48 protein-coding genes (2 of these 48 only partly in view) are annotated in these 57,671 nt (G+C 70.9%); 28 read left to right on the top strand and 20 right to left on the bottom strand.

Annotated elements, in window-relative coordinates:
- Positions 1-208: the 3' portion of a gamma-glutamyltransferase family protein gene (locus GON04_RS18195; RefSeq protein ID WP_157399438.1), read on the top strand. 1,403 nt of this gene lie to the left of the window's left edge; only the last 208 of its 1,611 coding nucleotides appear in the window; the start codon falls outside the window, past its left edge; its stop codon occupies positions 206-208.
- 37 nt (positions 209-245) lie between these two features.
- Here GON04_RS18195 and GON04_RS18190 read toward each other — a convergent pair whose 3' ends face one another.
- Together GON04_RS18190 and GON04_RS18185 are read right to left on the bottom strand one after the other, a co-directional pair.
- Complete coding sequence (locus GON04_RS18190; protein ID WP_157399437.1) at positions 246-1,142, bottom strand: YihY/virulence factor BrkB family protein; 897 nt, start codon at positions 1,140-1,142, stop codon at positions 246-248.
- Positions 1,143-1,206: 64 nt separating this feature from the next.
- The gene (locus GON04_RS18185) at positions 1,207-1,944 is read right to left on the bottom strand and encodes a dienelactone hydrolase family protein (protein ID WP_157399436.1); all 738 of its coding nucleotides are present in this window, start codon (positions 1,942-1,944) and stop codon (positions 1,207-1,209) included.
- Between the two features lie 183 nt (positions 1,945-2,127).
- On the opposite strand from GON04_RS18185, the gene GON04_RS18180 reads away from it, so the two are divergent.
- Positions 2,128-2,760, top strand: a complete 633-nt coding sequence (locus GON04_RS18180) for a hypothetical protein (RefSeq protein WP_157399435.1) — start codon at positions 2,128-2,130, stop codon at positions 2,758-2,760.
- 19 nt (positions 2,761-2,779) lie between these two features.
- On the opposite strand, the gene GON04_RS18175 is transcribed toward GON04_RS18180, so the two are convergent.
- The 6 genes from GON04_RS18175 to GON04_RS18150 form a co-directional block, all read right to left on the bottom strand.
- Positions 2,780-3,934 carry a sensor histidine kinase gene (locus GON04_RS18175; RefSeq protein WP_198349341.1) on the bottom strand — a complete coding sequence of 385 codons (1,155 nt, stop codon included), beginning with the start codon at positions 3,932-3,934 and terminating at the stop codon, positions 2,780-2,782.
- Positions 3,935-4,261: 327 nt separating this feature from the next.
- The gene (locus GON04_RS18170; RefSeq protein ID WP_157399433.1) at positions 4,262-4,981 is read right to left on the bottom strand and encodes a Crp/Fnr family transcriptional regulator; all 720 of its coding nucleotides are present in this window, start codon (positions 4,979-4,981) and stop codon (positions 4,262-4,264) included.
- Between the two features lie 221 nt (positions 4,982-5,202).
- The gene (locus GON04_RS18165) at positions 5,203-6,555 is read right to left on the bottom strand and encodes a TolC family outer membrane protein (protein WP_181653651.1); all 1,353 of its coding nucleotides are present in this window, start codon (positions 6,553-6,555) and stop codon (positions 5,203-5,205) included.
- Between the two features lie 3 nt (positions 6,556-6,558).
- Positions 6,559-7,917 (bottom strand): HlyD family type I secretion periplasmic adaptor subunit, encoded by a 1,359-nt coding sequence (locus GON04_RS18160; RefSeq protein ID WP_157399432.1) that lies wholly within the window; start codon positions 7,915-7,917, stop codon positions 6,559-6,561.
- A gap of 12 nt (positions 7,918-7,929) precedes the next feature.
- Positions 7,930-9,723 (bottom strand): type I secretion system permease/ATPase, encoded by a 1,794-nt coding sequence (locus tag GON04_RS18155; protein ID WP_157399431.1) that lies wholly within the window; start codon positions 9,721-9,723, stop codon positions 7,930-7,932.
- Positions 9,724-9,820: 97 nt separating this feature from the next.
- Positions 9,821-16,162, bottom strand: coding sequence for a peroxidase family protein (locus GON04_RS18150; protein WP_181653650.1), 6,342 nt, complete (start codon positions 16,160-16,162; stop codon positions 9,821-9,823).
- Between the two features lie 484 nt (positions 16,163-16,646).
- On the opposite strand from GON04_RS18150, the gene GON04_RS18145 reads away from it, so the two are divergent.
- From GON04_RS18145 to GON04_RS18125, 6 genes are all read left to right on the top strand, one after another.
- Positions 16,647-17,441, top strand: a complete 795-nt coding sequence (locus GON04_RS18145) for a LuxR C-terminal-related transcriptional regulator (RefSeq protein ID WP_232533149.1) — start codon at positions 16,647-16,649, stop codon at positions 17,439-17,441.
- Positions 17,442-17,928: 487 nt separating this feature from the next.
- Positions 17,929-19,644, top strand: a complete 1,716-nt coding sequence (locus tag GON04_RS18140; protein WP_181653649.1) for a multicopper oxidase family protein — start codon at positions 17,929-17,931, stop codon at positions 19,642-19,644.
- Between the two features lie 169 nt (positions 19,645-19,813).
- Positions 19,814-20,329, top strand: a complete 516-nt coding sequence (locus GON04_RS27100) for an SCO family protein (RefSeq protein WP_198349333.1) — start codon at positions 19,814-19,816, stop codon at positions 20,327-20,329.
- A gap of 158 nt (positions 20,330-20,487) precedes the next feature.
- A complete protein-coding gene (locus GON04_RS18130) occupies positions 20,488-21,699 on the top strand; it encodes an aminotransferase-like domain-containing protein (RefSeq protein WP_157399428.1) in 1,212 nt (403 codons plus the stop codon).
- Between the two features lie 175 nt (positions 21,700-21,874).
- Complete coding sequence (locus GON04_RS27095; protein ID WP_255481755.1) at positions 21,875-22,009, top strand: hypothetical protein; 135 nt, start codon at positions 21,875-21,877, stop codon at positions 22,007-22,009.
- A gap of 244 nt (positions 22,010-22,253) precedes the next feature.
- Positions 22,254-22,463 (top strand): DUF3606 domain-containing protein, encoded by a 210-nt coding sequence (locus GON04_RS18125; protein ID WP_157399427.1) that lies wholly within the window; start codon positions 22,254-22,256, stop codon positions 22,461-22,463.
- Between the two features lie 44 nt (positions 22,464-22,507).
- Here the strand turns inward: GON04_RS18125 and GON04_RS18120 are convergent, their stop codons facing one another.
- Entirely contained in the window at positions 22,508-22,879 is a 372-nt protein-coding gene (locus GON04_RS18120; protein WP_157399426.1) for a hypothetical protein, read from the bottom strand.
- A 1-nt stretch (position 22,880) separates the two neighbouring features.
- The gene (locus GON04_RS18115; protein WP_157399425.1) at positions 22,881-23,090 is read right to left on the bottom strand and encodes a hypothetical protein; all 210 of its coding nucleotides are present in this window, start codon (positions 23,088-23,090) and stop codon (positions 22,881-22,883) included.
- Between the two features lie 74 nt (positions 23,091-23,164).
- Between GON04_RS18115 and GON04_RS18110 the strand changes: the two genes are divergently transcribed.
- From GON04_RS18110 to GON04_RS18090, 5 genes are all read left to right on the top strand, one after another.
- The gene (locus GON04_RS18110) at positions 23,165-24,055 is read left to right on the top strand and encodes a LysR family transcriptional regulator (protein ID WP_157399424.1); all 891 of its coding nucleotides are present in this window, start codon (positions 23,165-23,167) and stop codon (positions 24,053-24,055) included.
- 99 nt (positions 24,056-24,154) lie between these two features.
- A complete protein-coding gene (locus tag GON04_RS18105) occupies positions 24,155-25,078 on the top strand; it encodes a ketopantoate reductase family protein (RefSeq protein WP_157399423.1) in 924 nt (307 codons plus the stop codon).
- On the top strand, positions 25,071-26,180 hold the full coding sequence (locus GON04_RS18100) for an enolase C-terminal domain-like protein (protein ID WP_157399422.1): 1,110 nt from the start codon (positions 25,071-25,073) through the stop codon (positions 26,178-26,180). Before GON04_RS18105 ends, GON04_RS18100 begins: the two co-directional genes overlap by 8 nt.
- Before the next feature lie 239 nt (positions 26,181-26,419).
- Positions 26,420-26,938 carry a glycine zipper domain-containing protein gene (locus GON04_RS18095; RefSeq protein ID WP_181653648.1) on the top strand — a complete coding sequence of 173 codons (519 nt, stop codon included), beginning with the start codon at positions 26,420-26,422 and terminating at the stop codon, positions 26,936-26,938.
- Positions 26,939-27,054: 116 nt separating this feature from the next.
- Positions 27,055-27,417 (top strand): hypothetical protein, encoded by a 363-nt coding sequence (locus tag GON04_RS18090; RefSeq protein ID WP_157399420.1) that lies wholly within the window; start codon positions 27,055-27,057, stop codon positions 27,415-27,417.
- Between the two features lie 35 nt (positions 27,418-27,452).
- Here the strand turns inward: GON04_RS18090 and GON04_RS18085 are convergent, their stop codons facing one another.
- On the bottom strand, positions 27,453-27,662 hold the full coding sequence (locus GON04_RS18085) for a hypothetical protein (protein WP_157399419.1): 210 nt from the start codon (positions 27,660-27,662) through the stop codon (positions 27,453-27,455).
- A gap of 134 nt (positions 27,663-27,796) precedes the next feature.
- On the opposite strand from GON04_RS18085, the gene GON04_RS18080 reads away from it, so the two are divergent.
- A complete protein-coding gene (locus GON04_RS18080) occupies positions 27,797-29,062 on the top strand; it encodes a BaiN/RdsA family NAD(P)/FAD-dependent oxidoreductase (RefSeq protein ID WP_338051005.1) in 1,266 nt (421 codons plus the stop codon).
- Positions 29,063-29,095: 33 nt separating this feature from the next.
- Here GON04_RS18080 and GON04_RS18075 read toward each other — a convergent pair whose 3' ends face one another.
- Together GON04_RS18075 and GON04_RS18070 are read right to left on the bottom strand one after the other, a co-directional pair.
- Positions 29,096-31,099, bottom strand: a complete 2,004-nt coding sequence (locus GON04_RS18075; RefSeq protein WP_198349331.1) for a hybrid sensor histidine kinase/response regulator — start codon at positions 31,097-31,099, stop codon at positions 29,096-29,098.
- A gap of 235 nt (positions 31,100-31,334) precedes the next feature.
- Positions 31,335-32,318: a Bug family tripartite tricarboxylate transporter substrate binding protein gene (locus GON04_RS18070; protein ID WP_181653646.1), complete on the bottom strand. Its 984-nt coding sequence runs from the start codon at positions 32,316-32,318 to the stop codon at positions 31,335-31,337.
- Between the two features lie 162 nt (positions 32,319-32,480).
- Between GON04_RS18070 and kce the strand changes: the two genes are divergently transcribed.
- Positions 32,481-33,404, top strand: coding sequence for a 3,5-dioxohexanoate:acetyl-CoA acetone transferase (gene kce / locus GON04_RS18065; protein WP_181653645.1), 924 nt, complete (start codon positions 32,481-32,483; stop codon positions 33,402-33,404).
- Here kce and GON04_RS18060 read toward each other — a convergent pair.
- Entirely contained in the window at positions 33,401-34,174 is a 774-nt protein-coding gene (locus tag GON04_RS18060; RefSeq protein ID WP_181653644.1) for a GntR family transcriptional regulator, read from the bottom strand. The two genes, kce and GON04_RS18060, sit on opposite strands and share 4 nt — an antisense overlap.
- Positions 34,175-34,235: 61 nt before the next feature.
- Here GON04_RS18060 and GON04_RS18055 point away from each other — a divergent pair, with 61 nt between their 5' ends.
- The 6 genes from GON04_RS18055 (at position 34,236) to GON04_RS18030 (ending at position 40,333) form a co-directional block, all read left to right on the top strand.
- Positions 34,236-35,000 carry an SDR family oxidoreductase gene (locus GON04_RS18055; protein WP_157399415.1) on the top strand — a complete coding sequence of 255 codons (765 nt, stop codon included), beginning with the start codon at positions 34,236-34,238 and terminating at the stop codon, positions 34,998-35,000.
- 38 nt (positions 35,001-35,038) lie between these two features.
- Positions 35,039-36,019, top strand: coding sequence for a Bug family tripartite tricarboxylate transporter substrate binding protein (locus tag GON04_RS18050; protein ID WP_157399414.1), 981 nt, complete (start codon positions 35,039-35,041; stop codon positions 36,017-36,019).
- 6 nt (positions 36,020-36,025) lie between these two features.
- Complete coding sequence (locus tag GON04_RS18045; RefSeq protein WP_157399413.1) at positions 36,026-36,343, top strand: NIPSNAP family protein; 318 nt, start codon at positions 36,026-36,028, stop codon at positions 36,341-36,343.
- 16 nt (positions 36,344-36,359) lie between these two features.
- Positions 36,360-37,352 carry a thiamine pyrophosphate-dependent dehydrogenase E1 component subunit alpha gene (locus tag GON04_RS18040; RefSeq protein ID WP_232533148.1) on the top strand — a complete coding sequence of 331 codons (993 nt, stop codon included), beginning with the start codon at positions 36,360-36,362 and terminating at the stop codon, positions 37,350-37,352.
- A complete protein-coding gene (locus GON04_RS18035) occupies positions 37,343-38,356 on the top strand; it encodes an alpha-ketoacid dehydrogenase subunit beta (RefSeq protein ID WP_157399412.1) in 1,014 nt (337 codons plus the stop codon). Before GON04_RS18040 ends, GON04_RS18035 begins: the two co-directional genes overlap by 10 nt.
- 81 nt (positions 38,357-38,437) lie before the next feature.
- Positions 38,438-40,333: a sensor histidine kinase gene (locus tag GON04_RS18030; protein WP_157399411.1), complete on the top strand. Its 1,896-nt coding sequence runs from the start codon at positions 38,438-38,440 to the stop codon at positions 40,331-40,333.
- Here the strand turns inward: GON04_RS18030 and GON04_RS18025 are convergent.
- Entirely contained in the window at positions 40,330-41,262 is a 933-nt protein-coding gene (locus GON04_RS18025) for a LysR family transcriptional regulator (protein ID WP_181653643.1), read from the bottom strand. The two genes, GON04_RS18030 and GON04_RS18025, sit on opposite strands and share 4 nt — an antisense overlap.
- A 135-nt stretch (positions 41,263-41,397) precedes the next feature.
- On the opposite strand from GON04_RS18025, the gene GON04_RS18020 reads away from it, so the two are divergent.
- Together GON04_RS18020 and GON04_RS18015 are read left to right on the top strand one after the other, a co-directional pair.
- On the top strand, positions 41,398-43,608 hold the full coding sequence (locus tag GON04_RS18020; RefSeq protein WP_198349329.1) for a glycoside hydrolase family 3 N-terminal domain-containing protein: 2,211 nt from the start codon (positions 41,398-41,400) through the stop codon (positions 43,606-43,608).
- Between the two features lie 110 nt (positions 43,609-43,718).
- On the top strand, positions 43,719-47,075 hold the full coding sequence (locus GON04_RS18015) for a PAS domain-containing protein (protein WP_157399408.1): 3,357 nt from the start codon (positions 43,719-43,721) through the stop codon (positions 47,073-47,075).
- Positions 47,076-47,198: 123 nt separating this feature from the next.
- Here GON04_RS18015 and GON04_RS18010 read toward each other — a convergent pair whose 3' ends face one another.
- From GON04_RS18010 to GON04_RS18000, 3 genes are all read right to left on the bottom strand, one after another.
- The gene (locus GON04_RS18010; RefSeq protein ID WP_157399407.1) at positions 47,199-48,329 is read right to left on the bottom strand and encodes an extracellular catalytic domain type 1 short-chain-length polyhydroxyalkanoate depolymerase; all 1,131 of its coding nucleotides are present in this window, start codon (positions 48,327-48,329) and stop codon (positions 47,199-47,201) included.
- Between the two features lie 216 nt (positions 48,330-48,545).
- The gene (locus GON04_RS27195) at positions 48,546-49,535 is read right to left on the bottom strand and encodes a GNAT family N-acetyltransferase (RefSeq protein WP_157399406.1); all 990 of its coding nucleotides are present in this window, start codon (positions 49,533-49,535) and stop codon (positions 48,546-48,548) included.
- Between the two features lie 258 nt (positions 49,536-49,793).
- The gene (locus GON04_RS18000; RefSeq protein ID WP_232533147.1) at positions 49,794-50,465 is read right to left on the bottom strand and encodes an SRPBCC family protein; all 672 of its coding nucleotides are present in this window, start codon (positions 50,463-50,465) and stop codon (positions 49,794-49,796) included.
- Between the two features lie 247 nt (positions 50,466-50,712).
- Here GON04_RS18000 and GON04_RS17995 point away from each other — a divergent pair, with 247 nt between their 5' ends.
- Together GON04_RS17995 and GON04_RS17990 are read left to right on the top strand one after the other, a co-directional pair.
- On the top strand, positions 50,713-51,288 hold the full coding sequence (locus GON04_RS17995; RefSeq protein WP_157399405.1) for a histidine phosphatase family protein: 576 nt from the start codon (positions 50,713-50,715) through the stop codon (positions 51,286-51,288).
- A 305-nt stretch (positions 51,289-51,593) separates the two neighbouring features.
- On the top strand, positions 51,594-54,455 hold the full coding sequence (locus tag GON04_RS17990; RefSeq protein WP_157399404.1) for a peptidase C1: 2,862 nt from the start codon (positions 51,594-51,596) through the stop codon (positions 54,453-54,455).
- A gap of 249 nt (positions 54,456-54,704) precedes the next feature.
- On the opposite strand, the gene GON04_RS17985 is transcribed toward GON04_RS17990, so the two are convergent.
- The gene (locus GON04_RS17985) at positions 54,705-55,106 is read right to left on the bottom strand and encodes a response regulator (RefSeq protein WP_157399403.1); all 402 of its coding nucleotides are present in this window, start codon (positions 55,104-55,106) and stop codon (positions 54,705-54,707) included.
- 156 nt (positions 55,107-55,262) lie between these two features.
- On the bottom strand, positions 55,263-56,021 hold the full coding sequence (locus GON04_RS17980) for an HAD family hydrolase (RefSeq protein WP_157399402.1): 759 nt from the start codon (positions 56,019-56,021) through the stop codon (positions 55,263-55,265).
- 401 nt (positions 56,022-56,422) lie between these two features.
- Between GON04_RS17980 and GON04_RS17975 the strand changes: the two genes are divergently transcribed.
- The 3 genes in view from GON04_RS17975 to GON04_RS17965 are tightly spaced (at most 10 nt apart) and all read left to right on the top strand, a layout consistent with a single transcriptional unit that may run on beyond the window.
- Positions 56,423-56,674, top strand: coding sequence for a hypothetical protein (locus GON04_RS17975; protein ID WP_157399401.1), 252 nt, complete (start codon positions 56,423-56,425; stop codon positions 56,672-56,674).
- Positions 56,635-57,069 carry an N-acyl amino acid synthase FeeM domain-containing protein gene (locus GON04_RS17970; RefSeq protein WP_181653642.1) on the top strand — a complete coding sequence of 145 codons (435 nt, stop codon included), beginning with the start codon at positions 56,635-56,637 and terminating at the stop codon, positions 57,067-57,069. The genes GON04_RS17975 and GON04_RS17970 overlap by 40 nt, the downstream gene beginning before the upstream one ends.
- A gap of 10 nt (positions 57,070-57,079) precedes the next feature.
- A protein-coding gene (locus GON04_RS17965; RefSeq protein WP_157399399.1) for a hybrid sensor histidine kinase/response regulator crosses the window boundary here: on the top strand, positions 57,080-57,671 show its start. Its footprint extends 1,880 nt past the window's final position; only the first 592 of its 2,472 coding nucleotides appear in the window; its start codon is at positions 57,080-57,082; its stop codon lies beyond the right edge, outside the window.

Raw genomic sequence — 57,671 nt, 5'->3', positions numbered from 1 at the left:
CCGCGGGCTGGAGATCAACGTCGAGCAGCAGATGAACCAGGACACCGTGCGCGAACTGCAGGCCCGCGGCCACGTCGTCGAGGTGATCAACGACAACTACCAGGACTTCGGCGCCGGCCAGTTCATCTGGCGCGCGGGCGAGCCCAAGGTGGAAGGCTACGTGGCGGCGTCGGATTCGCGCCGCGACGGGCTGGCAGCGGGGTTCTGACCTCCGCCGGCGGGGCAGCCGCCCCCGCCGCGCCCGGTCAGGCCGTCGCCTTGGTGGGATTCTCCGGGGCGGTCCGGCGCGCGGCCGACAGCGAGCCGTGCGCATCGGCATAGGCGCGCGTGAACTCGGCCCCGAGCAGGAAGATCTGCGCCGCGTAGTACACCCAGGCGAGCAGCAGCACGATGGCGCCGGCGGCCTGGAACGATTCGGACATGCCGCTCTTGCCCAGGTAGAGCCCGATCGCGACCTTGCCCACCTCGAACAGGACCGCCGTCACGACGGCGCCCACGCGCACGTCGCGCCAGGCCACCGGCGTGGACGGCATGTACTTGAAGATGAGCGCGAACAGCACCGACAGGATGGCCAGCGAGACCAGGGTGTTGAGCACCTGCAGCAGCACCTCCCAGCCGGGCATCAGCGCGCCGGCCCAGGCACCGAACGCCGCCAGGCCGGCGCTCACCACCAGCGACACCATCAACAGGAAGGCCACGCCCAGGATCAGCCCGAACGACAGCAGCCGGGCCCGCAGCAGGCCGGCGATGCCGGAGGGCTTCTTCGCCGCCGGCACCTTCCAGATCCGGTCCAGCGCGCTCTGCAGCTCGGCGAAGACGGTGGTGGCGCCGACCATCAGCACCACGATGCTGATCGCCCCGGCAATCAGGCCGCGGTCGGTGTCGCTGGCACTGGCCACCAGGCCCTCGACCATCTCCGCGCCCTGGGGCCCCACCAGCCCGGCCAACTGGTCGGAGATCAGGCCCTGCACCGCCTCGCGGCCGAAGGCGGCGCCTGCGATGGCGATCACGATCACGAGCAGCGGCGCCAGCGAGAAGACGGTGTAGTACGAGATCGCCGCGCCCATGCTGGGCGCGTAGTCGTCGGACCAGGCCTTGAACGACTGGACGGCGAGATGGACGAGTTTTCCGGGAGCCAGCATGCGGCCAGCGTGGCCCAGCGGCAATGCGCGCCGCGTCGGACGGCGGCTCGAACGGCCGACGGCGTCAGTCCGCGCGCAGCGTGCGGTCGAAGAGGGCGAACAGCCGCTCCCAGTGCCGCTCGGCCGACTCCCGTTGGTAGATGCCCTCGCGCCGCGGGAACACGAAGCCGTGCTCCGCGCCGGGGTACCACTCCAGCCTGTACCGCATGCCGCCGTCGCGCATCGCCTGCTCCAGCGTGGCCACGGTGGCCGGCGGCGCCCACTTGTCGGTCCCGGCGCAGCCGACGTAGGTCTCGCAGCGGATGCGGGCCGTGAGCCGGTGCGGTGAATCGTCGGCTTCGGTCACCATGTTGGCCGGGTGCAGGGCCGCGATGGACCGCAGGCGGTCGGGCAGGGCGGCCGCGGCGGCGAACACGAAGGGCCCGCTCATGCAGTAGCCCACCGCGCCGACCCGGCGGGCATCGGCGGCCGGCTGGGCGTCGACGTGGCGCAGCATGGCCTCGGAGTCACGCACGACCATGGCGTTGCTCAGGCTGTTCATCAACTCGAACATCGGCGCCATGCCTTCGGGCGTGCGCACCTTCAGCTCGAACTCGCGGGTGCGCCGGTAGTAGAGGTTGGGCAGCACCACGTAGTAGCCCACCGAAGCGAGCCGCCGCGCCATGTCGTGCAGTTCCTCGCGCTTGCCGGGCGCGTCCATGTAGAACAGCACCACCGGATGCGGCCCTCCTTCCTCCGGGTGGACGATGAACGTGTTCATGGCGCCGTCGGCCGTGGCGATGTCCAGGTGCAGTTCGATCATGGGAGGGCTCTCCTTGCCCTCGCAGCATGCCTCAGCCGGCCGGGCCGGCGTCCCCGGGCAAACACGAGCGGGGAATCGCTGGGCTATGGTAGGCCTGGGCCTACACCCGCTGGCCGACGGCGACGACTGCGCGGCGGTGCGCGGCGGGCTTCAATGGCTGCAACACCCTCCAAGGAGTCCACCATGCACACCGCCCTTTGCACTTTCGACGACCACGTCGCCGCGGAGCAGGCGCGCGACCGCCTGCTGCAAGCGGGGTTCGCCCGCAACGACGTGCACCTGGAACGTCGCGATAGCGACGACCCGGTCGTGGGCGACGACGACTACGGCGAGGCCTCGCGCGCCAGCGGCGGCGTCGAGCACGAGATCGCCCTCGATCCGAGCGTGGTGCGCCGCATCACCGGCTTCTTCGGCCATCTGCTGGGGGATGCCCACCCGCACCGCGAGACCTACAGCGGGCACGTGGCCGCCGGCCGCACGGTGCTGGTGGTCGACACGCGGGACGCCGCCGACGTCGAGCGGGCCCGTGCCGTGCTGGCGCAGGCCGAGCGCAGCGAGAACCTGGAAGTCGTGCACCGCCCGGACCAGCGCCCGCTGCGCGACGTAGTGGCCGACACTCCGCCCCACGTGGAATCGCAGGCGACGACGCAGGCCGGGCTGCAGGGGCGCTCCAGCGACTGGACCAACCGCAGCGAGAGAACCGAGGACGCCGCCGACCGGGCGTTCGCGTCCGGCACGCCCGAGCAGCGCGAACTGCGCACCGAGGGCGACCGCCCGAACCGCGAGGGGCGGGGGCGTACGCGGGACGACGAATGAGCGCGGCCGGCGTCGGCCTTCAGGCCGGCGGCTGCGCGTCGTCGGGACGGCGCGGCAGGTGCACCGAGAAGGTGGTACCGGTGTTGGGAGCGGACGCCACCGCCATCCAGCCGCCGTGGGCGCGCACGATCTCGCGGCAGATGTAGAGCCCCAGGCCCAGGCCGGCGCGCCCGCGCCTCTCGACGATGGCGGCGTTGCCGCGAACCAGCGGCTCGAAGATGCGCAACTGCTCGGCCTGCGGGATGGCCGCGCCGTGGTTGTGGACCGAGAAACTGGTCTTGTCGTCGGTCGACCAGACCTTCACGGAAATGATGCTGTCCCTCGCGCCGTAGGCGATGGCGTTGCCCAGCAGGTTGGACAGCACCTGCCCGAGCCGGTGCTCGTCCCAGTTGCCTTCCAGGTCGCCCGAGACGTCGCAGTGGAAGATGCGGTCGGGGTGGCGCACCTGGGTCTCCTGGACCACCTTGACCAGCATGTCGCCCAGGTGGCCCGGCAGGCGCCGCACCGGCATGGCGCCGTGCGACTGCGTGCGGCTGAAGTCCATCGTCTGCTCCACGATGCCCTGGATGCGCGCGGCGGCATTCAGGATGGGCGCCACGGAGGTGGCCGGGAGCTGGCGCGACTTCACCAGGTACTCCGCGCTGACCATGATGGTGCCCAGCGGGTTGCGGATGTCGTGGCCGAGGATGCCGATGAACAGGTCGGTCGCCGTCTTGGTCTGCTGGACATAGCGGCCGATCGCCTCGGCGATGCCCTGGTCGATGGCCTCGTCGAAGCGCGCCAGGTCGGACGTGTCGCGCGCGTGCGTGCCGCCGCCCGCATTGCGCCAGTGGGTGAGCACGCTGGCACGCAGCGCCCGGTATTCGGACAGGATGGCATCGACCGTGATGCCCTGCAGCCGCCGGGCGTCGGCGTGGGCCTGCGCCGCGTTGGGATGGGGCGGCTGCGCGGCGTCGGCCGGGGAGCCGGACAGCGGCTGCGTCAGCGTCCAGACGATGTTGTGCAGGATGTCGGGCCCATGGTCGCGCACGCCGGCGGGGTCCAGCGGCATGTCGTCATGGCCCAGCGAACGGGCGTACGCGTCCCAGTCGGCCAGGATGTCCGCTTCGTGGTCCTGGATGAACTCGGCCAGCCCCTGCCGGGCCGCCGGGTTTCTGACGGGGGGAGTCGTCATCCAGAGCGTGCCGATGTCGCCCGCGGAGCGTGTGACGCTCGACGGCGAGGGAATCGCTTGCTGCATGGAAAGACCTCTTCCTCGGACGAATGGCGGCAGCTCAGCCGCAGGCCAGACGGGCGGTTCACGGGATTCCGGACGCTGCTCATGGTTGGATGGGGCAAGGCGATCAGGCGCGTGGGAAGACCGACCACGCGGCAAGCCCTCCTGCCTGAAGCATGCTGGGCGCAGAGGCAGACGTCTGTCTGCCAAAGCACATAGCGTTTACATTTTGTGTGTGACCGTGCAGTCACACTTACATGGCGACGCAGCGGTTTGTGAGCTGGGCTAGGCCGTCACGCGAGATGGAAGAAGTCTTTCGTACTCTCTTTTCACGGTCGCGTAGCACTCGCAGCTGCAATGTTCCAGCGCCGCCCGGTCCAGCACCGTGATGTTCCCGCGCGAATAACGGATGAGGCCGGCCCGCTGCAGACGGGCGGCAGCGACCGTCACCCCTTCCCGGCGCACGCCGAGCATGTTGGCGATCAGCTCCTGGGTCATCACGAGGTTGGAGCCCCCCAGACGGTCGAGGCTGAGCAGCAGCCAGCGGCACAGCTGCTGGTCGATGGTGTGGTGCCGGTTGCAGACGGCCGTCTGGGTCATCTGGGCGATGAGCGCCTGGGTGTAGCGCAGCAGCAGGTGCATGGCCGGACCCGCGCGTTCGAACTCATCCAGAAGGGCTTGCGTGGGCAGCCGCAGGACCCGGCCGGCACCCTGGACGACGCCGCGGCTGGAGGTCGAGCCGCCGCCCATGAAGAGGGACACGCCGACCATGCCGTCGCGGCCGACGATGGCGATCTCGGCCATGTCGCCGTCTTCCAGCACATGCAGCAGCGAGACCAGGGCGTTGATGGGGAAGTAGACGTGCTCGAGGGTGGCGCCAGGCTCGTACACGACCATGCCCAGGGGCATGTCGACGGCAACCAGGTGCGGAGCCCAGCGCTGCAGCGTGCCCTCGGGCATCGCCGCTAGCAGGCTGTTGCTCCGGTACTCAGGTGCAGATTTCATGGCGCCTCCTGGACACACCGCAGGGCCGGCCACCGGTCCCCAGGGCGGCCGCAGCCGTTGCGCGCACCTGCCGGTCAAGGAAGGTGCTGGCCGGAGCATAGTGCTTTCATTTGCCCGGCGGTGAATATTGCAGGGCAGCAATGGCAAAACAGCAACGCACGGGCTGCTGCCAAGGTCGGGTCCATCCCATTGGGGGATCGACAGGCCCCCGCGGCAGAGCCTCAGTTGCGGCGCGTGGGCGGCTGGAAGTAGCTGGCGATGTCTTCCAGGTCGGCCGACTGGAGGGTACCCGCCGAATAGCGTAGGCGAAGCAGGGACAGGAGGTAGTTGTACCGTGCCTGCGACAGGTCGCGGCGGGCATCGAACAGCTGCTGCTGCGCGTTGAGCGCATCGGTGTTGGTGCGCTGGCCGCCGGCGATGCTGCGGCGCGTGGCTTCCACGGTCAGAAGGGCCGATTGCAGCGCGGTGCGGGCCGCTTCCAGCCGCACCACGCTGCTCATCGTCAGGTTGTGCTGCTTGCGCAGCTCCACCAGTACCTGGCTGGTCTTGCCATCCAGGTCGGCGGCCAGCTTTTCCTGCTGGGCCACGGCCTGGGCAACCGCCGCCGACGTCGCGCCGCCGGAATAGATCGGAATCTGCAACTGCACCCCGAGCGAGCGGATGTTGGTTTGCTGGTTGAAGGTGTTGATCGTCTCCGAGTCGTTCTTGCCGACGTTCGCCACCAGGTCCAGGCGGGGCAGGTGGCCCGCCTTGTTGCGGTTGATCTCCTCGCGCGCCACGTCCAGCGCGCGCCGCTGCACGTGCAGTTCGGGGTTGGTGTCCAGGGCGATGGCCCGCCACTCCTCGAAGCTGCGGGTCGAGCCGGGGCGCGGCTGGAAGTTCTCGACCAGGGGGTCGAGGTCCGTGACCGGCTGGCCGATGATGGCTGCCAGCGACTCGCGGGCATTGGTCAGGTTGTCCTTGGCCTCCAGCACTTGGGCGACGGCCATGTCGTAGCGGGCCTGGGTCTCCACGACATCGGTGCGGGTGCCCTCGCCGCGGTCGAACAGGCGCTGGTTCGACGCCCGCTGGCCGGCGTAGGCGTCCCGCTGCGCCTCGGCCAGGGCCAGCTGGTCCTCGGCGTACTTGGCGAACGTGTATTGGGTGACCACCCGCAGGATCAGGTCCTGCACGCGCGAGACGAACAGCGTGTCGCTGGCGGCGGTCTGCGCGATGCCCTGGCGATAGCGGGCCATGCCTTCCGGGTGGTACAGGGGCTGCCGCAACTGCAGGTTCGCCACCAGGCTGTCGTAGCGGCGGTGGTCGGTGGGCGCCGCCGCGTTGGCGGTGTTGGTGACATCGGTGCGGTTGCGCGCCGGCGCATAGCTCGCCGAGACCTGGGGCAGGATGTTCGCCCGTCCCAGGGGCAGGTTCTGCTGGCCCGCCTCATGCTCGTGCAGCGCGGCCCGGAAGGCCGGATCGTTGATCTGCGCCGCCTGGTAGGCCTCCAGGAGGCCGAGCGCGTGCGCCGGAGGTGCGAAGGTGGACAGGACCAGCAGGCAGGCCAGCAGGTGCCGGGCGGCGGGCTCGCCCACGTCTTATTCCTCCCTCATCGACAGGCGCGAATGGTCGAGTACCGGCTTGAGCAGGTAGTTCATCAAGGTGCGCTCACCGGTCTTGACGAACAGGTCCACCGGCATGCCCGGGCGGATCTGCAGGCTGGCCACCAGCCGCATGCCTTCGGGCGCCACCTTGGCCTTGACGTTGTAGTAAGGCTGGCCGGTCTTCTCGTCGACCAGGCGGTCGGCCGAGACGTGGGTCACGATGCCCGGCACGTGCGGCGTGAGGTTCTGGTTGAAGGCCGAGAAGATCAGTTCCACCGGCAGGCTGGGGTTGACCTTGTCGACCAGGTGCACCGGCAGCTGGCCGTCGACGATCAGCGGGTCATCGCTGGGCACGATGTCCATCATGCGGAAGCCGGGGGCGACCACCCCGCCGTTGGTGAAGACGTTCATCGCCACCACGGTGCCGTCGACCGGCGCGCGCACGGTGGCATTGGCCAGTTCCCAGTCCAGGGCCGAGAGCTTGTTCACATAACCCTGGGCGTCGCGCTGCACGTCCGACAGCTGCGAGCGCACTTCCTTCTGGTATTCCTGCTGCCGCTGCAGCCGGCGCATCCGGAACTCGGCGATTTGCCGCAGGCCCTTGCCGATGTTGCTGCCGTCCTCGGCGATGGCGGTCTGCAGCTGGGCGTGCTGGCGTTCCAGTTCCAGCAGCCGGTTGCGGGCGACGTAGCCCTCGGCGGTCAGGTCGCGCATGCCGGTCAGCTGCTCCTGCAGGAAGTGCAGCTGCTGGCGCTTGCCTTCACGCGACTCCTCCAGCCCGCGGTTCTGCACGATGAGCCCGGCCACGTTCTCGTCCAGCGAGGACAGTTCGGCGTGGATGGCGGCCTGGCGCGATGCGAAGAGCTGCCGTTGCAGCTGGAGCTGGCTGGAAACCAGGGGGTCGCTGCGCATCCTTTCAAGTTCAGGCGAGAACGTGATGGTCTTCAGGCCATCGCGCTCCGCGAGCAGCCGGGACTCGGTCGACCGCGACGCGATGTACTGCGTCCGCACCGATTCCGCATTGGCGCGAGCCGTCACGGCATTCATGCGCACCAGCACATCGCCGGCCTTCACGGTGTCGCCTTCCTTGACCAGGATGGTCTCCACGGTGCCGCCGGTCATGTGCTGGACGGCCTTCTTGTTCGACGCCACCGTCACGGTGCCGGTCATGGGAACCCCCTTGTCCAGCGGCGCGAGGCTGGCCCAGAGCAGGAAGCCGCCGATGCCGGCCAGGATGACGGCCCAGCCCAGGCGGGCATGCGATCGCTCGTCGCGCTCGGGTTCCAGCGTGGCTGCGACAAGGTCGCGCGACGCGACCTGGGGCAGCAGTGTGGGCGTGCCGTTCGATTCCATGGTGTGCCTCTTTCAGGTTCGGGTGTTGTTGGTGCCGTTGGCCGCGGAGGGCGCCGTGGCCGGGCGGGCGACGTCCGTCGCCGGGCGATGGGATGGGGTCTGGGGCTTGAGCTGCTCCTGGCGGGTGGCCAGGTCGGTCAGGACCTTGGCGGTGGGGCCGAACATCTCGACCGCCCCGGCGCGCAGGACCAGCAGCTTGTTGGTGACGCCGACCGCGCTGCCCCGGTGGGTGACCATCACGATGGTCTTGCCGATGGCCCGCAATTCGACGATGGCCTCGACCAGGGCGCGCTCGCCGGGGTCGTCGAGGTTGGAGTTGGGCTCGTCCAGCACCAGCAGCGCGGGGTCGCCGTACATGGCACGGGCCAGGCCGATGCGCTGGCGCTGGCCGCCTGACAGGCCGGCGCCGCCGTCGCCCAGCGGGGTGTCGTACCCGCGGGAGAACTGCAGGATCATCTCGTGCACGCCGCAGCGCTTGGCCGCCCGCACCACCTTCTCGGCGTCGAGCGCGCCGAAGCGCGCGATGTTCTCGCCGATGGTGCCGGCGAACAGCTCCACGTCCTGGGGCAGGTAGCCCACCGCCGGCCCCAGTTCGTCCTTCGCCCACAGGTAGACGTCGGCGCCGTCCAGGCGGACCGATCCGGCGGCCGCCGGCCAGACGCCCACCAGCAGGCGGGCCAGCGTCGACTTGCCGGCGCCGCTCGGGCCGATGACGCCCAGCACGTCGCCGGGTTCGAGCGCGAAGCGCACCTGCCGCACGGTGGCCACCGAGGCGCCGGGCGGGCCGGCTGTCACGGATTCGACCGACAGGCGGCCCACGGGCGCCGGCAGCGGCATCCCGGTGCGGCGGGGCGGGTTGGACGACAGCAGCGCATGCAGCCGTTGCCAGGCACCGCGCGTGCTGGCCCAGGTGCGCCACACGCCCAGCACCTGCTCCACGGGCTGGAGCGTGCGGCCCATGAGGATGGAGGAAACCACCATCATCCCGCCGGTCATCTGGTTGTCGAGCACCAGCAAGGCCCCGAACCCCAGGATCAGCGACTGCATGGCGAGCCGCACGAACTTGGCGGTGGCTGTGATCATCCCGGACTTCTCGCTGGCCTGGGCCTGCAGTTGCAGGTAGCGCGCATGGGTCGCGAACCAGCGCGACATCAGGTTGGGCAGCATGCCCATGGCCTCGATGACTTCCGCGTTGCGCAGGTTGTTGGTGGCCTGCTGGTTGGCCGCCACCGAGAGGTTGGTGGCCTCGGCCAGCGTCTTGCGCGTCACCACCTCGTTGAGCACCGTCAGCCCCACCAGGACCACCGTGCCGCACAGGGCGAACAGCCCGAGCGGCGGGCTGAACAGGAAGATGACGGCCAGGTTGATCGGGAACCACGGCGCGTCGAAGAAGGCGAACAGGCCGTTGCCGGTGAGGAACTGGCGCACGGCCGACAGGTCCTGCAGGGACTGGCCGGCATTGCCGCCGGCCTGGCGCAGGTTCTGCTCGAAGGCGGCCGTGTAGACCCGCTTGTTCAGGCGCATGTCCAGCCGGCTGCCGACACGCACCAGCACCATGCTGCGCACGAACTCCAGCACGCCCATGAAGACGAACGCGCCGACGATCATCAGCGTGAGCATCAGGAGCGTGATCTGGTTGCGGCTGGCGAGCACCCGGTCGTAGACCTGCAGCATGTACAGCGATGGCGCCAGCATGAGCAGGTTGAGGATGGCGCTGAACGCGCCGACGGTCAGGAAGGCGCCCCGGAAGGCGAGCAGCGCCTGGGCGAGCTCGCCTTGCTTCCAGCTGGGGGTGGGGTTGGGCATGGTTTTCTCCGTCTGGTGGGGTCAGTCCTGGGACCTCTTGTGGCCGGCGCGGCGCCGTGGCGGGCCCCCGAGGGAGCCTTCCACGGCGCGTCCCGGTTCAGGCCACGACGTCCGCGGCCGTGAGGTTCTGCTGGCCGACCAGCTGCACCTGCATGTCGGGCGCCACGTTGGCGTTCACGTTGGCATTCACCAGCGTGGTTTCGTTGGGCGCGACGCCCTGGACGTCGTACCGCAGCTGCCCCGCCCCCGTGATCGCCGCCCCCTCGACGCCACTGAAGGCGAACGCCTGGTTGCCGCCGGCGCCGGTGTTGGCATCGATGGTCGAGAAGTCCAGGTCGTCCGTGCCGGTGGCGAAGTCCTGCACGATGTCCCGGTTCCCCGCGCCGACGCCCGAGTCGGTGGTGGCGTTGAAGTCGAACACGTCCGCGCCGCCGCCGCCGGTCAGGCTGTCGACACCGGCCCCGCCGATCAGCGTGTCGCCGCCGTTGCCGCCGCTCAGGGTGTCGTTACCGGCGCCGCCGTTCAGGGTGTCGGCGCCGCCGAGTCCGGTCAGCGTGTCGTTGCCGCCGTTACCCACCAGCACGTTGGCGTTGCCGTTGCCCGTGACGTTGTCGTTGCCGCTGCCGCCGGTGAAGTTGTCGATGTTCGAGATCACGTCGGAGGTCCCGGCGCTGGTCCCGCTGTTGCCCACCACGGCATTGGTGCCCAACGTGACGTTGAGGTTGGCCGTGGACGCCGAGTAGTCGACCGTGTTGGAGCCGCCGGCGCCGTCCACCGTGTCGCGGACGTTGTCGTTGGTCATCACGAAGGTGTCGGCACCGCCGCCGCCCGTCAGCACGTTGGCCACGCTGCTGTCGGTGATGGTGTCGCCGCCCTGGCTGCCGGTGACGTTCTCGATGTTGGTCAGCGAGTCGGTCCCCGTCTGGCCGCTGGTCGACACCCCGGTGGTCAGGTTGACGTTGGCCGCGGCGGTGGTATTCGCCAGGACATAGGTGTCCGTCCCGGCGCCGCCGTTCATGGTGTCGTTGCCGTCGTTGACGCTCGCCACCAGCGTGTCGTTGCCGGCGCCGCCGATCAGGTTGTCGGCGCCGCCGAGCCCGGTCAGGGTGTCGTTGCCGCCGCCGCCGGTCAGCACGTTCGCAGCACCGTTGCCGGTGATGTTGTCGTTGCCCGAGCCGCCGATGAAGTTGTCGACGTTGGTGACGATGTCGCTGGTGGCGGCGGTGGTGCCCGTGCCGCCGACGACCGCGTTGTTGTTGTTCAGCGCCACCGTGAGGTTGGCGGTGGCGGCCGAGTAGTCGACCGTGTTGCCGGCGCCCACGCCGTCGATCGTGTCGCGGACGTTGTCGCCCACCATGATGAAGGTGTCCTGGCCGCCGCCGCCGATCAGCACGTTCGCCGCCGTGCTGTCGGTGATGGTGTCGCCACCCTGGCTGCCGGTGACGTTCTCGACGCCGCTCAGCGTATCGGCGCCGATCTGGGCGCTGGTCGCCGTGCCCGTCGTGAGGTTCACCACGGCGGCCGCGGTCGTCGCGGCCAGGGTGTAGGTGTCCGTCCCGGCGCCGCCGACCAGGGTGTCGTTGCCGTCGCCGGCCGCCGCCACCAGCGTGTCGTTGCCCGCGCCGCCGTCCACCAGGTCGTCACCGGCGCCGCCGTTCAGGGTGTCGTTGCCGCCCAGGCCCAGGATGATGTCGCTGCCGGCCGTTCCGGTCAGGTTGTTGTTGCCGCTGGTGCCGACGACGGCGGTCTCGACCGACGTGATCGTGTGCGTGCCGAAGGCGTCGGTGTACTGGGTGACGACCCGTTCCGTCACGCCGGCCTGGTTGGCCAGGGTGCTGCCCGTCGCCGCCGCAATGTCGACCCAGGTGTTGGTCGCCGTGTCGAACCGTTGCCACTGCAGCGTCGTGGTCAGCGGACCGGCCGCGTCCTCGTCGGCCAGCGTGCTGGCCGCGGCCAGGGTGGCCGCCGTGTTCGTCTGGCTGCCGACGCTCAGGTGGATGGAGCCCGTGACCGCATCGTCGGCGTTGATCACCTCGATCGCCAGCGCCTGCTCGTCGAAGAGCGAGCCGTCGCTGACCCGCACGATCACGTCGTACACGTTGTCGTTGTCGAGGTCGGTGGCGACCTCGAAGTTGGGCGCCGCGACGAAGCTCAGCAGGCCGGACAGCTGGTCGATCTGGAACCGGGTGGCATCGTCCCCGAACAGCGAGTAGCTGAGCACCTGGTCGGGGAACAGGATGCCGTCGGTGACGTTGGCGTCCGTGGCGTCGATGAAGGCCACGAAGGAGTCGTTCTCGGGCCGCTGCACGGTGAACGAGGCGGCGCCACCAAACGACAGGATCTCCGGGGCCACGTTGACCAGTGCCACGGTCCGGTCGGCGAACTGCGCCCGCTCGAAGTTGCGGATCTGGTCGATGCCGTCGTCAAGGACCCCCGCCTGCACGGTGGTGTGCGCCACCGTGACCGTGCCGTTGGTGTTGGACGTCAGCGTGTAGTCGATGAAGTCGCCGTGGTAGACCGCGGTGTCGACGTCCGTTGCGGCCGTCTCCGACTGCAGGATCTCGCGCACGATGTGCAGCTGGCCGGGGTTGATCTCGCCGCTCACCATGCGGGAGGTCAGCTCGGTCATGCTGTCCACGGAGAGCAGCTCGTTGGCCTGGGTGTTCGCGTCGGTGGCGGTGTTCGTCACCCGGATGCGCGTGTTCAGCCAGGCATCGCCGTCGAGGTAGTCGTTGCCCAGGTTGCCGGTGATGGTGTCGCTGCCGGCGCCGCCGATGATGACTTCGGCGCCGAGGGTGACGTCGATGACCGAGGTGTTGAACGCCAGCGCCTCGACATCTTGCTGCGTCATGCCCAGCAGCTCGGCGAAGCCGTCGATCAGGGCCACGTTCTGCGACTTCAGGTCGCTCTCGTCCGGTGGATTGCCCGGCCCGGCGCCCGCGCCGCCTGCCGCGCCCTTGAGGGCCGAGGCGCCCACCAGGATGTCGTCGCCGTTCCAGCCGGACAGGCCTTCGACGGAATCGAAGCGGTCGCGCAGGGTGAACGGCTCCTGCGAGTTGAAGATCGGGATGCCCAGGTCGGAGTTGGCGTTCCCGACGTCGCCCTTGTGCGACGCCCAGTCGAAGCCGAACATGCCGTTGCTGCGCTGGATGCCGGGCCCCTGGATCATGATGTCGTCGCCCGACTCGCCGTCGTAGTCGGTGTCGTTGCCGTTGCCGTTGAGCACGTCGTGGCCGATGATGGTGCTGTTGAAGAACAGCTGCGAGTTCTCGCCCGACAGGCCGTCGAATCCTTCGCCGCCCTCGATCCAGTCGTCGCCCTCGTTGCCCATCAGGCCGTCGGGACCGTTGCCGCCCAGGATGAAGTCGTCGCCGCGGCCGGCGAAGACCTCGGTGAAGTCGTTGCCGGTGTAGATGAAGTCGCTGCCGCCGCCGCCGAACAGCACGTCGTTGCCGGCGCCGCCGCTGATGACGTCGTTGCCTTCGTCGCCGCGCAGGAAGTCGGCGCCGCCGGCCACCGTGCCGTGGTCGGTGATGATGTCGTCGCCATCGCCGCCGTGCACCTGGTCGGCCTCGTCGCCGGCATCGATGCGGTCATTGCCGGCATCGCCCCAGATGGTGTCCATGCCGCGGCCGCCATAGATGAAGTCGTCGCCGGCGGTGCCGCCCAGCACCACGTGGTCGCCGCCGTCGTAGGCGTAGCTCAGGACGCCGCCGTCGTCGAAGATGCCGTCGCCGTCGTTGTCCAGGTGGGCCGCCACGCGCACCACCAGCGGGTTGAAGGCGTCGAGGAAGGGGTTGCCGCGCGTCGGGTCGCCGTTCATCGTGACCCCATCCGGGCCCAGGATGCCGGTTCGTTGCAGCGACTGGTCCATCTCCAGCGTGTAGCTCGGGGTGGCGAACAGCATGCCGGGCAGGTGGGTGGTGTTGCCGTCCATGCCCAGGTCGCTGTTGCGCATGGCCAGTGCGGAGAAGGAGTTGGCCTCCAGTTCATTGAGCAGGTTGAGGCCCTGCGTGCGGCTGAGGTAGTAGAACCGGTCGCCGTTCTGCAGGTTCTCCATCTGGTTCTCGAACACGTAGTTGAAGGTCGGGCCAAGCATCCCGCCGAACTCCAGCTTGGCCTCGGCCAGGCCGCCGACCCAGAAGTCGACGTCGTTCAGGCCCGATGCGTCCGCATTCCAGGTGCCGGTGCCATGCAGGAAGTCCATCCGTGCCGTCCGCTGCGCCGCGGTTTCACCCGGTACGCCCATCACGAGGTCGAAGGCCGCGTCGCGCTTTTCCTCGAGCGTGGTCGCCGTGAGGATCGACTCGTGCTGCCCGTAGGCGGCGATGAAGTTGATGATCGATGCCGGATTCTTCAGGTGGGGCGCCAGGTCCGCCCAGCTCGTGTAGGGGGCGAACTGCGAATCGCCGGTCTGTTCGTAGAACACCGCCCGCGCCTCGTTGAAGGTCGGCGCGCCGGTCTCCCGGGCGCGGGACATGTTCAGCGTGGCCAGGTCCAGCGGCAGGCCGACCAGGTTGTTGCGCAGCGCCTCGGTGATGAACTCGTCGATCTCGTTGCCCACCTGGCGCGACATCCCGCGGATGACGCTGCCGATGGCCTCTTCCTGGGTCAGCGTGCCGTCCATGGTGAACTCGACCGGGTTCAGGAAGGCCTGGATCAGCCCGATGTCACTGGCCGCCAGCGTGGGGTCCAGGCGCGCGACGGTCTCGGTCAGCATCGAGTGGCCGAACCGGTACACCACGTTGGCGAACTCTTCCACGATCGCCGGGTCGAGGGTGGGCGAGTTGGAAAACACGAACGGGTCGACCGTGGGGGCCACGCCGCGGGCGAATTCCTCGAAGACCAGGTGCTGGTACTGCATCTCGGTCACGAAGCGGCCGGCCTGGAACAGCCGGTCGCCATTCCAGGCCAGGCCGTCGATCTCGGCCTGGGTGAGCGGGTTCAGCGTGAGGTCCCGGCCCGCCGCGAGCGGGGTGGCCAGCCATTCGTTGATGAGGGCGGTGTCGCCCGAGCCCAGGATGGTGTCCTTGTACGCCGCCACCAGCCGGTCATGTTCCGAATGGAAGATGGCGTGCATGGTCGTCAGGCCGATGTTCTCGTTGCCGCGCCCGTCGCCCGTGGCGTAGTGGCGGTCCAGCGTCTCGTTGTCGTAGGTGCCGGCCGCCTGTGGCAGGAAGAGGGGGTTGTCGACGCTGGCCGGCCGGGTCGGGTCATAGTTGGGGTTGGGAACGCCGCCGGTGACGTTGTCGGCATCGGGCGCCAGGACCGCGCCGAAGTCGTTCGTCGGCACCGCGTTGTGGGCGATGTCGATCAGGAACTGGTGGTCGGTGCGGAAGGTGTCGGGTGGCAGCAGCGTCCCCTGCCCGCCGTTGTCGCTCGGGTTCGCCTCGACCAGGCCGTGCGCCGTGACGATCTGGGCGAAGCCGTTCGTGCCGGGAATGAAGTTGCCGTAGCGGTCGGTGGCCACCAGGGGGACGTTGAACACGTCCTGGTCGGTGAGCTGGATGCCCAGCATCTCGGCGGCCTGGGTCTTCACGTCGCCCCAGGTGCCCAGCCCGTAGTCGCCCGACAGCAGGTTGCCGGTGGACGCGGGGGCCAGGTGGCCGTCCGTGCCGGTCGGCACCAGCTCGTATTCGCGCAGGAACACCTGGTGGGACGGGTGCGAGGTGTAGGTCTGGTTCTGGTCGACGAACGGTGTTGTCGTGTTGGTGTGGGCGTTCGGGTCATCGTCACCGGTGCCCAGCACGCCGTCCGGGCCCGGCCCGACGGAATCCACGGCGCGCGACAGCACCATGAAGTTGGTCGGGCTGCCCTCGACGTAGAGGGGGTCGTCGGGCATCAGCGGCACGAACACCAGGCCGTTGCCCTTGGTGATGAGGTCCAGCCCGTGGTCGAAGAACTGGCCGAAGAACGTCATGACGCCGTTGAACGGGGCGGACAGGCCGATGTCGGGTGACTGGTTGGGGATGAACAGGGTGCCGTTCTCCGTCACCTGGACCGTGTCCAGCCCGGGGAAGGTGCTGTTGGCGGCGCGGTCGTCGGCCGCGATGATCGCCGCGAAGTTGCTGGCCGTCTGGTCGACGATCAGGTTGCTGATGATGCGCGGCTGCGGGTCGATGACCGAGTTGGCGGGCAGGAACCCGCTTGCGGTCGTCGTCGGGGTCGCGTAGGGACCCTGCAGGTTGACCGGCACCAGCCGCGGCATGACGTTGTCGGCCGCGCCCAGCCGCTCCATGCCCGGCAGCAGGTTGTTCCAGGTGCCGTCCACCGTGCGCAGGCCGTTCGGCAGCAGGGGGCTGCCGACTGCAGCTGCCAGAGCGGCGCCGTCGATCTGTCCGTTGGGAAGCGTCGTCGCCTCCGCGATCTTGATCTGCTTGAGGATGAAGGACAGGTCGTCGAGGGTGACGGTGAAGTTGTACTGCGGGGTGGTGGCCATGGCTTTCTTTCTGTGAAGGTTGAAGAGCAGGGCGCGGAAGTCGGCCTCGGGAGAGTGCAGGTCATGCTGGTAGGCGCACCGAGGTCGTTCAATCCCCACTTCTTGTGCTGACGACGGCCCCGATCGGCGCATGCGGGGGCCAAACGTAAGCAACCAGCTGTTGCCCGCGACGCATCGGCGACGCACATGCGCAGGACCCCGTCGATCGAACGCGACGGTCAGGCGGGACTGCCGAAGAGTGCTATCAACCTGCTAGCGCGCGAGACGGTTTGGCGAGGACGGCGGGGGTCGGCCGAATGGGGGAGGCGCTTGCGCGAGGTCACCATCTGCGTGAGGCGTAATGAATCGAGTCGGTACTCGACAGCAACGGAGGGCCCGAAAAAAACGCCCAGCAAATTTGCGCCAATGTTCGTTGGCGTACAGACGCCGTATTGACCCCGCCCCTACCTTTGCGCTCGCGAGCGATGTGACGAGGAGAATCGTGATGAGCGAAGACAGTCGAATGACGTTCAGGGTCGCCGGAGGGAACGGCATGCAGTCCAAGGGGCGCACGGGTGGCTTCTCGATCTTCCGCAACCCACCTTGCGTGTGGCCCGAGTCGATGAGCGGGCAGCCGGGGGCCCCGGTTCGCGTCCACGTGATCGACAGCGACCCCCACCTGCGCGGCGTCGTTGCACAGGAGTTGATGGGCGACACCCGCACGGTGGTCTCGGGCCAGGCCGGGTCGCTGCGCGACGGTCGCCGGTTGCTGCGCGACGAACCCTGCGACGTGCTGCTGGTCGACATGCACCTCGAGGATGGGTTGGGCCTGGAGCTGATCTCGCAGGCCCGGGCACTGCGCCCGCCGGCGGAGGTGGTGGTCCTGTCGCGGCTGGACAGTGACGACGATGCGATGCGGGCGTTCGACCTGGGCGCGGCCGGCTTCGTGGTCAAGGATTCCTGGTTCGTGAGCTTCGTGCAGGCCGTGCTCCAGGTGGCCAACGGCGGCGCCTCGGTCACGCCGTCGGTTTCCCGCCGCCTGCTGCTCCAGCTCGGCCGTGGCCGCGCCGCCACGGAACTAGGGTTGTCCCCAGGCCAGGTCGTGCGCATCAAGCTCTCCGAGCGGGAGCTCGAGGTGCTCAAGATGATCGCCAGCGGCCTGACCAGCGTCGAAATCGGCCAGCGCCTCGCCATCAGCTGCACGACGGTCAACTCGCACGTCAAGAACATGTACCAGAAGCTGCACGTCAAGTCGCGTGCCCAGGCCGTCAGCTGCGCGAGCAGCTGGGGCCTGATCTAGCCTTCGGCCACGGGCCCTTCCCCGAACCCTCTCATCGCGTGCACGGGCCGCAGTTGCGTGAGCAGCTGCGGCCTTTTGCCGCTCGCCGGCCGCGCGAGCGGACATCCACCTGGCCGTCGTCACGCGGGCCAATGGTGTCCATCGCGCACAGATACCAGCAAACGTGACGGCCCGCTCGCCGCGGACGCGCACACACGCACGACACACCGGACGCGTCGCTCGCGGTCCAAGAACCGATTGATTTCGCTTGCGGGGCGCCGCTTGTGCACGGCCGTGCTGCTCGCTGCCCGGCGCGCGGACGACCGGCCCGCAGACTGACACCGATCTGGCTCGGCGCGGATGGGTCCTCCCCAAATCCATCGGAGGCTGCAGGTGCGCGCCCATCCGCCGAGGCCTAGATTGCACGCAGCCCCGCCGGCAGTCGATGGCGAGCAAGCGGATGACGCCGGGCCGGGGATGTCCCCTTCAAGTACCTGCAGGAGTTCGCATGGCCATGGTCCCCGTCCCCCACGAGCCCCCGCCGCCAGGCCCGGGCAGTCCGTCGCGGCGGCGCCTGTTCCAGGCCGCCGGCGCCACGGCCGCCGCGGCCTTCACGCCACATCTGGCCAACAGCCAGGTGGTGCCCGTGCGCCCGCCCAGCCCGCCGACCACGCCATGGGCCCAGCCCCTGCCGGTGCAGCAGCCGATCACGCCGGTCTCGGGCCTGAGTCCGCTGGCCTCCCTCATCGCCGGCGCCCGCGAATGCGGGCGTGCCGATCACCAGGCCTTCGCCCGGTTCCCGCCCCAGGAGCTCTACAAGGTCGAGGCCAAGGTCGGCTCGCACAGCTTCCACCCCGAGCTGCCGACGCAGGAGGTGTGGGGCTACGACGGCCAGGTCCCCGGCCCGCTGTTCCACGCCCGGTACGGCAAGCCGATCCTGGTGCGGTTCGAGAACAAGCTGCCCAACGCGCTGCAGGGATTCGGCTCGCCCGACATCTCGGTCCACCTGCACAACATGCACACCCCGTCGGAGAGCGACGGCTTCGCGCTCGACTGGTTCAGTCCGGCGGCGTGCGGCCCGACGCTGGCGCGGCCGGGCGAGTACAAGGACCACCACTACCCGATGGTGTACGCCGGCCTGGACGCCTATGGCGGCATCGGCGACCCGCGCGAGGCGCTGGGCACCTGCTGGTACCACGACCACCGGGTCGATTTCACGGCGCCCAACGTCTACCGCGGGATGGCCGGTTTCTTCCTCGTCTTCGACCACATCGACACCGGCAACGAGAACGACACCAGCCCCGTGGCCCTGCGCCTGCCCAGCGGCGAGTTCGACGTGCCGCTGATGATTGCCGACAAGCACTTCGACAGCGGCGGCTACCTGATGTTCGACCAGTTCAACACCGACGGCTTCGTGGGCGACAAGCCGTTGGTCAACGGCAAGATCCAGCCGTTCTTCCACGTGGCCCCGCGCAAGTACCGCTTCCGCATCCTGGATGCCGGAACATCGCGCACCATCGACCTGCAGCTGATGTACCAGAACCGGCCCCAGGGGTTCCAGCACATCGCCAACGACGGCAACCTGTTCGAGGCGCCCCTCTCCCGCACCAACGTGCACCTGGGCATCGCCGAGCGGGCCGACCTCGTGGTCGACTTCTCGAAATTCCCGGTCGGCTCGGAGCTGTTCCTGGTCAACCGCGTGCTGCAACTGGACGGAACCAAGCCGGAGAAGGATTTCCTGACGACGCCCATCCAGCTGCTGAAATTCATCGTCGACAGGCCGATGCAGGGGTTCGACCCGAGCCGCGTTCCCCTGAAGCTGCGCGAGCAACCGCCCATCAACCTGAACGAAGTGGTGGCCACGCGCGAACTCTCCTTCACCCGGACCCGGGGCTCGTGGGCCATCAACGACAAGCTGTTCGACGGCAAGCCGATCCTCAGCCCGAAGAAGGGCACGGCCGAGATCTGGAACCTGCGCAATCTCAGTGGGGGCTGGGCGCACCCGCTGCACATCCACTTCGAGGAGGGCCGCATCCTCACGCGCAACGGCGCGCCACCCCCGGCCTGGGAGAAGGGACGCAAGGACGTCTATTTCATCGGGCCGAACGAGAACGTCAGTGTGTTCCTGCGCTTCCGGGACTTCACCGGCAAGTACATCATCCACTGCCACAACACGATCCATGAAGACCACGCCATGATGGGCCGCTATGACATCGTCTCCTGAACCGCTGGTGCGCGACGGTCAAATCGCGCCGACGTTGGTCTCCACCGGACGGCGCCGCGCCTGGGCCGCCCTCGGAGCCGCCGCGGCGGGCGTGGCAGGGCTGGCGTGGCAAGCGCCCGCCGCCCGGACGGCGACGCGAGCGCCGGGCCGCAGCCCCGGCATCCCGGACGTGCCCCTCGTCACGCACGAGGACCGGCCGGTGCGCTTCTACAGCGACCTGGTGAAGGACCGCGTGGTGTTCGTCAGCATGATGTACGCGCAGTGCAGCGACCAGTGCCCCCTGATGACGCAGAACCTGCGGCGCGTGCACGAGGCGCTGGGCAGCCGCCCCGGCCGCGACGTGTTCTTCTACTCCATCACGCTGCTGCCGGAGTTCGACCGGCCGGCCGACCTGAAGGCCTACGCGGCCCAGAACCGCATCGGCCCCGGCTGGACCTTCCTCACCGGCACCAAGGCCGCGGTCGAGGCCATCCGCATGGGCATGGGCTTCTACGACCCCGACCCGGCGGTCGATGCCGACATCACCCAGCACACCGGCATGGTCCGCGTCGGCAACGACAGCCTGCAGCGATGGGTGATGGCGCCCCTGCTGCAGGACCCGCAGGTGATCCTGGAAACCCTGATGGCCGTCGACCCGGTCAGTCGCGCCGCCGGCCGCGGCAGCTTCGGGGCCATCCAGGCCTGACGGGGGCGCGCCGGGCCGTCCGGCGCAGGGCCGGGGCACGCCCGCGCCGCGGCGGCGGGCCAGGCTCGGGGCCGCCCGGAAGGGGGCCGGGCGTTCGCGCCACAATAGGCGAACGCACCCCGGGCCGGCCCCCGGTCCAGCACCATCCCCCGAAGTCCATGCCACTCCAATTCGCCTCCCGCCTCGACAACGTCGAAACCTCCGCCATCCGCGAGCTGTTCAAGCTGCTCGGCAAGCCCGGCATCATCAGCTTCGCGGGCGGTTTCCCCGACAGCGCCATGTTCGACGTCGAGGGCCTGCGCGAGGCCAGCCAGAAGGCGCTGGCCGAGGAGCCGGGCGGCGCGCTGCAATACGGCGCCACCGAAGGCTATGACCCGCTGCGCACCCAGCTCGCCGCGTTCGAGCAGGCCAAGGGCGTGAAGGACCTCGGGCCCCAGGACCTGATCGTCACCACGGGAAGCCAGCAGGCGCTGGATCTCCTGGGCAAGACCCTCGTCAGCCCCGGCGACAAGGTGATCGTCGAGGGGCCGACCTTCCTGGCCACCATCCAGTGCTTCCGGCTCTATGGGGCCGACCTGGTGTCCGCTCCCATCGACGCCGACGGAGTGCAGGTCGACCGGCTGGAGGCGCTGATCGCCGAGCACAAGCCCAAGTTCGTCTACCTGATTCCCACCTTCGGCAACCCGAGTGGTGCGCTGCTCTCGCTGGAGCGGCGCCGCAGGATCCTGGAACTCGCGGTGAAGTACCAGGTGCTGATCGTCGAGGACGATCCGTACGGCGACCTCTATTTCACCGCCGCGCCGCCGCCGCCGTCGCTGCTGGCGCTGAGCGACCAGGTGCCCGGCTCGCGCGAGTGGCTGGCGCACTGCGGCAGCATGAGCAAGGTGCTGTCGCCCGGCCTGCGGGTGGGCTGGCTGGTCGCCCGGCCCGAGCTGCTGGCCAAGGCCACCATGTGCAAGCAGTTCAGCGACGCCCATACCAGCACGTTTGCCCAGGCCACCGCGGCCCAGTACCTGCGCAGCGGCCGCATGCCGGCCACGCTGGACCACGTGCGCAAGGTCTACGCCGCCCGGGCGCTCGCCATGGGGCAGGCGCTCCAGCGCGAGCTGGGCGACGCCGTGGCGTTCACGCAGCCGCAGGGCGGCCTGTTCTTCTGGGCCCGGCTCACCGGCGCCGGCGGGGCAGTGCGCGATGCCGGCGAGTTCGCGAAGAAGGCGATCGAGCAGGGCGTGGCGTTCGTCCCGGGCGCGCCGTTCTTCGCCCAGCAGCCGGACCACAGCTCGTTCCGGCTGTCGTTCGCGACGGCCGACGTGGGCCGCATCGAGGAGGGGATGGGCCGGTTGGGACAGGCGGTGCGCGCGGCCCGCTGACCCCATCCGTGGGGAGCCATCCGTCCGCTGCGACTTGACTCCCGCCGGCGTCGGTGGCCTCATCCATGGATCGAACGGGGGGATGCAATGATTGACGCGGGCACGACCGTCACGCAGCTTGTCCACGACTGGCAACGGCTGCTGGAACGGCAGCACGAACTGGCGATGGTCTACTTTGACGCGGTCCGGGGGGGGGCAGTCGACGAACGGGCTGCTCGACGAGCTGGAACTCCTGCTGGGCACCGTCGCCCAGGACATCGAGTCGCTGCGCCGCCTGCTCGCGCTGGTCGTGCCGGACCTGGGCTCGTAGGGGCCCGCTATCTAGATAGAGACGGCACCGGGTGACGGGGCGCAGGCCGCGCCCGACCCGCTGCACCAGCTCCCGGTCGGGAACGACAGGCCCGTCCGGCACATCGAATCCCATGTCTGGACCGACGAAGCGGTGGCCGTCAACGGCTGGCCGCTGCGCTTCGTCACGAAGGACCGGGCGCGGGGCGGAATTCCCGACCCTTCCCGAGCGTTCATCTGCTGCCAGCCAGCATCGGGAGCTCGACATGAGTGACAAGAGCACACAGCGCCGGACCGCCCAGGTCATCGACCTGGACAACTATGCCGACGTGTGGTTCTGGAGCAGGTACCTCGAGGTTCCTGCCGACCGCCTGCGGCAGGTCGTCGGCGAAGTCGGCCCCGAGATGGACAAGGTGCGCCGCTACCTGCTGCGGGCGAACCGGGCGGCGGAAGCGGCGGCCGCCACCACCCACTAGCCTCGCGACGGCCGCGCAGGCCGGGGTGCCCAGGGCGGCGCCCGTCAGGCGTGCGCCAATTCCTCCAGCGCTTCGGATTCGGCCTGCACCTGCGCTCGCGTCGCCTGGATGAAGGCTTCCGTGTCCTGCAGGATGTGGTCGTCGACCTCCATCGAGGTCGCGTCCAGCAGCCGCCGCCGCAACCGCGACCACAGCCAGCGAGGCGAACCGTGCCGGGTGGCCAGGTCCGCGCCTTCGCGCCGTCCCAGGTCGGCGCCGTCGAACCAGTTCAGAACCGCGACCAGGTTGCGCCGCGTGAAGGCCAGGGGTGCGCCCTGGCCGGCGCACAGGACGATGCGCGACAGGGCCTCGCACTGGCGCAGCGTCTCGGCATGCAGGTGCCGGATGCCTTGCAGTTCGTCCGCAGGGATGTCCATGTCAGTCGTCCGTGCGCAGCAGGCGCCGGGCCCGCACGCCAAGCCGGGTCAATGCCGCCGGCGGAACCATCTGCAGCCGACCCCTCGGCGCCTCGCCGGCGGCCTGCCCGTTGGCCGGGTCGGCCGCCGGCCGGGTGGTCCGGGCCGGCAGGCCCTGGGGAAAAACGAGGGCGGGGGCGGTGGTGCTTCGCAAGCTGATCTCCTTGGTCATGGAGCCAATCTAAGGCTGCGGATGCTGCAAGTAAAATGATTTCTTTTGCAGATCACTGCACTGAAATTGTTCCGATGGACATCAACCTGGCCCGCACCTTCCTCGAGATCGCCGCCTCGCGCAGCTTCGTGCAGGCCGCTGCGCGCCTGAACGTGACCCAGACCGCCGTCAGTGCCCGCGTGCGCACCCTCGAGGAGTTGCTCGGTCGCCAGCTGTTCCTGCGCAACAAGGCCGGCGCCTCCCTGACGCCGGCCGGCGAGCAGTTCCACCACTACGCGCAGGCGCTGGTGCAGGTGTGGGACCGCGCAAGGCACGAGATGTCCATGCCGCCCGGCAGCAGCGCCCTGCTGGCGGCGGGCTGCGAGCCCAGTCTCTGGGACCCCCTGGTGCTCGACTGGCTGCAGTGGATGCGCAAGGGTGCGCCCGGCCATGCGCTGTACACCGACATCGGCAAGGCCGAGGACCTGCTCGATCGCGTCACCAGCGGCATGCTCGACCTCGCGGTCCTGTACGCCCCGCGCCACCGGCCGGGCCTGCGCATCGAACTGCTGTTCGAGGAGAAGCTGGTGCTGGTGAGCACGACGGCGGGGCTGGAGAAACCCGACCCGGCCAGCTATGTCTACGTGGACTGGGGCGGCGAGTACGGCGAGCAGCACCACCTGGCCTTCCCCGATCTCGGCCGCGCCGGCGTCTCGGTCAACTTCGGCCCGCTCGGGTTGGAATACCTGCTCGCCAATGGCGGGGCAGGCTACTTCCGGCAGAGCGTCGCCGCCCGCCACGTCGCGGCGGGGCGGCTGCACTGGGTGGCCGGCGCGCCGCAGTTCCTCTACCCCGCCTATGTCGTGTACCCGACCGATGCCGACGCGGCCGTGCTCCAGCCCGCGCTCGCCGGCCTGCGGGAAGTGGCGGCCCGCGCGAAGGCGGCGCAGGCCGCGCGGCCGGTGCGGGGCCGCCGGCACCCCTGACCCTGACCCTGACGCGCCGAAGGCGCACGGGTACCATCGCCGCGCGGCGCGACCGGCACCCGGGGTGTCCGGCGGAGCGTCAGGAACAAGGAGACACGCATGCGCATCGGAATCATGGGCTCGGGCGGGCTCGGCGGCTACTTCGGGGCGAAGCTGGCGGACGGCGGCGCCGACGTCCATTTCATCGCCCGGGGCGCGCACCTGGAGGCCATGCGCCGCGACGGCTTGCGCATCGACGGACCCAGTCCGCTGCACGTGCGCCAGGTCCAGGCGACCAGCCAGCCGGCGGACGTCGGCGTGGTCGACGTCGTGATGCTGGCGGTCAAGCTCTGGGACACCGAGCAGGCGCTCGAGCAGATCCGGCCCATGGTCGGCCCGGACACCACCGTCATCTCGTTCCAGAACGGCGTGCTCAAGGACCAGTACCTGCGCGCCGCCTTCGATCCGAAGCAGGTCATGGGCGGCGTGGGCTACGTGGCCACCACCATCGCCGCGCCCGGCGTCATCCGCCAGACCGGCCCGATGCAGCGCCTGCTGTTCGGCGAGTTCGACGGCTCGCGCTCGGCCCGTGGCGAGGCGCTACTCGCCGCCTGCCTGGCCGGCGGCATCCAGGCCGAGCTGTCGCCCGCCATCCTGCGCGAGATCTGGCAGAAGTACGTGTTCCTGGTCGGGCTGTCGGGCACCACCACCACCATGCGCACCACCATCGGCCCGATCCGGTCCAACCCGCAGACGCGCGCCTTCCTGGCCGACGTGATGCAGGAGGTCATCGCGGTGGGCCGCGCGCACGGCGTGGACCTGCCGCCGGACTACCTGCGCTCGGCCCTGGAGCGGGCCGACACCGTGGCGCCGGACATGACCTCCTCGATGCACCACGACCTCGAGCGCGGCGGCCGGCTCGAGGTGCGCTGGCTGGCGGGCGGGGTGGTGGAGCTCGGGCGCGCCAAGGGGGTGCCCACACCCCTGAACCGGGCCATCGCCGACATCCTGGCGCTGCGCGCCGAAGGGGCCGCCCATGCCTGACCCATTGCACCGGTTGTCCGACCTGCGCCTGCGCGGCGTCACCTGCACCGCGGTGGAGGTGCCGCTGCGCTACGTGCTCGGCACCAGCGCCGCCACCGTGCGCGCCGCCCCGCTGTTGCTGGTGGACGTGCACACCGAGCAGGGCATCACCGGCCGCTCCTACGTCTTCTGTTACCGCCGCAGCGGCGCCCGGCCCATCGCCGATGCCGTCGAGGATGCCGCCGACATCGTGCGCGGCGAGCGCATCGCGCCCCTGTCGATGGCGGCCCGGCTGCAGCGCCGCTTCGCCCTGATCGGCGTGACGGGCATCGTGCGCATGGCGCTGTCCGCGTTCGACATGGCCCTGTGGGATGCCATGGCGGTCGCCGCCGGCGTGCCCCTGGTGACCCTGCTCGGGGGCGAGCCGCGCCCGGTGCGGGCCTACAACTCCTGCGGCCTGGGCCTCATGAGCCCGCAGGCCGCGGCCGATGAGGCCGAGCGCCTGCTCGAAGGCGGCCTGCGTGCGGTGAAGCTGCGCCTGGGTTATCGCACGCTGGCCGAGGACCTGGCGGTCACGCGCGAAGTGCGGGCGCGGCTGCCGGACCACGTGGAGCTGATGGTCGACTACAACCAGGCGCTCTCGCGCGTCGAGGCGCTGGAGCGCGGCCGCGCACTGCAGTCCGAAGGGGTGGCCTGGCTGGAGGAGCCGATCCGCCACGACGACCTGGCGGGCAATGCCGAGATCGCCCGGTCGCTGGAGCTGCAGCTGCAACTGGGCGAGAACTTCAACGGTCCGCAGGACCTGCTGCGGGCCCTGCAGGCCCAGGCCTGCGACCTCGTGATGCCCGACGTGGCGCGCATCGGCGGCGTCAGCGGCTGGATGCAGGCCGCCGGCGTCGCCGAGGCGCACGGCATTCCCATGAGCTCGCACCTCATGCCCGAGGTCAGCGCACAGCTGCTCGCGGCCACGCCCACCTGCCACTGGCTGGAATACGTCGACTGGACCGACGCCATCGCGGCGGAGCCCGTGAAGATCGTCGATGGCTGCTGGCCCGCGATGGACAAGCCCGGCTCGGGCCTGGCCTGGGACGCGGCGGCGGTCGCGAAGTACCGTCTCGCCTGAGGCTCGCTCATGCCGCCCTGCACGCGACCCTGCGCGGACGACCCCGGCGGGTAGGCCCGTGCCTACGGGGGCCGCGCGAGCCTGCCTACGGTGCAGGGCGAGCCTGCCTACGGTGCAGCGCGACAAAGGGGCCTGACCTCGCTGCACCGGAGGGCTTACGGTTCTGGAATCAACCAGGCAAGGCCGCCGAGCCTGCGGGCATTCCGCCCACCGCCTGGCGATCCATGAAGGAGATTTCCATGAACGAGTCCAAGCGAAACCTGAGCGAGAAGACCGATCGCCCCGTGGCCAAGGCCGGCGTCGGCGCGGTGGCGGGCGGCGTGGCGGGCGGCGTTGCCGGTGGGGCGGCCGCAGGTGCCGCGGCCGGCGGTATCACCGGGCCGGTGGGGGCGGTGGTGGGTGCTGCGGTCGGTGCCGCGATCGGCGCGGTGGCCGGCCGCCAGATGCGCAAGCACGACCCGGTCGTCGAAGACACCTACTGGCGCGACAACTACGCGAGCCGGCCCTACGTGACCAGCGGCGCGACCTATGACGAGTACGCACCGGCCTATCGGTACGGCGCCGATTCGTATGCCAGGTATCCCGACCGTTCGTTCGATGACGTCGAGCCCGAACTGAGCCGGGACTGGGGCACGGCCCGTGGCCGTTCCTCGCTGGGCTGGGAGCACGCCAAGCATGCGTCCCGAGATGCCTGGCACCGGGTGAGCAATGCCGCCGAGCGCGCCCTGCCGGGCGATGCCGACGGCGACGGCCGCTAAGGCGTCCCGCCAGGGACGGCCATGGAGACTCATCCCATGGCCGTCCCGAACCGGCGGCGGGCCCGCGACACGCACCGCGCGTGGCTCGCCTGCAGCCAGGCCGCATGATGCTGGCCATGAATCTGCAATACCTCATCTTCGACACCAGCTACGACGCATCCGGCGCCACGAGCTTCGATGCGATGGCGGCCGTGCGTCCGGATCGCCAGCCGGCGCTGCTGGCCGAGGTGGGCAGCGTGCTGCGCTGGGCGCAGCGGACGTTCGGTCCACCCGGCGTGCCGGGCGAGGAGGGGGAGTGGGACTACGACCTGCAGGCCCTGGCCGAACCCGGTGGGCGGCTGGCCATCGCCCACGATGCCAGTGGCCAGCTGACCCTGGCGCCCGCGCCACCCGGCGCGCTGGTGACGCTGACGGTCACGCTGAGTGGATCACCCGGGTTTCGCGACGCGTTCGTGGAGGCCTTTCCGGCCGGCGATTGAGGCTGGCGCCTGGTGGCCCCGCCTTGCGTGCTGCGTCAATGCAGGTCGGCCGCCTCCACTGCCGGCGCGGCGAGTTCGCGGCCGACCATGGCCCGGGCATACAGATAGTTGATGCGGCTGCTTTCGCTCAGGTCGTCGAGGTCCACGTGGCCGGCGGGGTCGCAGGGGAAGGCAAAGCCCCGACCGCTCTGGAACAGGGACCGGAAGCACAGGAGGAAGCCGATGGACGGTAACTGCTGAGTCATCTGGTGTCTCCTTGCATTGCTGCACGGCGGCCACTCCATCCCGGCCCGCCTTGTCCCTACAACGCGCTGGGCCAGGCCCGGGTCGACGGGGGCCATGTAAACGGGGCGTGAAGTTGGTCGCAGACAATCGGGTGGTGACTCCACCTCCCTTTCGGGCTGCCGTGGTCGGCGGCGGCCCCGCCGGCCTGATGGCCGCCGAGACGCTGGCCGCAGCCGGCGTGTCGGTCGACCTGTTCGACGCCATGCCGTCGGTCGGCCGCAAGTTCCTGCTCGCCGGGCGCGGCGGCCTCAACCTGACGCATTCCGAGTCGCCCGCGCCCTTCCTGGCGCGCTACGGCGCGCTGGCCGACCCCTGGCGCGAGGCGATCGCGGCCCACGGCAACGAGGCGGTCCGGCGCTGGGCCGCCGACCTGGGGATCGAGACCTTCGTCGGCACCTCGGGGCGGGTGTTCCCCACCGACCTGAAGGCGGCGCCGCTGCTGCGCGCCTGGCTGCACCGGCTGCGCGCGGCGGGCGTGCGCCTGCACCCGCGCCACCGCTGGACCGGCTGGGACGGTGCCAGCGGTGTGCTGACCTTCGACACGCCGGCGGGCGCCACCACGCACGCCGCCGATGCCACGGTGCTGGCCCTGGGAGGCGCGAGCTGGCCCCGCCTGGGATCGGACGGCGCCTGGGTGCCGCTGCTGGCCGGGCGCGGCGTGGCGATCGCGCCGCTGCAGCCGGCCAATTGCGGATTCGACGTCGCCCCGATGCGGCCCGGCGCAGCCGGCTGGAGCGAGGTCCTGCGCCAGCGCCACGCCGGCCATCCCATCAAGCCGGTCGCGGCGCGCCTGGCCGGCGACCCGCCGCAGGCCGGCCACCAGGGCGAGTTCGTGCTGACCGAGACCGGCATCGAAGGCAGCCTGGTCTACGCGTTCTCGGCGCGGCTGCGCGACGAGATCGCCGCCCGCGGCCAGGCGACCTGGCTGATCGACCTGCTGCCGCAGCACAGCGCCGCCCAGGTGCTGGCCGAGACCAGCCGGCCGCGCGGCCCGCGCAGCCTGTCGACCCACCTCAAGAGCCGCCTGGGCATCACCGGTGCGAAGGCCGCCTTGCTGCACGAGGTTTTGTCGCCGGCGCAGCTGGCCGATCCGGCCGCACTGGCCGCGGCGCTCAAGGCGTTGCCGATTCCGCTCGTGCGGCCGCGGCCGGTCGCCGAGGCCATCAGCACGGCAGGGGGCGTGCGGGCGGCGGCGCTGGACGGGAACGGGATGCTGCTCGCCGTGCCCGGCGTGTTCTGCGCCGGGGAGATGCTGGACTGGGAAGCGCCCACCGGCGGCTACCTGCTGACCGCCTGCTTCGCCACCGGCCGCGAGGCGGGGCTGGGCGCGGCGCGCTGGCTGCAGCAGCAGGGCGCCTGACGCCGGAGGAGGGGACCCGGCGGGCGCGGTCGCTCAGGCGGCGCCCGGCGCCGGCACCCGGGCGCCGGGGCGCGGCGAGTCGATCAGCCGCAGCAGGTCGTCGATCGAGACCGGCTTGGTGCAGTGGTAGTCGAAGCCGCTGGCCAGCGCGCGCTGCCGGTCCTGCTCCTGGCCCCAGCCGGTGAGGGCGATGAGCACCATCTGCTCGCCGATCGGCTCGGCCCGGATCGCCCGGGCGACGTCGAAGCCGTTCATGCCCGGCATGCCGATGTCGATGACCGCCACGTCCGGGCGCAGCGTGCGCGCGAGATCGAGGGCGCGTTCGCCGTCGGGCGCGGTGTGGGGGTCGTGCCCTTCGCTGCTCAGCAGCAGTGCCAGCGTCTCGAGGGCATCGGGGTTGTCGTCCGCCACCAGCACCCGGGCCCGTTCCGCCACATGCTGCGTCGCGGCGGGCAGGGCCGGCATGGCCGTCGCTCCGGCGTCGCAGGGGACGGTGACGATGAATTCCGAGCCGTGGCCCGACCCGGCGCTGTGCGCCTCGATGCGCCCGCCATGCAGTTCGACCAGGCCCCGGCTGAGCGCCAGCCCGATGCCCAGCCCGCCCTCGGCGCGCTCGAGCGCGGTGCGCACCTGCGAGAACATGCCGAAGATGCGCTGCTGGTCTTCCGGCGCCAGGCCGATGCCGTTGTCGCGCACGGTCATGCGCAACTGCCCGTGGCCGACCGTGGCCTCGAGCGCGATCGCGCCGTGCGGGTCCGTGTACTTGGCCGCGTTGGTCAGCAGGTTGGACAGCACCTGCGCCATCCGCACCGGGTCGGCGTCGAGGTGGACGGGCTGCTCGGGCAGGGTGACCGTGAGCCGGTGCTGCTTGGACTCCAGCGCCGGCAGGCTCGATTCGAGCGCCGAGTCGACGATGGTGCGCAGCTCGGTGCGCGCGCGGCGCAGTTCCAGCCGCCCACGCGAGATGCGCGACAGGTCCAGCAGGTCGTCGATCAGCACGGTCATGTGCGTGAGCTGTCGCTCGATGATCTCGAGCGCGCGGTTGCGGCGCCGGTCGTCCTCCGGCCGGGCCAGGCGGGCGATGTGCGTGGCCTGGCGGATGGGCGCCAGCGGGTTGCGCAGCTCGTGTGCCAGCACGGCGATGAATTCGTCCTTGCGGCGGTCCGATTCCCGCAGCGCCGCCGTGGCGTGCACCTGCTCGGTCACGTCGTGTCCCTGGGCGAAGATGCCGGCCACGTTGCCGGCGGCATCCACCACGGGCTGGTACACCAGGTCGAGGTAGCGCTCGATCAGGGGCGCGCCCGGCTGCTGCTGCAGCTTCACGCCCACCGAGTGCCCCATGAACGCCTTGCCGGTGCGGCGCACCTCGTCGAGCAGGTGCGGAAACCCCTGGTCGATGATCTCGGGCAGGGCCTGGCGGACCGCCTTGCCCACCACGTCGCGGTGGCCGACGAGCTGGTAGTAGGACTTGTTCACCATCTCGAACACGTGCTCGGGGCCGCGCAGGAGCGCGACGAAGCCCGGCGCGTTGTCGAACCAGGCCTGCAGCGTCTGCGCCGCACTCTGGGCCTCGCGCACGAGCCGGTCGCGCTCGCGCTCGGCCAGCACGCTGGCGGTCTCTTCCGTGCAGGCGCAGAACAGGCCGCCGATGCTGCCGTCTTCCAGGTGGATCGGGCTGTAGGACCAGGTGAACCAGGTTTCCTCGGTGAAGCCGTTGCGCTCCATCACCAGGAGCACGCGCTCGTTCCAGGTGGCCTCGCCGCGCTCCATGACGGCCACCTGCTCGGGCCCGAGCACGTCCCAGATCTCGTGCCAGATCTCGCGGGCCGGGCGGCCGAAGGCCTCCGGGTGCCGCTTGCCCAGGATGGGGATGTAGGCGTCGTTGTAGATGTTGACCAGCGACGGGCCCCACCACAGGAACATCGGGAAGCGCGAGCTCAGGCAGATGCTGATGGCCAGCCGCAGGCCGGGCGGCCAGGAGCCGGGCGGGCCCAGGGGCGTGGCCGACCAGTCGGTGGACTCGAGCAGCCGGCTCATGACGGGCGAGGCCGAGCCGGTCGAGGGAATGGTGGGATGTTGGGGAAGCTGCTTCACACCGCTCGGGCTCGACGACATGTCTCGGGGGTTGGGACCACCGGCGCGCCTGCCGCGGTGTGTTGGAAACCGGGCGGCAAGGTGCAGCACCGGCCGCCCGGATTCTACCGACGGGTCACTGTCGAGCTGCATGTGCCGGCCCGGCCGGAGCGCCCGTGGATGCCCGGCTGCCGCCGGATCAGTCGACCTTGACGGCGCCGGCCTTCACCACGTCCGCCCACTTGCCGATCGACACGCGGATGAGGTCGGCGAAGGTCTGCGGGGTGGCCACGAGCGGTGTCATGGCGCCCGCCGTGAACTGGGCGACGACGGCCTTGTCCTGCACGGCGGCACTGATGACATCGTTCAGGCGGTTGAGGACCTGCGGCGACACGCCGGGCGGCGCCATCAGCCCGAACCAGATTTCCATCTCGTAGCCGGGCACGCCGGCCTCGGCGATGGTGGGCACGCCGGGCAGGCTGGGCAGGCGCTGCGCCGACGTGACGGCGAGGGCGCGCACGGTGCCGGCGGTGATCTGGGGCTGCATGCTCACCAGGGCGTCGAACATCATGTCGACCTGGCCCGCGAGCAGGTCGGTGCGGCCCGTGCTGGCCTGGCTGTAGGGGACATGCAGGAAGCGCACGTTGGCCTTCTGCTGCATCAGTTCGGCGGCCAGGTGGTACACGTTGCCGTTGCCGCCCGAGGCGAACGACAGCTTGCCGGGCTGGGCTTTCGCCAGTGCCAGCAGCTCCGCCACCGACTTGACCGGCAGGTTCTTGTTGACGACCAGCACGCTGGGCATGCTGGCCAGCATGGCGACCGGCGCCAGGTCCTTCTCCATGCTGTAGCCGCGCTTCGGATAGAGCGATTCGGCGGCCGTGTGGGTCTCGGACACCAGCACCAGCGTGTAGCCGTCGGCCGGCGAGCGGGCCACCGAGTTCAGGGCGATGGTGCCGGACGCACCGGGCCGGTACTCGAGGACCACCGGCTGCTTCAGTTCGTCGGCCATGCGCGCGTTGATGGTGCGCAGGATGATGTCGGCGGGGCCGCCGGGTGCCGACGGCACGATGATCTTCACCGGCCGGTTCGGGTAGGCCCCGGCCTGCGCCCACGCACCGGCCGACACCAGGAGGGCGAGCGCGGCCAGCGCCTGCCCCATCCACGCATTCAACGATCTCGCCATCGCACTGTCTCCTGTCTGTTTTCTTTTTTCACGGCCGATCGTCGTCGTGCGATCGGGCGCCGGAGGCCGCTAGGGTTTACGCGGGGTCGCCGGCAGCGGCACGATCCTACACTGAGGTTTGATCAAACATCAAACGTTGCCGACCAGCGGCCGTCCACCTCCGTGAGCAAAGTCATCATCACCTGCGCCGTCACCGGCGCGATCCACACGCCGTCGATGTCGCCCTACCTGCCGGTCACGCCGGAGGAGATCATCGAGGCGTCGGTCGGCGCCGCCGAGGCGGGGGCGGCCATCATCCACCTGCACGCACGCGACCCCGTCACCGGCAAGCCCGACCAGAGCCCCGAGGCCTTCGGCCGCTTCCTGCCGCAGATCAAGGCCCGTACCGACGCGGTGCTCAACCTCACCAGCGGCGGCTCGCCCTTCATGACCATCGAGGAGCGCATCCAGCCGTCGATGCGGTTCGCGCCCGAGGTGGCCTCGCTCAACATGGGGTCGATCAACTTCGCGCTGTTCCCCATGCTGGACCGGTTCAAGGAGTTCCGGCACGACTGGGAGCGCCAGCACCTGGAGAACAGCCGCGACCTGATCTTCCGCAACACCTTCAAGGACATCGAGTACGCGCTGGCCCAGTGCGCGGCCAACGAGACGCGGTTCGAGTTCGAGTGCTACGACATCGGCCACCTGTACAACCTGGCGCACTTCGCCGACCGCGGGCTGGTCAAGGCGCCGTTCTTCGTCCAGTCGGTGTTCGGCATCCTGGGCGGCATCGGCACGCACCCCGAGGACGTGGCGCACATGAAGCGCACCGCCGATCGCCTGTTCGGCAGCGACTACCGCTGGTCGGTGCTGGGCGCCGGCCGCCACCAGATGACCATCGCCTCGCAGTCGGCCGCCATGGGCGGCAACGTGCGCGTCGGCCTGGAGGACAGCCTGTGGCTGGGCCGCGGCACGCTGGCCGAGAGCAACGCGGCGCAGGTGCGGCAGGTGCGCAAGATCATCGAGGCGCTGGGCCGCGAGGTGGCGAGCCCGGCCGAGGCGCGCCAGATCCTGCAGCTCAAGGGCGCCGACCGGGTGCGGTTCTAGGCCCGGCGCGCAGCATGCGCACGCGTCTTCGGCAAGCCGCGCACCGCCGTCTGGGCGGCGCTCGCCTGCGCGGCGCGGCCGGCCTGCACCGCACGGATGGTCTGCGCGGCCACGGTGATGTCGGCCACGATGGCCTGGCGCAGCTCGCCGGCCTCGCCGGCGGCCAGCGACTCCACGATGCTGGCGTGGTGCCGGCTGGAGTCGGCGAAGCCGGTCTCGTTGAAGCACGAGCGGATCAGCGGGCCAACGCGCACCCACAGCTTCTCGATGATCGACAGCATGAAGGGGCTGGCCCCCAGGCGGTAGATCAGGAAGTGGAACTGGAAGTTGCCGTCCAGGTAGGCGTCGGCATCGCCGCGGCGGCCGGCCGCACGCATGGCGCGGTCGATGCTGCGCAGGCTCGCCAGCTCGGCCGGCGCCACGTGGCCCACCGCCTGCGCGGCGGCCAGGCCCTCGACATGGCAGCGCAGGTCGGTCAGCTCGTCGAATTCGTGGCGCGAGATCGCCGGCACGATGACGGTGCGATTGGGCCGCAGTTCCAGCGCACCCTCGGCGATCAGCCGGTGCATCGCCTCGCGCGCGGGCATCACGCCCGAGCCCAGCATCTCCGAGATCGCCTTCACCGTGATGGCCTGGCCGGGCTCGAAGTGCCCGTTCATCAGCGCGCTGCGCACCGCCTGCGTCACCTGGTCGCGCAGGGTCACCTTCGCGAGTGGTGGCAGGGCGGGCGGGGCGGTCACGGCACGGGCCGGCTTGACAAGGGAACGCATGGCGCGCAGCAAGATAGCACGCTTTGCCCCACACACCATCGATGACCAACAGGAGCATTCCATGAGCACCAACACTTCCGCGGCCCGCGTGGCCGTCGTCACCGGCGGCAGCCGCGGCATCGGACGCGCCATCGCGCTGGCCCTGGCGCGCCAGGGCTGGGACGTCTGCATCAGCTATGCGAGCAACGCCGCCGCCGCCGACGAGACGGTCAAGGCGGTCCAGCAGGCCGGCCGCCAGGCCCTTGCGGTGCAGGCCGACATGGCCTCGCACGCCGACATCCAGCGGCTGTTCGCGGCCTGCCGCAAGACCTTCGGCCGCCTCGACGCGCTGGTGAACAACGCCGGCGTGGTGGGCGGGCTGCGGTCCATCTTCGATGCCGACCCCGCGCACCTGCGCGAGGTGTTCGACGCCAACGTGCTGGGCTGCTTCCTGTGCGCGGGCGAGGCCGCCAAGGCCATGTCGACCCAGAAAGGCGGCCAGGGCGGCGCCATCGTCAACATGTCCTCGGTCGCGGCGCGCACTGGCGGCATGCCGCAGGAGGCGCACTACGCGGCGTCCAAGGGCGCCGTCGACAGCCTGACGCTGGCGCTGACCCGCGAACTCGCGCCGCACGGCATCCGCGTCAACGCGGTGCGGCCGGGGCTGATCGACACCAGCATCCACGAGGCCCACGGCGGCCAGGCCACGCTGGACAAGCTGGCGCCCACGGTGCCGCTGGCCCGGGTGGGGACGGTGGACGAAGTGGCCGAGGTGGTGGCCTTCCTGTGCGGGCCGCAATCGAGCTACATGCACGGCGCGCTGGTCGACGTGTCCGGCGGCCGCTGATCCCGCGTTCCGTTTCAACAGACAACCTGGAGACATCGATGCAACGCAGACACCTCCTGGCCGGCGCCGCCGGCGTGGCTTCCTCGCTCGCGCTGCCCGCGTGGAGCCAGTCGGGCTACCCGAACAAGCCGATCAAGCTGATCGTGCCCTACGCGCCGGGCATCTCGCCCGACGTCGTCTCGCGTGTCATCGGCGACAAGCTGTCGCAGGCGCTGGGCCAGCCGGTCGTGGTGGACAACCGCGCCGGCGCCGGCGGCATGATCGGCGCCGAGGCCGCGGCCGCGATGCCGGCCGACGGCTACAACCTGTTCTACACGGTCAAGGGCGTGATGGCCATCGCGCCGCACCTGTATCCCCAGGCCAAGTACAACCCGCTGAAGGACTTCAAGGCGGTGACCGAGGTGCTGATCGTCCCGCACATCATCACGGCCACGCCCAGCGCGCCGTACAACACCATGGCCGAACTGGTGTCGTACGCCAAGGCGAACCCCGGCAAGATCAACTACGCCTCGGCCGGGGTGGGCTCGCAGCCGCACGTCGCGCTGGAGGCCTGGGCCCGCCGCCTGGGCATCAAGCTGACCCACATCCCGTACAAGACCAACCCGTCGCCCGACGTGATGAGCGGCGTGGTCAGCCTGTACCTGGAGGCGTCCACTACCGCCATCCCGTCGATCCAGGGCAAGCGCATCAAGGCGCTGGTGGTCTCGGGGGCCGAGCGCATCCCGGCGCTGCCCGACGTGCCGACCATGACCGAGTTCAACCCCGAACTCGATCCCAACGGCGTGATCGGCAACTCCTGGCACACGTTCTTCGCGCCGGCCGGCACGCCCGACGACATCGTGGCCCGGCTCAACACCGAGATCGTGAAGATCGTCAAGACGCCGGAGATCCAGGCCCGCCTGCGCTCGCTCGGCCTCACGCCCACCGGCACGCCGGCGGCGACGGTCAACGTGGGCATGGCACAGGACCATGCCTACTGGGGCAGGCTGATCAAGGAACTGGACATCAAGGTCGAGTGAGGTCGCATGCTCGTCGAACAACGCACCTACACGCTCAAGCCGCTGCGCACCCGGGATTTCCTGGCGCTGTACGAGCGCGCCGCGCTGCCGCTGCAGAAGAAGTACCTCGGCCACCTGGTCGGCTTCTTCGTCTCGGAGCTGGGACCGCTCAACCAGGTGGTGCACCTGTGGGCCTTCGATAGCCTGGCCGAGCGCGAGCGCCGGCGCGCGGCGATGGAAAGCGATCCGGACTGGCCGGCCTACGTCGACGCGCTGCGAGAGCTCGACATCGTGCAGCAGCAGGAGACGAAGATGCTGCGCTCGGTGCCGTTCTCGCCGATCTGAGGAGCGGGCCGTCACGATGAGCAGCGCTGCCAGCGAACCCGCCACCGACGACGTGCTCGGCCTGCTGGCCACCATGCACCTGATCCGGGAGTTCGAGGAGGCCGCCGGCGCCGCCCTGCACGCCGGCCAGGTGCGCGGGTCGGTGCACCAGTACACCGGGCAGGAAGCCGTCGCCACCGGCGTCTGCTGCCACCTGGGGCCGGGCGACTACGTCTCCAGCCACCACCGCGGCCACGGCCACGCCATCGCCAAGGGCGTGTCGCCGGCCCGCATGATGCGCGAGCTGTTCGGCCGCCAGGGCGGCACCTCCGGCGGCAAGGGCGGCTCCATGCACATCGCCGACTTCTCGCTCGGCATGCTGGGTGCCAACGGCGTGGTGCCGGACGGCGTCACCATCGCCGTCGGCGCCGCCCAGGCGCTGAAGATGCAGGACAAGCCGGGCATCGTGGTCGCCTTCTTCGGTGACGGGGCCATGAACCGCGGCCCGCTGTTCGAGGCCTTCAACTGGGCCAAGCTGTTCAGGCTGCCGGTGCTGTTCGTCTGCGAGGACAACGGCTGGTCGGTGACTCTGCGCACCCGCACGGTGACCGGCGGGCCGCCGGCGGTGGAGCGCGTCGCCGCCTTCGGCATCCCGGTGTCGCGGGTGGACGGCAACCACGTGGTCGCGGTCCGGCGCGTGGCGCAGGACCTGGTCGCGGCGGTGCGCTCGGGGGCCGGGCCGCAGTTCCTGCACGCGACGACCGACCGCTGGCACGGCCACCTCGCGCACGACTGCCAGCGCTACCGCGACCCGCAGGACATCGAGCGCGTGCGGCAGGACGACTGCATCGCCAGCGCCGAACGCTGGCTGGCGCAGCGGGGCGTCGACGCCGGGCGGCTGGCCGCTGTGCGCGAGCAGGCCCGCCGCACCATCGCCGGCGCCGTCGACGAGGCTGCGGCGGCGCCCTGGCCGGACCCCGCCAGCGCCTACACCGACGTGCAGGACATCGGGAGCGCGGCATGGCGGTGATGACGTACGCGCAGGCCGGTTGCCTGGCGCTGCGCCAGGAGATGGAGCGCGACCAGCGCGTGTGGGCGCTGGGCGAGGACGTGGGCCCGGACGGCGGCGTGGCCGGGCAGTACCTGGGCCTGCGCGAGCGGTTCGGCCCCGGCCGCATCGTCGACACGCCGATCTCGGAGTCGATGATCATGGCGGCGGCCATCGGTTCCTCGCTGCTGGGCATGCGCCCGGTGGCGGAGCTGCGTTACGCCGACTTCGCGCTCTGCGCGGCCGACGAGATCATCAACCAGGCCGCCAAGGCGCGCTACATGCTCGGCGGGCAGGTGCAGGTGCCCATCGTCATCCGCCAGCCGATGGGCATGCGCTGGGGCATGGCGGCCCAGCACTCGCAGAGCCTCGAGAACCTCTGGGTCGGCACGCCCGGCCTGGTGGTGGTGGCCACCGCCACGCCGGCCGACAACCACGGGCTGCTGAAGGCCGCGATCCGCGCCGACGACCCGGTGGTGTTCCTGGAGCACAAGGAGCTGTGGCTCGAGACCGGCGAGGTCGACGAAGGCGCCGGGCCCCTCGCCATCGGCCAGGCGGCGGTGCGGCGTAGCGGCGCCGACATCACGCTGGTGAGCTGGTCCAGCACGGCCAATGCGTGCGTCGCGGCCGCGGCGCAGCTGGCAGGCGAGGGCATCGACGCCGAGGTGATCGACCTGCGCACGCTGTGGCCCTGGGACCGCGACACGGTGTTCGCGTCGGTGCGCAGGACGGGCCGGGTGCTGGTGGCGCATGAGTCGACGCGCGTGGGCGGCTTCGGCGGCGAGGTGCTGGCCGAGATCGCCGAGGCGCTGTTCGGCCAGCTGAAGGCGCCGCCGCGGCGGCTGGGTTCGCCGCGCATCCCCGTGCCCTATTCGAAGCCGCTGGAGGACCTGTGCCGCGTGGGGCCGGACCGCATCGCTGCCGCGGCCGCAGCGCTCTGCCGTGGTGGCGCGGCCCCCGGCATGCCGGAGCTCGCGCCGGGCTGACCACGGCCTGACGGCGGCGGCGCCGGGGCCGCATGGACTAGCATCGGTGTTCCGACACGGCGTCCCTCCGGATCCGGCCCCTTGGACCAGCACATCGATCCGCCCGCGACTCGCGAGCCGGCGCTTGCTGCAAAGCTGCGCCGGTCCTGGTCCATCGGCCAGCTGCTGTTCGCCATCGTCGGGCTGGGCCTGGTTCCCTTCGTCCTGTTTGCCGCCCTGGCGTCGGCCGATGGCGCGCGGCGCTACGACGCCGAGTTGAAGCGCTCGGCGCAGGACCTGTCGCGGGCCCTGGCCATTGCCGTGGAGGGCGAGCTGGACTCCACCGTGGCGGCGATCCGGGTCTACGCGGAATCGGCCGATGCCGATGCCGCCGACTACCGCACGCTGTACGACATCGCCCAGCGCATCCTGGTGCAGCGGCCGGAGTGGTCCACCATCACGCTGGCCGATTCGGCCCAGAACATCCTGTTCAGCACGTCCATCCCGTTCGGCCAGCGGGCGGAAGTGGTCCACCCGCCGAGCCTGGAGGAGGCCATCCGCAGCCGCAAGCCGGTGGTCGCACCGCTCAGCCAGGGCCCGCGCGGCTTCAAGAGCATCGCGGTGCGCGTGCCGCTGCTGCGCGCCGGCGAGGTGGTGTTCGTGCTCACGGTGACGGTCAAGCCAGCGACCTTCCTGCGCATCATCGAGGCCCAGAAGGTGCCCGACAACTGGGTCGTTTCGCTGTTCGACGACAGCCTGGCGCGCGTCGCCCGCTCAAAGGACCACGAGGCCATGCTCGGCGGCGCACCCCAGCCGGTGTTGCGGGCGCTCCTCACGGAAGGCCGGACGGACGGGGTCGAGACCCTGGTCTATCCGGAAGGCCAGTCGCTGGTGACCGGCTTCACCCGGCTGCCGGCCTACGGTTGGGTGATCGTGGTCGGGGCTGCATCGGGCCAGGTGCAGTCCTTCCTGCTGCGCGGCCTGGGGTTCTATGCCGCCGGCGCCTTCGCCGCCCTGATCGTCTGCATGCTGCTCGCCGCGGTGCTGTCGAACCTGATCGCCCGCGACATCGGCCGGGTGCGCGAACAGGCCACCGAGATGGGCCGCGGGGAGGGCATCGTCGGCGCCGGCCCCGGCAGCGTGGTGACGGAGGTCGACGCCATCGAAGGTGCCATCCAGGACACGTCGGCCCGGCTGGTGACGCTGGTCGACCAGCTGCGCGAGGCCGCCGAGGAGGCGCGTGCGGCCGGCAGGGTGAAGGATGAATTCATCGCCGTCACCAGCCACGAGCTGCGCAACCCGCTGTCGCCCATCGTCGCCGCGCTGCACCTGCTGGACCTGAAGTCCGACGAGGGCACCGCGAAGGAGCGCCAGATCCTGCACCGGCAGGTGACCTACCTGCGGCGGCTGGTCGACGACCTGCTCGACGTCTCGCGGCTGACGCGCGGCGAGATGGCCATCAGCCTGCGGCCGCTGGACCTGCACGAACTGATCGAGCGGGTGGTGACCGAGGCGCGCCTGGGCCTGGCGGCGTCGGTGCCGGGGCTGGCGATCGAGTTCCATGCCGACGAGGGGCCGCTGTGGGTGCAGGGCGACGACGCCCGCCTCACGCAGGCGATCAACAACCTGCTGGGCAACGCGGTGCGGCATGCCGAGGGCCGGCCGGTGCTGGTGGAGCTGGCGGGCAGCGAGACGGAAGTCCGCCTCACCGTGCGCGACCAGGGCACCGGCATGGACCGCAAGACGGTCGCCAAGGTGTTCGACCCCTTCTACCAGGCGCGCGCCACCCAGAGCGAGCTGCGCGGCAGCCTGGGCCTGGGGCTGGCCATCGTCCGGAGCATCGTCGACTCGCACCACGGCACCGTGCAGGCGTCCAGCGAGGGACTGGGCCAGGGCAGCGCCTTCGAGATCGTGCTGCCCCGCGCGCAGGCGCCGGAGGCCTTCGGGCTGGCCGGCGACGGCCCCGCTGCCAGCGGACGCGACGGCTCGCCGGGCTAGCCGGAGGTCTGGCTCACCAGCCGCTGCCGGTCGGCCGTGGCGCGCCGGCGCGCGTCGGCGCGGAACGCGTGCACGACGCGCAGCATGGACTGGAGCAGCGGCGACTCCTCGTCCTTGAGGTAGAAGCAGTGCAGGTCCATGCACGCCTTGCGGCGCGATCGCATGGGCCGGTAGGCGACGCCGGGGAAGCGCACGTTGGCCATGGAAGCGGGCACCATGGTGACGCCGCGGCCGGTGGCGGCCTGCAGCGTGGCTGTCACCAGGTCGGTGAGCGGCGGCGCCAGCCGGGGTTCGAAGCCGTTGTCGCGGCACAGCTGCAGCACGGTTGCCGTTCCGGACGGCGTGGTGCCGACCAGGATCGTCTCCTCGCGCAGCCGCGCGACGTCCACCCGCTGGAGCGCGGCCAGCGGATGCGACTCCGGCAGGGCCAGCAGCAGGTCCTCCCGCGCCACCAGTTCCACCTTCACGTCGGGCTCCTCCGGCAGCAGCCGCTCGAACACCAGCTGCACCCGCTTCTGCCGCAAGGCCGGCAGCTGCATCGGCGTCTGTGCGTGGTGCAGCACGACCTCGACGTCGGGATGGGCGGCGTGGAAACTGGCCAGCAGCTGGGGCACCACGCCGAACATCGCCGATCCGTAGACGCCGATGTCCAGCCGGCCGGCATCGCCCCGGCCCGCGCGCCGCACGCGCTCGCTGGCCAGCGTGACCAGCGAGCGGATGCTGCGCGCGTGCTCCAGCAGTTCGTGGCCCGCGGACGTGAGTTCCATGCCGCGCGGCGTGCGCTTGAACAGCTGCGTGCCCAGCTCCGCCTCCAGCTGCTGGATCTGCCGCGTGAGCGGCGGTTGCGAGAGGTGGAGGCGCTCGGCCGCCTTGCCCAGGTGGCGGGTTTCCGCGACGGCGACGAAGTAGTTGAGCTGGCGGATGTCCATGGGGAGCGTCTTACCGAAAAGGTATCGGCGGGCTGCCAATTTAGCATTGGACGTTGCTCCTGCGCGTGAACAGACTCGCCGCTCGCAAGGCCATCGCGTGCCATTGCGAACGAGCCTTCCAACACAGGAGACAACGTGACAACTCGCTTTCCCAGGCTGACATCCGGCCCCCGCGTCGCGCGGGGCGCCTTCGTGTTCTCGATGACGGTGATCGCCGCCGCCGTGCTGCATGGCTGCGGCGGCGGCAGCGGCAGCAACCAGGCACCGGCCGCCAGCGTGCTGGCCGGCCAGGGCGTCACGCAGCCGGCGGTGCAGGCGCGCGTGAAGCCGCTGCTGCAACTGGGCCCGTTCTCCTACCGGGACCTCAACAACAACGGGAAGGTCGACCAGTACGAGAACTGGCGCCTGCCGGTGGACGTGCGGGTGAAGGACCTGGTCCGGCAGATGACGCTGGCGGAGAAGGCCGGCATGCTGCTCATCAACACGCTCAACGCGCCGGGCGGCACCACGCCGCTGCCGGGCGCCGAGGCGCAGCGCCTGGTCAACGACGAGGGCATGACGCGATTCATCTTCCGCAGCGCCGTGCAGCTCAATGGCAGCGTCAGTCCCCAGCGCGCGGCGGAGTTCACGAATTCCGTGCAGGAACTGGCCGAGGCCACCCGGCTGGGCATCCCGGTCATCTTCAAGTCGAACGCGCGCAACCACTACGACCGCAGCGCACGCCAGGGCATCAACGAACCGGCCGGGTCGTTCTCGGAGTGGCCCAAGGAGCCCGGCCTCGCGGCCACCCGCGACATGGCGCTGATCCGCGACTTCGGCGACACCATCGGCCAGGAATGGGCGGCCATCGGGCTGCGCGGCTCGTACGCGTACATGGCCGACACCGCCACCGAACCACGCTGGTTCCGCGTGCACGAGACGTTCAGCGAGAGCGCCGGCCTGAACGCCGACATCATGAAGAACCTGGTGCTCTCGTGGCAGGGCGGACCGGTGGATCCGAACACCCGGGTGGCGATGACCATCAAGCACTTCCCCGGTGGCGGTCCCGCCGCCGGCGGCCTGGACGCGCACTACACCTTCGGCAAGTTCGCGAGCTATTCGGGCGGCCTCTTCGCCGAGCACCTGAAGCCTTTCCAGGCGGCAATCGAGGCGGGTGTGTCGGCCATCATGCCGTACTACAGCGTCCCGACGAACCTGACGCACGACGGCGTGACGTTCGACCAGGTCGGTTTCGCGTTCAACCGGCAGGCCATCACCGACCTGCTGCGAACCAGGCTGGGATTCAAGGGGTACGTGAATTCCGACACCGGCATCATCACGCAGCGGGCCTGGGGCCTGGAGAGCAAGTCGACCCCGGAGCGCATCGCCGCGGCCGTCAACGCGGGCGTCGACGTCCTGTCGGGCTTCAGTTCGAAGCAGGAGATCCTCGACGTGGTCGCGGCCGGCCTGATCACGGAAGCCCGCCTGGACGAAGCCGTCACGGCGCTGTTGCGCGAGCAGTTCGCGCTGGGGCTGTTCGAGAACCCCTACGTCGATGCGGCCAGGGCCAACGACATCGTCGGCAAGCCGGAGTTCCTGGCCAAGGCGCTCGATGCCCAGCGCCGCTCGCTCACGCTGCTGAAGAACGACACCGCGCTGCCGCTGAAGGCGCCCCAGCCGGCCGCGCCCGTCAAGCTGTACTCGGTCAACCTGAACACCAGCGTGCTGGCAGACCCGATCTACGGCGGCTACACCGTCGTGTCCGGCGACCGCACGGCGGCCAACGGCAACATCCGCCCGGCCGTGCCCGCCGGAACGGACTACGCCGTGGTCCGCGTCGAGGTGTCGAACAACTCGGGGGCCTATCGCAGCAACGACCCGGCCACCGGCGCCAATCCGGCGTACATCAATCCGCGCACCGGCAAGACCTGGGGCGCCGACGACCCGGCCGGCATCGACGATCGCCTCACGTTCGGCGGCGCCTACCCGTGGGAAGTCGACATCCTGGACTTCACCGGCATGGCCGCCGCCCAGTCGTGGCGGATCTCGCCCTCGCTGGCCGACATCCAGGCGACCATGGCCGAAGCCCGGGCGGTGGGCGCGAAGGTGGTGCTGAGCATCTACTTCCGCCAGCCCTACGTGCTCGACGACGCCAGCGGACTGAAGAACGCGAACGCCATCGTGGCGAACTACGGGGTCAGCGACACGGCCCTGATGGACGTGCTCACCGGCAAGTCCCGGCCGCAAGGCAAGCTGCCGTGGGCCCTGGCGCGCAATGCGCAGGCGATCAAGGCCCAGGATCCCGATGCGCCCGGCTACCCGGCGGCCGACACGCTGTTCCCGTTCGGCTTCGGGCTGACCTACTGACACGGCACGCGGCCGGCGCTCCAGTGTCGGCCGCTTCCTACGCCGGACAATGGGAAGCGCTGCGACACTCGACGGTTGCCCGCTCAGCCCGAGCGGGCACCGTCTTTCCGATGTCCATTCCCCTTTTCCTGTCCGGCGGCGGCGCCGTCGGCGCGCAGCTGCGCAACCACCCCTGGACCGACACCCCGCTCGGTCCGCCGCAAACCTGGCCACCGGCGCTGCAGGCGCTGGTCCAGATCATGCTGGCCTCGAACCAGCCGATGTTCCTGGTGTGGGGGCCGCAGCGCACCTACCTCTACAACGACATCTACACGCCCATCCTGGGCGGCAAGCATCCGCAGGCGCTCGGGCGCGACGTCTTGGAGGTCTGGAGCGAGATCCGCGCCGACATCGAACCCATCGTCGACCAGGCCTATCGCGGCGAGCCGGTGCAGAGGGACGACATGGCGCTGGAGATCAACCGCCACGGCTACCCCGAGACCGCCCACTTCTCCTTCTTCTATTCCCCCATCCGCGGCCCCGACGGGACGGTGGACGGCTTCTTCTGCGCGGTCAACGAGACCACCCGGCAGGTCCAGGCACAGGAGGAGCTGCGCCGCAGCGAGGCACGCCACCGCGGCGTGCTGTCGCGCATGGACGAGGGCTTCCTGCTGCTGGACGAGGACTTCCACATCGCCGAAGTCAACGACTACACGCTGCGCCTGTGCGGGCTCGCCCGCGAGCAGATGGTGGGCCGGTGCCACTGGGAGGTGTTTCCGGGCAGCCGGGAGCTGGAAGTCGGGCGCGCCTACCTGCGGGCCATGGCCGAGGGGCGGCCCTTCACGCTCGATCACCTGTACGAATGGCCGGACGGCCGCAAGTCCTGGATCGAGCTGCGCGGCTACCGCACACCCGACGGCCTGGCGCTGTTCTTCCGCGACGTGGCCGAGCGGCGGCGCTTCGAACGCCAGGCCGCCGAATCGGCCGAGCGTGTGCAGCTCGCGCTGGACGCCGGTGCCATCGTCGGCACCTTCGTCTGGGACGTCGCGGCCGACCGCGTCGTGGCCGACGAACGCTTTGCACGCACGTTCGGGCTGGACGTTGCCGCCTGCCACGCCGGCGTGCCGCTGCAGGGTGCCTTCGCCTCCATCCATCCCGACGACCGCCAGCGCGTCCAGCGGATGGTCGCCGAGGCGATGCAGCGCGGCGGCCCGTACCGCTGCGAGTACCGCGTGATCCGGCACGACGGGCTGTACCACCCGATCGAGGCCATCGGGCGCTGCGAGCTCGACGCACAGGGGCGGCCGGTGCGCTTTCCCGGCATCCTGGTGGATGTGGAGGACCGCCGCCGCGCCGAAGCCGAGCGCGACCGGGCCAACGCCCTGCTGCGCACCTTCATCGAAGCCGTGCCGGGCGTGGTGTACGCCAAGGACCGGGACGGCCGCCTGATGCTGGGCAACCGCGGCACCGCCGAGCTGATCGGCCGGCCGCCCGAGCAGTTCATCGGCCGCACCGACCTGGAGGTGCTGGGGGACAAGCGGCAGGCTGCGGTGGTGATGGAGAACGACCGCCGCATCATGGAGTCCGGCCGCGCCGAGCAGGTCGAGGAAATCGTCCCCATGCCCGACGGCCAGGCGGTGCACTGGCTGTCGCACAAGGCACCGCTGTTCGACGCCCAGGGCGCGGTGGTCGGGCTGGTGGGCGCGTCGATCGACATCACCGATCGCAAGCGCGAGCAGGAGCGCGCGCGCACCGAGACGGAGATGCTGGACCTGCTGAACCAGACCGGCGCGCTGCTGTCCGGCGAGCTCGACCTCGACGCGCTGCTGCAAAGCGTCACCGATGCCGCCACCAAGCTCACCGGCGCGCAGTTCGGCGCCTTCTTCTACAACGGCGTCGACGCCCAGGGCGAGACCTACATGCTGTTCTCGCTCTCGGGCGCCCCGCGCGAGGCATTCGAGCACTTCGGGCAGCCGCGGCCGACGCCGATGTTCGAGCCGACCTTCCGCGGCGGGCCGCCGATCCGGCTGGACGACGTGCGCAAGGATCCGCGCTACGGCGGCTGGGGGCCGCACCATGGCATGCCGCCGGGCCACCTGCCGGTGCGCAGCTACCTGGCGGTGTCGGTGGTGTCGCGCAGCGGCGAGGTGATCGGCGGGCTGTTCTTCGGCCACCCGGAACCGGGCGTGTTCACCGAACGCAGCGAACGGCTGGCGACCGGCATCGCCTCGCAGGCCGCGGTGGCGATCGACAACGCGCACCTGTACGCCGAGGCCCAGCGTGCCGCCGCCGAGCGCACGCAGCTGCTGGAAAGCGAGCGCGCCGCCCGCGCCGACGCCGAGCGGGCCAGCACGCTGAAGGACGAATTCCTGGCCACGCTGTCGCACGAGCTGCGCACGCCGCTCAGCGCCATCCTCGGCTGGGCGCACATCCTGCGCCGCAAGACCGCCGGCGATCCGTCGCTGGCCAGGGGCATCGACGTCATCGAGCGCAGCACGCGGGTGCAGACCCAGCTGATCGAGGACCTGCTCGACATGAGCCGCATCACCTCGGGCAAGCTGCGGCTGGACATGCAGCCGATCGCGCCCGTCACCTTCGTGCAGGCTGCCGTCGACGCGGTCCGTCCGGCCGCCGAAGCCGCGCGCGTGAGCGTGCGCCTGGTGCTGGAGGAGCCCGTGGCGGCCGTGATGGGCGACTCCGCCCGGCTCCAGCAGGTGGTGGGGAACCTGCTCACCAACGCGATCAAGTTCAGTCCCGCGGACGGCCGGGTGCTGGTGCGGGTGGGGGGCGACGAGGAGCGCGTGCGCATCGAGGTCGACGACGATGGCATCGGCATCGCGCCGGAGTTCCTGCCCCATGTGTTCGACCGTTTCCGACAGGCCGACGGCTCGACCACGCGGCGCTTCGGCGGGCTGGGGCTGGGCCTGTCGATCGTGCGGCACCTGGTGGACCTGCACGGCGGCACGGTGGAGGCCCGCAGCCGCGGGCTGGGACAAGGTTCGACCTTCGTGTTCACGCTGCCGTCGCACGCCATGGCCGTGCTGCGCGGCGGCGAGGCGCAGGTTCCACTGAACGGCGTCGACGTCGACCTGCAGGGCCTGCCGGTGCTGGTGGTCGACGACGAGCCCGACGTGCTGGACCTGCTGTCGCGCGTGCTGGGCGAGGCGCGCGCCCAGGTGACCGCGGTGGCCGACGCCGAGGCGGCGCTGGACGCCTTCGCCAGCGGGCGGCCGGGTCTCCTGATCTCGGACATCGGGATGCCGGGCATGGACGGCTACGAGCTGATCCGGCGGCTGCGGCGCACGCCGCCGGCCGGTGGCGTGCGGGTGCCGGCGATCGCACTGACCGCGTTCGCGCGCCCCGAGGACCGGCAGCGCGCGCTCGACTCCGGTTTCGACGCCTACCTGTCCAAGCCGGTCGAGCCGCACGAGCTGCTGGCCCAGGTGCGGCGGCTGGCGCTGCTGCAGCGGCCCGCGGCACAGCGCTGACCTGCCAACGCGCGGCCGGCGGCATCACGGCCCGGCGCGCGCTGCCACGTCGATCGCACCGCGGCTCGCCGGCGGCTAGCTGCTGTCGCCCGTGCTGTCCGGCCCCAGCGGTTCCGTCACCTCTCAGGCCGCCTTCGGGTGCTCCCGGAAGAACCGCAGCAATTCGGCGGTGGCGTCGGGCCCGCGCATGTCGGTGTAGCTGCCGGCGCTGCTGCCGCCGCTCCACGCATGCGGCGCGCCTTCGATGCGCCAGTGTTCCGCCCGCACCTGGCCGTTGGCCGAGCGTGCCACCCGCCGCGTGACACGGCGCCCACCCGACACCGCCGGCGTGTCCTGCTGGACATCGCCAGCCGCCACGGCGCCGAAGACCTGCTCGCCGTTGACTGGGCTGACCGCGTGGTCGCCGCTGCCGTGGAACACGATGGTCGGCACGCCGGCGCCGGCCCTCGGCGCGCTGGCCGCGCCGGCCTGCATGGCCTTCAGGCCCGAAGGCAGGTCGCGCGCCGCGCCAGCGGCCAGGCCCGAATGCACGCCGACGGCGGCGAACAGGTCCGGATGCGTCTGCGCCAGGATGGCCGCCATGGCGCCACCGGCCGACAGGCCCGCCGCGTACACCCGGCGCGGATCGATCGCGTGCCTGGCCATGAGCGAGCGCACCATGCCGGCGATGAGGGCCGGCTCGCCACGTTCGCGCTGCTGGTGGCTGTGCTTGAACCAGTTCCAGCATTTCTGCGGATTGGCCTGCTTGGACTGCACCGGGTACAGCACGTAGAAGCCCTGGGCGCGGGCGGCCTCGTTCATGCGGGTGCCGGCCGCGAAGTCGTCGGCGTCCTGGGTGCAGCCGTGCAGCATCACCACCAGGGGCAGCGGTTCGGTCCCCGCGCCCGGCGGGATGTAGAGCTTGTAGTCGCGCCCGGCCGCTCCGGTGCCGCCGTGGCGGCCGGTGACGAAGGCGCCGGGGGCGTCGGTGGTGTCGCGACGTGGCGCCGGGCGCTCGGCGACGGGGGGCGGCTCGGAGCCAGTGTCCCGGGCCTGCGGCGCGCGCGCCGGACCCGGCAGGCGATGGGCGACGGCAGGGTCCGCCGACGGCACCTCGCGCGCCTCGACGTCGATGACCACGTCCTCGTTGGCCGCCGGCTCTGCCGCGCGCTGCTGGCCGCGCAGGGCGGACTGGATGAGGTGGGTGGCGCCTTGCAGGTCGCCCTCTTGCGTGAGGCGGGTCGCCTCGCGCATCAATTGCTGGAAATCGGGCATGAGATCCTTGTTTTCGCGCCGCGGGACCCGCGACAGGCGGCCCCGTCAGGCAGTTGGGTCCGCTGCAGCCGGGCGCAAGGGCCGGTGGGACAACCACGCGGCCGGGTTTGCAACCATTGCAGCACGATCCGCGCCGCGCAGGGCACCACCGGGTGGCGCCGACAGGCCGCTGTCAGGCCCGGGACACCCTTGGTGACCTCAGGTCGAGGCGATCCGTCAATGCGCCGTGAACGGGTTGCGCGTGCTGCGGCCGCGCATCCACGCCAGCGCGCTGGTCGCGAGCTGGTAGCCGGGCGAGACGCGGGTGACCGAGAAGCGCGGGCACATGGTGGCGCCGAAGCCGGCGTAGAAGCGGGCGGTGCCCTCGCTGGAGATGCCGTCGAAGTCGAACACCAGGCCGCGCCGGCTCGCGTCCTGGATGCTGCGCCAGACCAGCAGGCTGACGGCGCCGTTGTCGGCGATGCCCGGGTGCCGGGTCGACATCAGGTACCAGGCGCGGCTGGCATCCCGGACCACCAGCACTGCCGCCCCGATCACGCCGCGCTCGTCGATGGCCGCGCGGATGCAGGCCTGGCCGCGCCGCTGCGCCGCCTCGACCAGGGGCTCGACGCAGCCCAGGTCGAAATAGCTGCGCTGGCCGGCATGCCGCAGGTTGTCGGCGTACAGGCGGTGGAACTGGCCGGGGTCGTCGAGCTCGGTGGTGCGCCAGGACTTCTCGCCCTTGCGGATCACGTTGCGCGTCTTGTCGCGCATGGCGCGCCACAGCTGGTCCTGCGCCGCCGGCGCGATCTCGGCCGAGTACTGCACCGAGGCGGAGAAGCCCCGCGCCTGGAAGCCGAGCACGTCGCGCAGGCCGGGGTGGCAGGTCTGCGAAAAAAGGGCCAGGTCGGGCAGGCGCCCCGCGAGCTCCTCCATGGCGTCGATGCGGTGCAGCCACTGGTTGTTGCCGCTGCCGGTGCCGGGGTCGATCACCGGGCCCAGCAGGTGCGTCAGGTGCGGCTGCACGCTCACGCGGAAGCCCCGCCGGCGGCTCACCCGGTACGGCATCCAGGCGACCAGCCGGCCACCCGACCGCACCTCGGCCATCTCGACGGCGCCGCCGGTCGCCCGTTCCAGCCACCAGGGCTCGTGGAAGATCGTCGGCGGCGCCAGCGGCGCCAGCGGCGCCACCGGCCGGGCCGCGGTCGCGGGCGGTGCGACAGGCACCACGGGCTGGTGCGGTGGCGCCGGCCGGGTGGGGTGGTCCACGCGAGGCGCGGCCGCCGGCCGCTGCGCGGGCGGCGCGGTAGCCTGGCTGGACGAACCCGGTTGAACCCACATGCGACGGACCCCACGGCTGAAACAGCCACCGAGGCTAGCCGCGATTTGGTCAGGTCCTGGTCAGACAACGCCTCGTGCCGAGCCAGCGGCGGATGGGTTGCCGCCGATCCGCGCAAGGCGGTGGATGGGCTGCGACGCGGCCCGTCAATGCGCGGGCACGGTCCCCCTCCAGCCGCCCGTTGCCATGCCGCGCGCCTCCACCAGCTCCTTGAAGCGCCGCAGGTTGCCCCTGGCCGCCAGCTTGACGGCGCCCACGGCGGCGCCGGCCTTCTCGGCCCGGGTCTCGGGCTGGTAATCCATCTGCAGCTGTACGCGGGTGCGGTTGTCGCCCAGGCGGTGGAACGTCACCATGCCGGCGTTCGGCGTGCCGCTGGTGCTGCGCCAGGCGATGCGCTGGTCGGGGACCTGCTCGGTGATCTCGGAGTCCCACTCCTTGGCCCTGCCGGCGACGACGGCGCGCCAGTGCAGGTGCGTGTCGTCGACCTGTTCGACATGCTCCACGCTGGCCATGAAGCGCGGGAACTCCTCGAACTGCGTCCACTGGTTGTAGGCGGTGCTCACCGGCACGGCCAGCTCGATCGATTCCTCCACGCTCGAGCGGCGCGGCGTCCCGGTGCCGTGGCGCAGTTGCCGCGACAGGTAGAGGCCGCCGCCGACCAGGGCGGCCAGGCCGAGCAGCGCGAGGCCCGGATGGTGCGGCTGCATGTCCTCGTCGAACATCTCGCCGTCGAGGTCGTCCTGGCGCTGCTGGTCCAGCTGGCGCAACAGCAGCAGGCCGACGGCGAGGGCCGCCACGTGGATGGGTCTGGCTTGCATGACGCAGTCCTCCGGTTGTTGTCCGGCCGCCATGCTGGCAAAGCGGCCCGCCGCGGCGTGCAACAGCGTGCAAAGCCCGGCGCTCAGGCCCGGAGGCAGCGGCCGGCCTGCGCAGGTCGCGCCGGGCATCCCTCGGGGACAGCCGGCGTATCCGGGCCGTTGCCGAAAGTTGCCAGGAGGAGTTGCTTGACACGCCACTGCGAGGCTTGGGGCCGTGCGGCGCCGTGATCCTTGCTAGGGTGCCGGCATGAACGCGGTCCTGCCCATGCGTGCCCTGCGCCTCCTGGTGGCCTGCGCGGTCGCCGCCTGCACCGCTGCCATGGCGGCCGATGGCTGGCCGGAAGCCGCCCGGCCCGGCGCCGTCGTCCTGCTGCGCCACGCCACGGCACCCGGCACGGGCGATCCCCCGGGGTTCCGGGCCGACGACTGCGCCACCCAGCGCAACCTGAGCGAGGAAGGCCGGGCCGAGGCGCGCCGGCTGGGCGTGCTGTTCCGCGAGAAGCGCATCGCGGTCGACGAGGTGCTCACCTCGCAGTGGTGCCGCACCCGCGAAACGGCCAGGCTGGCCTTCGGCGAGAAGCTGCCGCGCGACGAGCCGGCCTTCAACTCCTTCCTCGGCCAGGCGCCCGCCCGGCGCGAGGCCCAGACCGCCGCCGCGCGCGACCTCCTGGCCAGGTGGCGTGGCCCCGGTGCGCTGGTCGTCGTGACCCACCAGTTCAACATCACCGCGCTCACCGGCATCGGCGCCGCGTCCGCCCAGGGCGTGGTGGTGCGGGCCGGGCCGGACGGCGGGCTGCAGGTGCTGGGGACCATCGAGCCCTGACCCGTGGTGGGCTGCGCACCCGGAAGCGGCCTCCCTGACGCAGAAGAAGAAGTGACGACGGGCTTCCGACCGGAAGTCCTTTCCTCCGGCCGTCTTTCGCGTTCTTCAGCGCCTTCTACGTGCGGGAGTCCGCGTCCGCGCATCCAGGGCATGCCTGGAGACCCCCCGGCAACCTGCACAGGGGCAGGGCCCGCGCCGCCTTGTCCCGCGGACGGCTCTGCAGTAACTTGCGGCGGGGCGACAGGCACCGGCACGGTGCCGCCCCATCCGGCCGCCAGCAGAGGGCCGCCCGACGGAGGACTTCCATGACGCAGACCCACCTGCTGGCGCGCGGCAGCCGTGCCGACGATGTGCCGGCCTTCAAGCGCGCGCTGGCCGCCCAGCTGGGCGACGAGGCCGCCAGCTTTCCCGGCCTGCTGGCGCCGGGCGACCTGTACGACGCCGACACCGAGGCGGCCTGCCGCCGCTGGCAGGCCGGCACCGGCCTGGTGGCCGACGGCGTGGCCGGCCCGCACGCGTTCACCGTGCTCGGCCTGCGGCAGCCGGCGGCCCTGGAGATCCGGCCCGACCTGCAGGCCGTGCGGCAGCTGTTCCCGCAGACCAAGCCGGCCAACATCGTGCGCTACCTGCCGTACGTCACCGATGCGCTCGAGGTCGCCGGCCTGCTCGACCGGGAAATGGTGCTGGCCGCGCTGGGCACCATCCGCGCCGAGACGGCCGGCTTCGTGCCCATCGCCGAATTCCCCTCGCGCTTCAACACGCTGGCGGGCCAGCCGCCGTTCAGTGCCTACGAACCCGGCACGCCGGCGGGCAAGGCCCTGGGCAACTCGCAGCCGGGCGACGGCGCGCGCTACCGCGGCCGCGGCTTCGTGCAGCTGACCGGCGCCGACAACTACGCCCGCTACACGCTGGCGGCCGGCGTCGACCTGGTCGGCCGGCCCGAGCTGGCCAACTCGCCGGAGGTGGCGGCGCTGCTGCTGGCACTGTTCCTGGCCGACCATGCGCCGGCCATGCGGGCGGCGCTGGCCACCGGGCGCTACGCCGAGGCGCGCCGGCTGGTGAACGGCGGCGCGCACGGGCTGGAGGAGTTCCGCGCCACGGTCGTGCAGGGACTGGCGTTGTGGCCGGCCCCCACCGGCGCCGGCCGGCGCCGCACCCGGTCGCAGCGGCCGGCGCTGGACGTGGTGCGCGACGCCCGCAAGGACCCGGTCGACCTGCGCGACCGGCTGTACCAGCCGCCGCCGCTGTCATTGCCGGCCCAGCATCCGCCGGCGGCCGACGTGAATACCTTGTTCCGCGACTACCGGACGCTGGTGCGCAACCAGGGCCGCGATGCCTCCTGCACCGGCTACGGGCTGGCCTGCGTGATCAACTTCGCGCGCTGGCGCCAGGCCGGCTTCGGACCGGGGCCGGAGTCGGTCAGCGCGCGCATGCTCTACAACTACGCGCGCCGCTACGACGAGTACGCCGGCGAGGACTACGGCGGCTCCAGCTGCCGCGGCGCGCTCAAGGGCTGGTTCAACCATGGCGTGTGCCTGGAGTCCGACTGGCCCGACCACCAGCGCCCGCGCTACGGCTACGCCCGGCGCGCGCTGCAGACCACGCTGGGCGTGTACTACCGCATCGACACCACCTCGATCACCGACCTGCAGGCGGCGGTGCTGCAGACGCACGCCATCTACGTCTCCGCGTACACCCACGCCGGCTGGGACGAGCTGCTGGGCAAGGCGCCCTCGACCCGCGTCCCGAGCCACGCCGCGCTGCCGCTGATCGCCTTCGACGGCGTGCCGTCACGCCAGGACGGCCATGCCTTCGCCATCGTCGGCTTCAACGAGCGCGGCTTCATCGTGCAGAACTCCTGGGGCCCGGCTTGGGGCCTGGGCGGCTTCGCGGTACTGGGATACGCCGACTGGCTGGCCAACGCGATGGATGCTTGGGTCGCGTCGCTGGGCGTGCCGGGCGTCGTGCAGGGCCGCCTGGCCGCGCCTCGCCGGGGTGCCGGCGCGGCGGCCGGGGAGGGCGTCGACCAGGGCCGCTGGTGGCTGGAGTCGCGCGCCTACGAGCACAGCGTCGTGGTCGGCAACGACGGCCGGGTCGACCGCTACGCCGGCCCCGACGAACTCACGCGCACCCTGCAGCACCAGGGCTGCGCGCTGCCCGACCGCTGGTTCCGCGACGACCCGGTGGCGGCGTCGGCGCCCACCAGGCGCCTGGTGCTGTACGCCCACGGCGGCCTGAACAGCGAGGCCGAGGCGATCGAGCGGGCCCGCGCCATGGGCCGCTACTTCACCGGCAATGGCTGCTATCCGCTGTTCCTGGTGTGGAAGACCGGGCTGGCCGAGACCCTGTGCGACCTGGTGGAGGACGCCCAGCCCGTCGCCACCCGGCGCGCCGGCGGCCTGCTGGACGCGGTGACCGAGGTGACCGACGGCATCATCGAAGGCACCCTGGGCCGCGGGGCGGGCCGCCGGGTGTGGGGCGAGATGAAGGAGAACGCCCGCTTCGCCTGCCAGCCGCGCCGCGCCGGCGACCTGCTGGCCGACGCGCTGCAGGGCCTGGCCGCCACCTGGGGCGATGCGCTCGAGATCCACCTGGTTGGGCACTCGGCCGGCGCCATCATCCTGGGCCACCTGCTCGAGCTGCTGGCCGCGCGCGGGCTGGCCGGGCGGGTCGCCTCCTGCCACCTGTACGCGCCGGCCTGCACGGTCGAATTCGCCAACCGCTACTACGCGCCCCAGGCCGGGCTGATGCAGCGCCTGTGGCTGGACATCCTGTCCGACCAGCAGGAGAAGGACGACAACGTGGCGGGCCTGTACCGCAAGTCGCTGCTGTACCTGGTGTCCAACGCGCTGGAGCCCGACCGCCGCACGCCGCTGCTCGGGCTGGAGCGGGTGCTGGACGCGGCCGACGCCGGCTGGGAAGGCTCGTCGCAGACGGCGCAGGCCCTGCAGGCCTGGCGCGATGTGTCGCGCGAGGTCGGGCTGGCCACGCGCACCGGCATCGTGGCCGTGCCGCGCGTGCCCACCCTGGCGGGCGGCGGGCCGAAGACGCTGGTGCGCGCCAGCCACGGCAGCTTCGACAACAACATCGACACCGTCGCGGCCACGCTGGCGCGCATCACCGGCGCGCCGCTGCGGCTGCCGGTGGACGACCTGCGGGGGTTCTAGGTCGCAGAAGGGGGGTCGTCATGCCGGGCTCGACCGGGCAGCCCACGCCAGGTCGCCTACCCGTCGCGACCGTGTTCACGTCCCGGGTCGTGCCGGGTCCCGGAGATGGATGGCGGGTCAAGCCCGCCATGACGGGGATGGGTGGATGCCGCGCCGCCCCCAAGTGGCGTCATGCCGGGGTCGACCCGGCATCCATCCCCGGACGCCAGACCGCCCCCGAACCAAGCGGCGTGCCGCTGAGAAGGCGGCTCAGCGCGCCGGCCGGCGACCGGTGAGCGCGAGCACGCGCTCCATCTCGTCGAGGGAGATCGGCTTGACCAGGTGCAGGTCGATGTCGGCCGCGGCGGCCCGGTCACGTTCCTCGTGGCTGCCGAACCCGGACACGGCGACGATCATGGTGTCGTGCAGCCGCGCGTCGGCGCGCAGGGCGAGGGCGGTGTCGTAGCCGTTCAGGCCCGGCATGGCGAGGTCCAGCAGCACCAGGTGGGGCACCCAGTCCTGCGTCGCGGCGAGCGCCGCCTCGCCGGTCCCCACGGCCAGCACCTCGTGGCCGTAGTGGCGCAGCAGGTCCGCCAGGGTGGTGAGGAAGTCCTCGTCGTCGTCGACGATCAGCACCCGGCGGGGCTGGTCGTGGGAAGCGGGCAGGTGCATGGATCTGTACGGTACTGCTGGACAGCCCCCGATGCTCGCCGCTCGACCGATGCCCGCGCCAGCGCGGCGACGCCTGCCCTTGACCTGGATCAACAACGAGCGCCGTGATTAGGTGTTTGGTACTCGTCTGTCTATCCGCGGCCCGTCCCACCCGAGTCAGATCTTCGGCTCCGGGCTGGCGGTCTTTTGCAGGGGGTCCTCGGCCGGCCGCAGCACGGCCAGCAGGTCGGAGGTGGTGCGCAGGATCAACTGCGCGCCGGTGACGCGCAGTTCGCGCTCGGTGCCGAATCCGCACAGCACGCCGACGCTCTGGGCGCCCGCTGCCACGGCGGTGCGGATGTCGATGGTGGTGTCGCCGACCATCAGGCAGTGCTGCGGCTCCACGCCCATGGCGGCGGCGGCGTACCGCAGCGGCTCGGGATGCGGCTTCATCCGGCGGGTGGTCTCGGCGCCGACCACCGCCGTGAAATGTCCGCGCACCCCGTAGTGCTGCAGGAAGCGCTCGATGCGCGGCACGGCGCCCGTCGAGATCGTGCACATGGGGAAGTCGCGCGCCAGCGTGACCAGCATCTCCTGCACGCCCGGCACCATGTCGTGCGGCAATTCGTCGATCGCCTCCGGGTTGCGCGTGTGGGCGGGGTCGGCGCCGCGCTGCCGGATCGCCTTCAGGCGCGCCCGCAGCCGTGACACGGGAACGTCCAGGCCCAGGGCGTCGAGCCGGGCATAGGCCGCGTGCACCGGGGTCTCGGCCGCCATCACCAGCTGCCGGGCGGTGCGTTCGGCGCGGCGGCCGCTCACCCCGGGCAGGACATCCAGCAGGGTGGCCAGCCGGGCCACCAGGTGGTCGTCGGTGTCCGCGATCGTGCCGTCGACGTCGAAGCACAGCGCACGGACACGGGTGAGGTCGAGGGCCATGGATGCACCTTAGCGGCCCGCGTGCCTGTTGTGGGCCACGCGGGGACGGTGCATTCCCGTCCATTGCTACTTATGCCTGCCTGTCAGATCTGACAGGGTGGCCGTTTCCGGCCGGTCAACCGGAAGCCGGGCAAGCGCGACCAAATCGGCATGCCGCCTTAGACTATGCGCTTGATCACGCAGTAGGGGGAGTGTCAAGTGACTGATGCCATCGTTTTTGCGTGGCGCAGTGCAGATGACTCGGGGCGCGGCCGGCCGCGCCGGTCGGTCTCGCCGGTCCCGGATCGCGCTGCCGCGATGCCGGTCCGACCCGGCCGCCGACCCATCCCTCCGATCTCCGCCGAGGCCTCGCGCCCGGCCCGGGTTTCCGTTTTTTCTTCATCGACTCCAGAGCCATCACCATGCTGACGACCCTAGACCGTGCCGTTGCCGCACGCCACGCGCCGATGCCTTTCGGCGCCACCGAGCCCCTGTCCTTCGCCGACCGGGTGCAGTTGCACCACCTGCGCACCCCCTCCGACATCGAGCAGGTGCTGCCGCTGCGCCAGGAGATCGACCTGTCGGCGCACGCCATGGGCGATGAATTCTTTCGGCTCGAAAAAAAAGAGACGAATTGGGGTTCGTCGGTGCCTTCGAAGTCGACGGTGAGCTGATCGGCACCATCCGTCTCGTTCCCATGGGCCACGGCCTGACGCTCACCGACCAGCTGGTCGAGCAGCTCGGAGACGCCGCGCCCCAGGTCCCCGGCACCCGCTGGGAGGTCGGCCGCCTCGTCCTGGCGGAGGCCCACCGGACCGACGTCGACGCCCTGCGGCGTTGCCTGTTCCTCTCCCTTGACTACGCCAGCCGGCAGACCGAGGTGCACCACCTCTTCGCGTCCTGCTCGCACGTGCTCAGCCGCCTGTACCGGCGCTTCGCGTTCTCCCCCTTCGCCGCCAACGTCCCGCTGCACGGCACCGCAAAGTCCTACACGCTGATCCACGGCCGCGCGCACGACGTGCTGCAGGCCCTCGGACGCGGCCGGGCAGCCTCCACCACGCTGCAGTGACAATCGCGGGATGACATTCTTCGGCGACCTGCTGGAGCGCTACCGCTCGTACCACCGCGCCGAGCCGGTGATGATCTGGTATGCCGGCCTGCTGGGCGCCGTGGCGTTCCCGCTGTTCTTCCTGCTGCGGTTCTCGCGCCAGGGCCTGGGCTACGACGATTTCTACCTGCGCCTGGCGGCGGCCGGCCTGTGCCTGCTGCTGATCCTGCGGCGCTGGTGGCCGGCCCGCCTGCAGCCGTACTTCTACGAGTACTCCTACGGGGTCCTGATCTTCCTGCTGCCGTTCATGTTCATGTTCACGGCGCTGAAGAACGGCGGCGACACCGCCGGCGTGGCCAGCACGCTGATGGCGGTGTTCTTCGTCATCTTCATGACCGACTGGCGCAACATGCTGCTCATGGTGGGCGTCGGCTTCTCGGCCGCGATCGGCGCCTTCTGGCTCACCGAGCCCGAGCCCTTCGTGTCGCCCGAGTACGTGGGGCGCCTGCCGACCCTGCTGCTGGTGATGGTGGGCGGCAGCCTGTTCAAGCTGGCGATGGAGCGCGCCACCGCCGCGATGGTGCGCAGCGCCTATGCCTCCATCGCCGGCTCCATCGCGCACG

It is taken from the genome of Ramlibacter pinisoli (assembly GCF_009758015.1).
In the GTDB taxonomy this organism is placed as follows: Bacteria; Pseudomonadota; Gammaproteobacteria; order Burkholderiales; family Burkholderiaceae_C; genus Ramlibacter; species Ramlibacter pinisoli.
This window is presented reverse-complemented; position numbering and strand designations above follow the sequence as displayed.

Coding starts and splice junctions, on each gene's coding strand:
- GON04_RS18180 (WP_157399435.1), top strand. CDS start 2,128: ATGCACACCGCCCTTTGCACTTTCGACGACCACGTCGCCGCGGAGCAG.
- GON04_RS18115 (WP_157399425.1), bottom strand. CDS start 23,090: ATGACCAAGGAGATCAGCTTGCGAAGCACCACCGCCCCCGCCCTCGTT.
- GON04_RS18120 (WP_157399426.1), bottom strand. CDS start 22,879: ATGGACATCCCTGCGGACGAACTGCAAGGCATCCGGCACCTGCATGCC.
- GON04_RS18190 (WP_157399437.1), bottom strand. CDS start 1,142: ATGCTGGCTCCCGGAAAACTCGTCCATCTCGCCGTCCAGTCGTTCAAG.
- GON04_RS18025 (WP_181653643.1), bottom strand. CDS start 41,262: ATGGACATCCGCCAGCTCAACTACTTCGTCGCCGTCGCGGAAACCCGC.
- GON04_RS18015 (WP_157399408.1), top strand. CDS start 43,719: ATGTCCATTCCCCTTTTCCTGTCCGGCGGCGGCGCCGTCGGCGCGCAG.
- GON04_RS18045 (WP_157399413.1), top strand. CDS start 36,026: ATGCTCGTCGAACAACGCACCTACACGCTCAAGCCGCTGCGCACCCGG.
- GON04_RS18185 (WP_157399436.1), bottom strand. CDS start 1,944: ATGATCGAACTGCACCTGGACATCGCCACGGCCGACGGCGCCATGAAC.
- GON04_RS18105 (WP_157399423.1), top strand. CDS start 24,155: ATGCGCATCGGAATCATGGGCTCGGGCGGGCTCGGCGGCTACTTCGGG.
- GON04_RS18155 (WP_157399431.1), bottom strand. CDS start 9,723: ATGCCCAACCCCACCCCCAGCTGGAAGCAAGGCGAGCTCGCCCAGGCG.
- GON04_RS18050 (WP_157399414.1), top strand. CDS start 35,039: ATGCAACGCAGACACCTCCTGGCCGGCGCCGCCGGCGTGGCTTCCTCG.
- GON04_RS18170 (WP_157399433.1), bottom strand. CDS start 4,981: ATGAAATCTGCACCTGAGTACCGGAGCAACAGCCTGCTAGCGGCGATG.
- GON04_RS18145 (WP_232533149.1), top strand. CDS start 16,647: ATGAGCGAAGACAGTCGAATGACGTTCAGGGTCGCCGGAGGGAACGGC.
- GON04_RS18040 (WP_232533148.1), top strand. CDS start 36,360: ATGAGCAGCGCTGCCAGCGAACCCGCCACCGACGACGTGCTCGGCCTG.
- GON04_RS18160 (WP_157399432.1), bottom strand. CDS start 7,917: ATGGAATCGAACGGCACGCCCACACTGCTGCCCCAGGTCGCGTCGCGC.
- GON04_RS18130 (WP_157399428.1), top strand. CDS start 20,488: ATGCCACTCCAATTCGCCTCCCGCCTCGACAACGTCGAAACCTCCGCC.
- GON04_RS18140 (WP_181653649.1), top strand. CDS start 17,929: ATGGCCATGGTCCCCGTCCCCCACGAGCCCCCGCCGCCAGGCCCGGGC.
- GON04_RS17990 (WP_157399404.1), top strand. CDS start 51,594: ATGACGCAGACCCACCTGCTGGCGCGCGGCAGCCGTGCCGACGATGTG.
- GON04_RS18035 (WP_157399412.1), top strand. CDS start 37,343: ATGGCGGTGATGACGTACGCGCAGGCCGGTTGCCTGGCGCTGCGCCAG.
- GON04_RS17995 (WP_157399405.1), top strand. CDS start 50,713: ATGAACGCGGTCCTGCCCATGCGTGCCCTGCGCCTCCTGGTGGCCTGC.
- GON04_RS17980 (WP_157399402.1), bottom strand. CDS start 56,021: ATGGCCCTCGACCTCACCCGTGTCCGTGCGCTGTGCTTCGACGTCGAC.
- GON04_RS18010 (WP_157399407.1), bottom strand. CDS start 48,329: ATGCCCGATTTCCAGCAATTGATGCGCGAGGCGACCCGCCTCACGCAA.
- GON04_RS18060 (WP_181653644.1), bottom strand. CDS start 34,174: ATGCGTTCCCTTGTCAAGCCGGCCCGTGCCGTGACCGCCCCGCCCGCC.
- GON04_RS18150 (WP_181653650.1), bottom strand. CDS start 16,162: ATGGCCACCACCCCGCAGTACAACTTCACCGTCACCCTCGACGACCTG.
- GON04_RS18175 (WP_198349341.1), bottom strand. CDS start 3,934: ATGACGACTCCCCCCGTCAGAAACCCGGCGGCCCGGCAGGGGCTGGCC.
- GON04_RS18100 (WP_157399422.1), top strand. CDS start 25,071: ATGCCTGACCCATTGCACCGGTTGTCCGACCTGCGCCTGCGCGGCGTC.
- GON04_RS17975 (WP_157399401.1), top strand. CDS start 56,423: ATGCTGACGACCCTAGACCGTGCCGTTGCCGCACGCCACGCGCCGATG.
- GON04_RS18090 (WP_157399420.1), top strand. CDS start 27,055: ATGAATCTGCAATACCTCATCTTCGACACCAGCTACGACGCATCCGGC.
- GON04_RS18110 (WP_157399424.1), top strand. CDS start 23,165: ATGGACATCAACCTGGCCCGCACCTTCCTCGAGATCGCCGCCTCGCGC.
- GON04_RS18085 (WP_157399419.1), bottom strand. CDS start 27,662: ATGACTCAGCAGTTACCGTCCATCGGCTTCCTCCTGTGCTTCCGGTCC.
- GON04_RS18055 (WP_157399415.1), top strand. CDS start 34,236: ATGAGCACCAACACTTCCGCGGCCCGCGTGGCCGTCGTCACCGGCGGC.
- GON04_RS18095 (WP_181653648.1), top strand. CDS start 26,420: ATGAACGAGTCCAAGCGAAACCTGAGCGAGAAGACCGATCGCCCCGTG.
- GON04_RS18000 (WP_232533147.1), bottom strand. CDS start 50,465: ATGCAAGCCAGACCCATCCACGTGGCGGCCCTCGCCGTCGGCCTGCTG.
- GON04_RS17985 (WP_157399403.1), bottom strand. CDS start 55,106: ATGCACCTGCCCGCTTCCCACGACCAGCCCCGCCGGGTGCTGATCGTC.
- GON04_RS18075 (WP_198349331.1), bottom strand. CDS start 31,099: ATGAGCCGGCTGCTCGAGTCCACCGACTGGTCGGCCACGCCCCTGGGC.
- GON04_RS18125 (WP_157399427.1), top strand. CDS start 22,254: ATGAGTGACAAGAGCACACAGCGCCGGACCGCCCAGGTCATCGACCTG.
- GON04_RS18070 (WP_181653646.1), bottom strand. CDS start 32,318: ATGGCGAGATCGTTGAATGCGTGGATGGGGCAGGCGCTGGCCGCGCTC.